This is a genomic window from Streptomyces sp. NPDC102451 (assembly GCF_044765485.1).
Classification (GTDB): Bacteria; Actinomycetota; Actinomycetes; order Streptomycetales; family Streptomycetaceae; genus Streptomyces.
Genome location: NZ_JBIWKD010000010.1, coordinates 1 through 56,130, shown reverse-complemented (window position 1 = coordinate 56,130; position 56,130 = coordinate 1). Strand labels below are relative to the sequence as shown.

Below are 56,130 nucleotides of genomic sequence, written 5' to 3'. Positions count from 1 at the left end.
GCATCGCCGGGTGCAGCCCCAGCAGCACGATCCCGGCCACGATCGCCGCGAGCCCCGCGGCCTGCCAGGCCAGGGCGCCCGCGTCGGTGTGCACCTGGTCGCCCAGGAAGCCGATCCCGCAGCCGATGCCCGCCAGCGGCTGTGCGGCGGTCAGCGCCGGCAGGGACATCCTCAGCGGCCCCGCCTCGAAGGCGCTCTGGACCAGGAGCAGCCCGGACACCCCCAGGACGAGCACGGTGTACGGCTGCCAGCCCGTCATCAGCGCCGTCCAGCCGCCCTCGCTCAGCAGCTCCCCGCTGACCCTGGTCAGGGCGTCCTGCAGCCCGTAGAGCAGCCCCGCCGCCAGACCGAGCAGGACCGGGGTGCCCGGGGTGCGCGGGTGCCTGGCGAAGGCGGTCAGGATCACGGCGAGCCCCGCCACCACACCGATGACCAGCCAGTGCCGCAGGGGTGACGCCACCACATCGCCCCCGCGTGGCTCCCCGGCCAGCAGGAACGCGGTGACGCCGCCGGCCAGCAGACAGAGCCCTCCCCAGCCCTGCCGGCCCAGCGCCTGGCCCGTGCGGTGGCGGGACAGGGCCATCGCGAAGAGCAGGTTGGTCGCCAGGAGCGGCTCCACGACCGACACCTCGCCCTGGCCGAGCGCCAGGGCCCCGAGGACCATCCCGCAGACCATCAGGCCGAGCCCGGCCAGCCAGCTCGGCACCCGCATCAGGTCGAGCAGCAGCCGGAACGAGAGGAAATCGCTCAGAGGCGCGCGGCGGGCGGCGTCCTGCTGGAGGACGAATCCGAAGCCCAAGCAGCAGGCGGCGCCCACGGACAGCAGGAGTACCAGCACCGACACGGTCCGACGATAGCCCGGCGGACGTACGGGATCGGTGAGGGCGAGGCCGACCGGACGGTTGACGTGGGCGCGGCCCGTACCGAAGATCTGACCCACAAGTAACTTCGCCCGCCCGCCGCCGCCCGCACCGCCCCGAAGGATGGAACCCATGGCGTACGACGCTGATGTGATCGTGATCGGGGCGGGGCTCGCCGGGCTGGCCGCCACCGCCGAGCTCGTCGACGCGGGCCGCACGGTGATCCTGCTCGACCAGGAACCCGAGCAGTCCATCGGCGGCCAGGCGCACTGGTCCTTCGGCGGGCTCTTCCTCGTCGACTCGCCCGAGCAGCGCCGGATGCGGATCAAGGACAGCCACGACCTGGCGCTCCAGGACTGGTACGGCACCGCGGGCTTCGACCGCGACGAGGACCACTGGCCCCGGAAGTGGGCCGAGGCGTACGTCGACTTCGCGGCAGGGGAGAAGCGGTCCTGGCTGCACGCCCAGGGGCTGCGGCTCTTCCCCGTCGTCGGCTGGGCCGAACGCGGCGGCTACGACGCGAACGGCCACGGCAACTCCGTCCCCCGCTTCCACATCACCTGGGGCACCGGGCCCGGAGTCGTCGCCCCCTTCGAACGGCGGGTCCGCGAGGGCGTCGCGAAGGGCCTCGTCCAGCTCCGCTTCCGCCACCGGGTGACCGGCCTCGGCCGCTCGGCGGGAGCGGTCGACACGGTCACCGGCGAGATCCTCCAGGAGAGCGGCGCCGACCGGGGCACGGCGAGCAGCCGCGAGGCCACGGGCGCCTTCGAGCTCAGGGCCCAGGCCGTGATCGTCACCTCCGGCGGCATCGGGGGCAACCACGACCTGGTGCGCGCGCAGTGGCCCGAGCGGCTGGGCACCCCGCCGGAGAAGATGCTCTCCGGGGTCCCCGCCCATGTCGACGGTCTGATGCTGGGCATCGCCGAGAAGGCGGGCGCCCACCACATCAACCGCGACCGGATGTGGCACTACACCGAGGGCATCGAGAACTGGAACCCGATCTGGGACAAGCACGGCATCCGGATCCTGCCCGGCCCCTCCTCCCTCTGGCTGGACGCCCGCGGCAAGCGGCTGCCGGTGCCGCTCTTCCCGGGCTTCGACACGCTGGGCACCCTCGAACACATCATGCGGTCCGGTCACGGCTACACCTGGTTCGTCCTCGACCGGAAGATCATCGGCAAGGAGTTCGCGCTCTCCGGCTCCGAGCAGAACCCCGACCTGACCGGGAAGTCCGTGCGCGGTGTGATCGGCAGGGCGCGCGCCGACGTCCCGGGGCCCGTGCAGGCGTTCATGGACAAGGGCGTGGACTTCGTCGTCGAGAAGGACCTCGGTGCACTCGTACGCGGGATGAACGCGCTGACCGGGGAGTCCCTCATCGACGAGGACGACCTGCGCCGCGAGATCACGGCCCGGGACCGTGAGATCGCCAACCCCTTCACCAAGGACCTCCAGGTCACGGCGATCAACGGCGCCCGCACCTATCTGGGCGACAAGCTGATCCGCACCGCGAAGCCGCACCGCATCCTCGACCCCGCCGCGGGCCCGCTCATCGCCGTACGGCTGAACATCCTGACCCGCAAGTCCCTCGGGGGACTGGAGACGGACCTGTCCTCCCGGGTCCTGACCGAGGACGGCACCCCGCTGCCCGGGGTGTACGCGGCGGGGGAGGCGGCGGGCTTCGGCGGCGGCGGGGTGCACGGCTACCGCTCCCTGGAGGGCACGTTCCTCGGCGGCTGCATCTTCTCGGGCCGGACCGCGGGCCGGGCGGCGGCGAAGGCGGTCGGCTGAGGCGGTCGGCCGAGGCGGTGGACCGAGGACCCGCGGACCGAGGATCCGCGGACCGCCCCGTGGCCGTCCCGTCCGACGTTCCCGACGGGACGGCCACCGCGGGACTCAGGAGAAGTCGGTGATGACGACGCGCGCCGTGCTGCCCTCCTGGCCGGCGCCCGGGCCCCGCGCCGCACCGAGGGGCTGACGCGCCTCGGCCGGGCCGGAGCCGTCAGGTGAGCCGCTCCACCACCCGGAAGCGCTCCGCCACGATCATCGTGTCGTCGTCCACGGTGAACGACGGGTCCCCGAGCGCCTCCCGCATCTCCTCGCTGTGCCAGAAGGCCTCGTGCCCCGCCCGCCACCCGGCCACCGAGGTGTAGCCCTCGCCCTCGTCCAGCGCGTGCCGCAGCCCTACCGACCCCAGCGGCAGCACCCGTACCTCCGTCAGCTCGACCACGGCGACCTCCCGCCCGTCGGAGTCGATGAGCGCGGACCGCTCGCCCACGGGTGGCAGCTCCTCCCGCTCCGCCTCGTACTCCGCGAGCAGGCCGGAGGTGGAGACCTTCTCGCCGGAGAGCACCGCCGCGACCAACCGGTCGCGCAGGGGCCCGGGGAATGCGAGAAGGAAGGGCTTGAGCGGTTCACGGTTCTCCATCGCCGCAGTGTGGCACGCGTCACCCTGCCCCACCCGTCACTTCCGCACGCGGCTCGCGAACTGCGTGAATGGTTCAGTCCATACCTCCGGTGGGATCAACTGCGTGTTACATAAATGCAGTTGAGGCAGGGTCGGCCTTGACTCGGAGCCTTGCCTACCGCTTTGCTGTGCGCGATCGTTTGCTCGCACACAGCATCGATATGTGCTCGTGTCATGTCGAAGTGGAAAAGGAAACCTGCGGATGTCTCCGCCTCCGCCGCCCCTGGGCCGTCCCCGCCGCAAGGGCGGACGCTCGGACCACGCCTTCGACCTCGCACTCGACGACAGCGAACTCATCGACGTACGCGGGCAGTTCACCCAGGGCCGCTGGACCCGGGCCCGCTCCCTGCTCGTCACGACGGGCGCCGACTGGGACCTGCGAGGCCATCGCCTCCTCGCCCTCGCCGCCGTCCCTTCCGCCGCCGGCTGGGCGCGCGACTGGCTGCTGGCCGAGCCCGACAGCCGCGACGCCACGACCCTGCTCGCCTGCGCCACCGTCGTCCGTGCCCAGCGCCCCAAGGCCGCCGCCGGTGAACGCGACCGGGCGCGCGAGGCGTGCCTGGCGGCAGCCGCACTCGACCCCGCCGACCCCACCCCCTGGCTCGGCCTGATGACGCTGGAGCGCACGCACGGCACCCACGAGGGGGCCGCCAGGCACTTCGAGGAGATCCGCGCCCGCCATCCCGAACACCACCACGCCCACCACCTCATGACGGCCGCGCTGGCCGAGGCGCACCCCGAGAGCGACCCGCTCCACGAGGTCTACGACTTCGCCGCGTGGGCCGCCGAACAGGCACCGGCCGACTCACCGCTCGCCGTGCTCCCCGTCGTCGCCCACGCCGAGCGCTACCGCGTTCTGGTCGCCGCCGGCGCCGTGTCCGGCGACCCGGCGGCCTCGGGCCACTGGTCGGGGCGCCGGGCCAGACAGGTGATGAAGGCCGCCTTCGACTGGTGGCTCGAATGGGAGCGCGAGGACCACCCACGCCACGGCGCGGACCTCAACTTCCTCGCCCACGCGAAGATCTCCGAGGGCCGCCCCGCCGAGGCCGCCGCGATCTTCCACCGCATCGGCCCGCACGCCACCGAGGCCCCGTGGTCGTACGCCGGCCGGGACCCGTACCCCGAATTCCTCGCCGCGCGCGCCCTCGCGCTCGGTTCCCCCTGACGCACGCAGATATCGACGAAGGGACCACCCCCGCCATGTCGACGGGCAGAACAGATACGAGCGAGACCGGCACCACCGGGACGGCCGGCACCGGCGGGATCAACACCTACAAGGGCGAGGAACGCGCACTGCGCGCCGACCGGCTCGGCACCCCGGGGCTGCTCCTGTCCGTCCTCGCCGCCAGCGCCCCCCTGATGGTCGTCGCGGGGGTGATGCCCACGGTCTTCGGGGTGATGGGCATCGTCGGACAGCCCCTGCTCTACGTCATCCTCGGCATCGTCCTGATGCTGTTCAGCGTGGGCTACGCGGAGATGAGCCGGCACGTCCACAACGCCGGCGCCTTCTACGCGTACATCGCCCGGGGCCTCGGCCCCACCGCCGGCGCGGGCGCCTCGCTCGTCGCGCTGGTCGCCTACAGCGCCATGCAGGTCGGCATCTACGGCATCCTCGGCTTCGAGGTCTCGGGCCTCTTCGCCACGTACCTCGACATCGACCTCCAGTGGTGGATCCCCGCCCTGTTCGCCGTGGTCGTCGTCGGCGTACTGGGCTGGCTGAAGATCGACCTCAACGCCAAGGTGCTCGGGGTGCTGCTCGTCATCGAGTGCGCCCTCGTGGTGATCTTCGACATCGCCGCCGTCGGCAAGCCCGGACCCGAGGGCCTCTCCCTGCACGCGTTCAACCCCGAGACGCTCACCGGAGCCGGCCTCGGCACCGCGCTCTGCTTCTGCATAGCCGCGTTCGTCGGCTTCGAGCAGGCCCCGGTGTACGCCGAGGAGACCAGCCGCCCGCAGATCGTGGTGTCCCGGGTGATGTTCCTGGCCGTCGGCTACGCCGCCCTGTTCCTCGCCGTCAGCTCCTGGGCCCTGACCGTCGCCGCCGGTCCCTCGTCCATCGCGGACACCTCCCTCAAGGAGGGGCCGGGGATGCTCTTCGGCCTCACCGAGGAGCGGCTCGGCGCCACGTTCACCGACGTCCTGCACGTCCTGTTCGTCACCGGCATGTTCGCCGCGCTGCTCAGCTTCCACAACGTGGTCGCCCGATACGCGTTCGCCATGGGCCGCGAAGGGCTGCTGCCGGCCGGGTTCGGCCGCACCAACAAGGCGAGCGGAGCGCCCGCCACCGGGTCCATGCTCCAGTCCGCGCTCTCCGTCGTGATCGTGCTCGCCTTCGCCGTCACCGACGACAACCCGGTCGGCGACCCCACCGCGCCCGTCCTGCACCTGTTCACCTGGATGGGCAACGTCGGAGCCCTCGGCGTCATCGTGCTGATGGCCGCGGCCTCCTTCGCCGTCATCGCGTTCTTCGTACGGCGCGGCGCCGGCCGGGCCCAGGCGCCCCGGCTCGTCGCCTCCGGACTGGCGGGTCTCGCCCTGCTGGCCATCGCGGTCTTCACCGTCCGGGACTTCGACGTCCTGGTCGGCTCCGGCCCCGGCTCGGTGCTGAACTGGCTGCTGCCCGGAGTCATCGTCCTGGCCCTCGCCGCGGGCCTGCTCTACGGGGCGGTGCTGCGCCGCACCAGGCCCGAGGTCCACGCGCGGATCGGCCTCGGCAACGAGGCGTTCCAGCTGGAGAAGGCGGCGGAGGGCACGGCGCCCGCGCCGCGCTGAGCCCCCGGCACAGCAGAACACCCGCGCCCCCCGTGGAGGGGGTGCGGGTGTTCTCGTACGTCCGGCCGGTTACCACACCGGCTCGTTACGTCCGGCCGGCTACAACACCAGCGAGAGCAGCAGGATGAAGCCGAGCGAGACGACGGAGATGATCGTCTCCATCACCGACCAGGTCTTGATCGTCTGCGGGACGTCCATGCCGAAGTACTCCTTCACCAGCCAGAACCCCGCGTCGTTCACGTGGCTGAAGAAGAGCGACCCCGCACCGACCGCGAGGACGAGCAGCGCGACGTGCGACGTCGACAGGTCGGCGGCCAGCGGGGCGACCAGTCCGGCCGCCGAGATGGTGGCCACGGTCGCGGAGCCCGTCGCCAGCCGGATCGCCACGGCGATCAGCCAGCCGAGCAGCAGGGCGGGGATCGACCAGTTCTCGGAGAACTCCAGGATCATCTGGCCCACACCGGCGTCGATGAGGGTCTGCTTGAACCCGCCGCCGGCGCCCACGATCAGGAGGATGCCCGCGATCGGGGCGAGCGACTTCTCGACGGTGGAGGAGAGACGGCCCTTGGTGAACCCGGCCGCCCGGCCCAGGGTGAACATCCCGACGATGACGGCCGCCAGCAGCGCGATCAGCGGCGAGCCGATGACGTCGGTGACCCGCTGCACGTGGTTCTCGGGGTCGTCCACCACGATGTCGACGAGCGCCTTGATCAGCATCAGCACGACGGGGAGCAGGATCGTCGCCAGGGTCGCGCCGAAGCTGGGGCGGCGGTCCAGGTCCTCGGAGGGACGCTGCGGGACCATCTTCTCCGGCGCCTCGATGTCCACCCAGCGGGCGGCGTAACGGGAGAAGACCGGACCCGCGATGATCACGGTCGGGATGGCCACCAGCACACCGAGGGCCAGCGTGACACCCAGGTTGGCGCCGAGCGCGTCGATCGCGACCAGCGGGCCGGGGTGCGGGGGGATCAGCCCGTGCATCACGGAGAGACCGGCGAGCGCGGGGATACCGATCCGCATCAACGAGTAGTTGCCGCGCTTGGCGACCAGCAGCACCACCGGAATCATCAGCACGATTCCGACCTCGAAGAACAGCGGGAGCCCGATGATCGAGGCGATCAGCACCATCGCCCAGGGCATGGCCCGACCGCTCGCCTTCGCGAGGATCGTGTCGACGATCTGGTCGGCGCCGCCGGAGTCGGCGAGCAGCTTGCCCAGGATGGCGCCCAGGGCGATCAGGACACCGACACCCGCGACGGTCGAACCGAGACCCGCGGTGAAGCTGGTGATGGTCTTCGCCGGGTTGGCCCCGGCGAAGGAGCCGAGCGCCAGCGAGCCGATGGTCAACGCGAGGAACGCGTGCATCTTGAACTTGGTGATGAGCAGGACGATGACGGCGATGCCCGCCAGTACGGCGATGCCCAGCTGAGCGTTACCGGCCGAAGTGATCGGTTCGACGGCGTCCGCTGCCAGCATCTCGACGCTGAGACTGGTCACGGTGGTGATCCTTAGTTCGCGAGCCGGCGCAGCGCGGCGACGGCCCGGTCGGTGATTTCCTCGGGGGTGCCGGACACGTCGACGGCGACGCCCGCCTCGTCCTCCTGCAGCGGCTGCAGGGTGGCGAACTGGGAGTCGAGCAGCGCGGTCGGCATGAAGTGGCCCTTGCGGTCCGCCATGCGGTGTTCGATGAGGGACCGGTCGCCGGTCAGATGCAGGAAGACGGCACCGGGAGCCTCGGCCCGCAGCCGGTCGCGGTACACGCGCTTGAGCGCCGAGCTGCTGACGACACCGCCGAGCCCCGCCCGGCCGTGCGCCCACTGCCCGATCGCGTCCAGCCAGGGCCAGCGGTCGTCGTCGTCCAGAGGCGTGCCGGCGGACATCTTGGCGATGTTGGCCGGCGGGTGGAAGTCGTCGCCCTCGGCGTAGGGGACGCCCAGTGCGTCGGCGAGCAGGGGGCCGATCGTGGTCTTGCCGGTCCCTGCTACGCCCATCACCACGACGACGTGGGGGGTGCTCATTGGTGCCTCGCTGTCTTCATCGACATCGGTCCGCGACATCGGTCCGTCGCGCTACTGAAACCCATTACATACGACTTATTCAAGTGGCTGTGACATAAACGTCGTACTTTTTGTTCCCGTGGGCCGCCCCGTAGGGTTGTGCGTATGACCACACCTGCCCAGGGGCTCCATACACACGTGCTGGACACCCTGGGGCTGGAGATCACGGCGGGCGACCGTCCGCCCGGCCTGGTGCTGCGCACCGACGAGCTCGCCCAGCGCTTCGACGTCTCGCGCACGGTCGTGCGCGAGGTGGTCCGCGTCCTGGAGTCCATGCACCTGGTCGAGTCCCGGCGCCGGGTCGGGGTGACCGTGCGGCCCACCGAGGAGTGGAACGTCTACGACCCGCAGGTCATCCGCTGGCGGCTCGCCGGCTCCGACCGGCCCCGGCAGCTGCGCTCCCTCACCGTCCTGCGCTCCGCCGTCGAACCCGTCGCCGCGGGCCTCGCCGCCCGTAACGCCACCGCCGAGCAGTGCGCCGCGCTCACGGAGTGCGCCCTCGGCATGGTCGCGACCTCCCGCGGCCAGCAGCTGGAGGGATACCTCCGGCACGACACGGCCTTCCACCGCATCGTGCTCAACGCCTCCGGCAACGAGATGTTCGCGCGGCTCGGCGACGTCGTCGCCGAGGTCCTCGCGGGCCGCACCCACCACCAGGTGATGTTCGAGGACCCGGACCCCGCCGCCGTCACCCTCCACGTCAGGCTCGCCGAGGCCGTACGCGAGGGGGACGCCGAGGAGGCGGAACGGCTGACCAAGGAGATCGCGGTCGGCGCGCTGCACGAACTGGACGTACTCGCGCCCTGAGGTCAGGTGCGTACACGCGCGGCCAGGCCCCCTCGGCCACCGGGCGTACGCGCGCCCCGGGACGCCCTCAGCCGCCCGGACCGGCCGGGTTCAGGTGCAGCAGCCGCGCGGACGCCGCGGCGAGCATCATCTCCAGCGCCGCCGGATATCCGCTGCGGCCCATCTCCGCCACCAGCACCGGGGCGGTCGCCGCGATGTTGGGATGGGTCCGCGCCGGCTGCCGGGCGTAGACCTCCGGCCAGGCCCGGACCTCCAGGGCGCGCGCCTGCTCCGAGAGCACCAGCGTCGAGGCGTCGAGTGCCGCGAACGACAGCGTCTGGTCGACGAAGACGTGGTAGATCCGCACCGCCTCGGCGTCCGGGAAACCGGCCCCACGCAGCACCCCGAGGATCGCCTCCACCGACCGCACCTCGTGCGTCCGGCCGGTCACCCGCGAACAGGTCAGCATCGCCGCCTGCGGATGCGCCAGGTAGTCCGCGTGCATCCGCAGTCCCAGGGCCCGAAGGTCGGCCCGCCACTCGCCTGTCGGCCGCCAGGCACGCAGGGTCCGCCCGATCAGCTCGTCGGCCACCGCCAGGAGCAGCTCGTCCGTGTCCCGGAAGTACCGGTAGAGCGCGCTCGGATCGCAGCCCAGTGCCGCGCCGAGCCTGCGCACGGTGAGGGCCGCCGCCCCGTGCTCGCCGATGAGCCGCAGCGCCGTCTCCACGATCAGCTGTTCCGACAGCACCGTGCCCTGCTTCGTGGGCCGCCTGCGGCGACGCGCGCCCTCGGCGACCACCCGCTCGCTCGCTTTCATGCCGGGCACCTTATGACAACAGCGTTGACGTGCGGAAGCCCCGGGGAGTTCGATGTGCCGCCATCGGGGCCGACGAGCGCCCCTCGGCGAAGGAGTGGCCATGGCGTCCCCTCGTACCCCCTCCGGCGGCGTGCCGCAGGCACCCGCGGGTCTGAACAAGAATCTCGGCGTGATCGACGGGTTCGCCATCGCGGCCTCGTCGACCGCGGCCACCACCAGCATCGGAATCGGACTCGGTGTCACCGCGGGCGCCGTCGGACTGCACCTGCCGATCATCATGCTGCTCGCCTTCCTGCCCGTCCTGGGCATCGCGGGCGCGTACTCCCGGCTCAACAGGGTCGAGCCGAACATGGGCAGCGGCTACGTCTGGGTCGGACGCTCCCTCAGCCCCTGGCTCGGCTTCCTGGTCGGCTGGATCGGCATCGTCGCCACGATGGTGTTCCTCGCCTACACCACCACCGTCACCGGATCCGCCCTGCTCCAGCTCGCCGGCGAGGCCGGAGTACGCGAGGTGGCCGGACTCCGGCTCGACCCGGACTCCACCGCGCAGTCGACCCTGCTCGGCATCGTGGTCCTGGTCGCCGTCACCCTCACCGCGGTCACCGGCATCCGGTCGGCCGCCAACCTCCAGAAGTACCTCCTGGTGTTCGAGTACGTGGTCCTCCTCGGCTTCTGCGGATACGGCCTGTTCGCCGGCCCGCACCCCTTCAGCCTCGACTGGATCAACCCGTTCACCATCCCCTCCGGGCAGCAGCTCGCCCAGGGGCTCCTGCTCTCCGTCTTCTGCTTCTGGGGCTTCGAGGCATCGTTCAGCGTCACCGAGGAGGTCCGCGACCCCCAGGACGCCTCCCGGGCCGGCGTCATCACGCTCTTCACCATGCTCGGCCTGTTCCTGCTCGGCTCCTTCGCCTTCCAGCGCGTCCTCTCCCTCGACGAGCTCACCGGCCACGGCGCCCAGGGCCTCACCTACTTCGGCGACCGGCTGGCCGACCAGCCGCTCGCGGCGCTGCCGTTGATCGCCCTCACCTTCTCCGCCGTGGCGTCCCTGCAGTCCGGCGTGATCCCCACGGTCCGCGGCATGTTCGCGATGGGCCGCGACCGCACGCTCGGGCCGTTCTGGACCAGGGTCAGCCCCCGGTACGGGACACCCGCCGCGGGGACCGTCGCGGTGGGCTGCGTCGCCGCCGCCGTAGCCGTGCTCTCCCTGGTCATACCGAAGGTCGGCGACCTGATCCTCGCCTCCGTCAACGCGATCGGCGTCGTCGTCGCGCTCTACTACGCCCTCACCGCGCTGGCCGCCGCGGCACGCTTCCGGACCACCGTGCGGGAGAGCTGGAACCAGGCGCTGCGCGCGGTGGTGCTCCCCGTGGCCAGCGCCCTCGTCCTGCTCGCCCTCGGCGGCTACCTCTGCTGGACCTTCTACACCTCCGCCGACCACTTCGAGGTCAGCCCGGACAACGGCTGGTTCATGCTCATGTGTCCGGCGGTCATGCTGCTGACCGGGGTCGGAGCCGCCGCCTGGGCCAAGTGGGTGCGGAAGTCCCCGTACTTCACCACCGGCCGCTCCCTCGCACCCGACCCCTTCCCGGAGCCCATCCGCGACCCGGCCTGACGGCCCCCTCTCCCGCACGCCCCGACCGCACGTCCGACGAAACGGAACCTCCCCATGCACCGCACCCCCGCCGACCTCGTGTTCACCGGCGGCCCCGTCCACACGGCGGACGCCGCCCACACCCGCGCCACCACCGTCGCCGTCACCGGAGAGCGGATCACCGCCGTCGGCCACGACGAGGTACGCGCACTCATCGGCCCCCGTACCGAGGTCGTCGACCTCGCCGGACGCCTCCTGGTCCCCGGCTTCCAGGACGCCCACGTCCACCCGGTCACCGCCGGCCTGGAGCTCGCCCGCTGCGATCTCACCGGTGCCCGTACGGCAGCGGCCACCACCGCCGCCGTACGGGCCTACGCCGACGCCGGCCGGGACCAGGAGTGGATCACCGGCGGCGGCTGGTCCATGGAGGCCTTCGACGGAGGAGCGCCCACCCGGCACCAGCTCGACGCGGTCGTCCCGGACCGCCCCGCCTACCTGGTCAACCGCGACCACCACGGCGCCTGGGTCAACAGCCGGGCCCTCGCCCTCGCCGGAATCACCGCCCGCACCCCCGACCCGGCGGACGGCCGTATCGAACGCGACGGACGGGGCGAGCCCACCGGACTCCTCCAGGAGGGCGCCATGGACCTCGTCGCCCGCCACACGCCCCGCTCCACCCCCGCCGACCGGCTCGCCGCCCTCCTCCGCGCCCAGCGCCTGCTCCACGCCCACGGCATCACCGCCTGGCAGGACGCCATCATCGGGGAGTACGGCTCGATGGACGACGTGTCGGACGCCTACCTGACGGCGGACCGCGACGGCTCGCTCACCGCCCGCGTCACCGGCGCCCTCTGGTGGGACCGTGAACGCGGCGGCGAGCAGATCCCCGGACTCCTCGCCAGGCGCTCCGAACTGAACGGCCGGAACTTCCGGGCCGGGACGGTGAAGATCATGCAGGACGGGGTCGCCGAGACCGGCACCGCCGCGCTCCTCGCCCCGTACCTCGACGCCTGCGGCTGCGCCACGGCCGACAGCGGCACCAGCTTCGTCGACCCCGCCGCGCTGTGCCGCTACGTCACCGAACTGGACGCCCTCGGCTTCCAGACCCACTTCCACGCCTTGGGCGACCGCGCGGTGCGCGAGGCCCTGGACGCCGTCGAGGCCGCCCGCGCCGCCAACGGGAACACCGACACCCGCCCCCACCTGGCCCACCTCCAGATCGTCCACCCCGACGACATCCCCCGCTTCCGCGCCCTCGGGGCGACGGCCAACATCCAGCCGCTCTGGGCGGCCCACGAACCCCAGATGGACGAACTGACCATCCCCTTCCTCGGCGGCGAACGGGCCGCGCTCCAGTACCCGTTCGCCGCGCTGCTGCGCTCCGGCGCCACCGTCGCCGCGGGCTCCGACTGGCCGGTCAGCAGCGCCGACCCGCTGCAGGGCATCCACACCGCCGTCAACCGTGTCGCGCCCGGCGGCGACGGGCCCGTCTTCCTCCCGGACCAGCGCATCTCCCTGACCGACGCGCTCACCGCGTACACGGCCGGCTCGGCGTACGTGAACCACCTGGACGACACCGGCGTCATCCGTGCCGGGGCCCTGGCCGACCTGGTCGTCCTGGACCGCGACCCCTACGCCGCGCCCGCGGAGGAGATCGCCGGTACGGGGATCCTGGCCACCTATGTGGGCGGCCGCCGGGTGTACGGGGACTGAGCACGCGGCGTCCCGGGGCCGGGGAGGCCGACACCGTGATGCGCCAACGCGGCACGCTCCCACGGCACCCTCGGACGGCGTACGGTTGTTCGTGATCGATCTCAGAGGAAAAGTCGGGAAAGGGAGTCCACGGGAATGCCGCAGCACGTACAAGGGGTCATCGCTCCGGGAAAGAACGAGCCGGTACGGGTCGAGACCATCGTGATTCCCGACCCCGGCCCCGGAGAGGCCGTGGTCAAGATCCAGGCGTGCGGCGTCTGCCACACCGACCTGCACTACAAGCAGGGTGGCATCAACGACGACTTCCCGTTCCTGCTCGGCCATGAGGCCGCGGGTGTCGTGGAGTCCGTCGGCGAGGGTGTCACGGACGTCGAGCCGGGCGACTTCGTCGTCCTCAACTGGCGTGCGGTGTGCGGCCAGTGCCGCGCCTGTCTGCGCGGCCGCCCCTGGTACTGCTTCGACACCCACAACGCCGAGCAGAAGATGACCCTGCTGGACGGCACGGAGCTCTCCCCGGCGCTCGGCATCGGCGCGTTCGCGGAGAAGACCCTCGTCGCCGCCGGCCAGTGCACCAAGGTCGACCCCGAGGTCTCCCCGGCCGTCGCCGGACTGCTCGGCTGCGGCGTCATGGCGGGCATCGGCGCCGCCATCAACACCGGCCAGGTCGGCCGCGGCGACTCCGTCGCGGTCATCGGCTGCGGAGGCGTCGGCGACGCCGCGATCGCCGGAGCCAGGCTCGCCGGAGCGGCGAAGATCATCGCGGTCGACATCGACGACCGCAAGCTGGAGACGGCGAAGAAGATGGGCGCCACCCACACCGTCAACTCCCGCTCGGACGACCCGGTCGAGGCCATCCGCGCACTGACCGGCGGCAACGGCGCGGACGTCGTGATCGAGGCGGTCGGCCGCCCCGAGACGTACAAGCAGGCCTTCTACGCCCGCGACCTCGCCGGCACCGTCGTCCTCGTCGGTGTGCCCACCCCCGAGATGCAGCTCGAACTCCCGCTCCTGGACGTCTTCGGCCGCGGCGGTTCGCTCAAGTCCTCCTGGTACGGCGACTGTCTGCCCTCGCGCGACTTCCCGATGCTCATCGACCTGCACCAGCAGGGCCGCCTCGACCTGGGCGCCTTCGTCACCGAGACCATCCAGCTCGGTGAGATCGAGCAGGCCTTCGCCCGGATGCACGACGGCGACGTCCTGCGCTCGGTGGTGGTCTTCTGATGACCGCCCGCATCGACCACCTGGTCACCTCCGGCACCTTCGCCCTGGACGGCGGCGAGTGGGACGTCGACAACAACGTCTGGATCGTCGGCGACGACACCGAGGCCGTCGTCATCGACGCCGCCCACGACGCCGCGGCGATCCAGGCCGCGCTCGGCGGCCGTACGCTGCGCGCGATCATCTGCACCCACGCGCACAACGACCACATCGACGCGGCCCCCGCCCTCGCCGACGCGACCGGGGCGCCGATCCTGCTGCACCCCGACGACCTGGAGCTGTGGCGGCAGACCCACCCGGACCGGGCCCCCGACGCCGAACTGGCGGACGGCCAGGAGCTGGAGATCGCCGGCACGCGCCTGACGGTGCTGCACACCCCGGGCCACGCCCCGGGAGCGGTCTGCCTCTACGCCCCCGAGCTGGCCACCGTCTTCACCGGCGACACCCTTTTCCAGGGCGGCCCCGGAGCGACCGGACGGTCCTTCTCGCACTTCCCGACGATCATCGACTCCATCAGGGACCGGCTGCTCGCACTCCCGCCGGAGACCGAGGTCCGCACCGGACACGGCGACTCCACCACCGTCGGCGCGGAGGCCCCGCAGCTGGAGGACTGGATCGCCCGCGGCCACTGACCGCGGCGGGGTTCACCGGTCCGGCCACGCGGCGAGCCGCAGCCCGCTCTCGAAGCGGTGCGGCCCGCCCGTGACCGGGTCGGTGAACTCCAGCACCCTGGCGAGAAGTTGCAGCGGACGCCCGTACTCCACGTGCTCCGGCTCCACCACCGGATAGACCGGATCGTTCACCAACGGCAGCCCCAGCGCGTTCATATGGACCCGCAGCTGATGGGTGCGGCCGGTCGCGGGCAGCAGCCGGTAGCGGCCCAGGGCGCCCCGGTGCTCCAGCAGTTCGACCCGGCTCTCGCTGTTCGCGGCCCCCGGCTCCTCGCGCGCCGCGATGACCCCGCGCTCCTTCACGATCCGGCTCCGCACCGTGCGGGGGACCGTGAGCCCCGGATCGTACGGGGCCACCGCCTCGTACTCCTTGCGCACCAGCCGGTCCCGGAACAGCGTCTGGTACGCGCCCCGGTCCCCGGCCCGTACGACACAGAGCACCAGCCCCGCCGTCAGCCGGTCCAGCCGGTGCGCGGGCTGCAGCTCCGGCAGACCCAGCTCGTCGCGCAGCCGGGCGACCAGAGTCTGGGTGACATGCCGGCCGCGCGGGGTGGTGGCCAGGAAGTGCGGCTTGTCCGCGATCACCAGCCGGTCGTCGCGGTGGACGACGCCGATGGGGAAGGGCACAGGCTCCTCGGGCGCGAAGTCACGGTGGAACCAGAGGTGACGCCCGGCCGTATACGGTTCGTGCGCCCGCACCGCACCGCCGTCCGCCCCGACGAACCTGCCCTCGGCCAGCATCGCGTCCACCCGGGCGCCACCGACCGCCCCCGCGAACCGGTCCAGCAGATGGTCCCGCACGGTCGGCCAGGCGCCCGCGGGGTCCGCCGGGAACCGCACCCGCACCGGATCGACGCCCGCGCGCTGGGGGAGCGGGGCGGCGGGAGGCTTCGCCCGGCCTCTCATCGCATCGGTCCTTGTCTCCGTCAGGGGGCCCGGAACGGACGGGCAGGGTGCCTCCATCATCCCACCGCGTACGACGACGGCTGCGCATTCCGTAGAAAGCGCTTGCCGATGGCGCTATGGTTCCTGCTCGTTGAATCCATTCAATGTGAAGGAGCTCCCGCCATGCGCCGAGCCGGTACCGCACTGCTGGCCACCTGTGCCACCGTTGCCGCCCTGACTGCCGCCGTCGTGCCGGCCCGGGCGCAGGGCCACGCCCCCGACGGGGGCGGTTCCGGTCACTGCACCGGCTCCGGCCCGGTCGTCTGTCACTTCGACGTCGCCCCTGGGACCTACCGCGTCCGTGTCCTGCTCGGCGGGGGCGCGGGACCCGGCGCCACCGCCGTCACGGCCGAGACCCGCAGAACCGTGCTCGCCGAGACGCCCAACGCCGCCGGCCGGACGCTGCGGCGCAGCTTCACCGTGGACGTCCGCGATCCGGAGGGTGAGCCCACCGGCGCCCCCGGCACCCCCGGGCTCGACCTGACCTTCGGCGGCGCGGCCCCGCAGCTCGCCTCGGTACGGGTCGAACGCGTCCGCACGCCCCAGATCCTGCTCGCCGGCGACTCCACCGTGTGCGACCAGCCGGGCGAGCCCTACTCGGGCTGGGGCCAGCAGCTCCCGCAGTACCTCACCGACCGGATCTCCGTCGCCAACTACGCGGACTCCGGCGAGGGTTCGCAGTCCTTCCGGGACAACCCCGCGCTCTTCCCCGCCCTCCGGGCCCGTATGCATCACGGAGACCTCGTCCTCGTCCAGCTCGCCCACAACGACAAGGAGACCGACCGTGACACCTACCGGGCCAATCTCACCGCGATGATCGAGGGCGTACGCGCCGAAGGGGGCCGGCCCGTGCTCGTCACCCCGATCGTCCGCCGCTGGTTCAACACGGACGGCACCCTCGACAACGACACCGCGCTGCTCGTCAACGGCCTGGGCGTCGACCTGCCCGCCGAGGTGCGCACCCTCGCCGCCGAGCAGGACACCCCGCTCGTCGACCTCACCGCCCTGACCAGGGCACGGGTCGAGGAGCTCGGCCCCGAGGCGTCCAAGGCCCTCTACCTCTACGACGAGAAGCGCGACAACACCCACACCTCGGCGCGCGGTGCCACCGAGTACGCCGCGCTCGTCCTGGGTGAACTGCGGGACCAGAAGCTGGTCGAGCCGCGCGCGGTCCGGTGACCGGCGGTCCCGGACCGTGCCGGTAGAGCCGGGAAAAGCGAGAACCCCCAGGATGACCTGGGGGTTCTCCGCTGGTGTCCGAGGGGGGACTTGAACCCCCACGCCCGATAAAGGGCACTAGCACCTCAAGCTAGCGCGTCTGCCATTCCGCCACCCGGACAAGGTGTCTGTCTCGCGGGCTCCTGGCCCGTTCCGACGTGGAAAACCATAGCAAACATTCGGGGGTGCTCGATCACGCCCCTGGTCATGTGAAAGGCGCATGACGGAGCCCGGGCGGTCTTGGGTGCGCGGGGGCGGGCGCGCGAGTATGAGGGGGAGCACCACCGCGACAGTGGAAGGAAGCAGCGTGAGCGAGACCAACACGGCCCGGGCAGGCATCGGCGGGACGGCCGAGAATGAGGTCGTGGACCTCTGTCGTGACCTGATCCGGATCGACACCAGTAATTACGGCGACCACTCGGGCCCGGGGGAGCGGGCCGCCGCCGAGTACATCGCCGAGAAGCTCGCCGAGGTCGGGCTGGAACCGCAGATCTTCGAGTCCCACAAGGGCCGCGCCTCCACGGTGGCCCGGATCGAGGGCGAGGACCCCTCCAAGCCGGCCCTCCTGATCCACGGGCACACCGACGTCGTGCCGGCCAACGCGGCGGACTGGACGCACGACCCGTTCTCCGGCGAGATCGCGGACGGCTGCGTGTGGGGCCGTGGCGCGGTCGACATGAAGGACATGGACGCGATGACCCTCGCGGTCGTCCGCGACCGCATGCGCAGCGGCCGCAAGCCCCCGCGCGACATCGTGCTGGCCTTCCTGGCCGACGAGGAGGCGGGCGGCACGTTCGGCGCCCGGTACCTCGTCGACAACCACCGGGACCTCTTCGACGGCGTCACCGAGGCGATCGGCGAGGTCGGCGGCTTCTCGTTCACCGTCAACGAGGACCTGCGCCTCTACCTGGTGGAGACCGCGCAGAAGGGCATGCACTGGATGCGGCTCACCGTGGACGGCACCGCCGGGCACGGCTCGATGACCAACAACGACAACGCCATCACCGAACTCTGCGAGGCCGTCGGCCGGCTGGGCCGGCACAAGTGGCCGGTCCGGGTGACCAAGACCGTACGGTCCTTCCTCGACGAGCTGTCCGACGCGCTGGGCACCCCGCTCGACCCCGAGGACATGGAGGCCACGCTCGCCAAGCTCGGCGGGATCGCCAAGATGGTCGGTGCCACCCTGCGGAACTCCGCGGCGCCCACCATGCTCGGCGCCGGCTACAAGGTGAACGTGATCCCCGGACAGGCCACCGCGCACGTGGACGGGCGCTTCCTGCCCGGCTACGAGGAGGAGTTCCTGGCCGACCTCGACCGGATCCTCGGCCCGCGGGTGCAGCGCGAGGACGTGCACGGCGACAAGGCGCTGGAGACCGGCTTCGACGGGTCCCTGGTGGACGCGATCCAGCTCGCGCTCAAGGCCGAGGACCCGATCGCCCGCGCCGTGCCGTACATGCTGTCCGGCGGGACCGACGCGAAGTCCTTCGACGACCTCGGGATCCGCTGCTTCGGCTTCGCCCCGCTGAAGCTGCCGCCGGAGCTGGACTTCGCGGGCATGTTCCACGGTGTGGACGAGCGGGTGCCGGTGGACGGTCTGAAGTTCGGCGTCCGGGTGCTCGACCGGTTCATCGACCACTCCTGAGCCCCTCGGGCACCGGAATCGCCAGCTTGTACGCACCTCACCGGAAAGGGTGAAAGGGATCACGCACTCGTAGCCCCGTCACTCCCTCCTCGTTACACGTGATGCGGTCCGCGGCTGGGACCGCACTTAGCAACCAGGAGGAATAATGATCAAGAAGGTCGTCGCAATCGCGGCTGCTACCGGTGGTCTCGTGCTCGCGGGTGCGGGTATGGCTTCCGCCGACTCCGGCGCCCAGGGTGCCGCCATCGGCAGCCCCGGCGTGCTCTCGGGCAACGTCGTCCAGGCGCCGATCCACGTTCCGGTGAACGTGTGCGGCAACACGATCTCCGTGATCGGGCTGCTGAACCCCGCCTTCGGCAACACCTGCGTCAACGCGTGACGATGCGCGTCAACCCGTGAGGGTGTGAGTCCGGTCGGCCCCGGGGTGCGCGCCATGCACCCCGGGGCCGCCGGGCGTTCGGCCCCCGCACGGCTGTGCCCGGGGCATTTCGGTAGGCAGAAGGCAGGAAGACAACCTATGCGACAGGTCACACGTAAAGGCCTGATCACCATGGCAGCGGCGGGTGGAGTGCTCGCGCTCGGCGGCGGCTACGCGCACGCCGACGCGGGTGCGGCCGGCGCCGCGTCGAGTTCACCGGGAGTGCTCTCGGGGAACTCGATCCAGGTCCCGATCGACGTACCCGTCAACGTGTGCGGAAACTCCGTGGACGTCGGCGGTCTGCTCAACCCCACGAGCGGGAACGACTGCGGAAACGGATCCTCGGATTCCGGTCACGCGTACACCTCTGACGACGGTTCCTCGTCCGGCCATGGCTCCGGTAGCCAGGCGTCCGGGCACGAGGAGGTCCGCGACAGCGGGGCGGGGACGGGCCGGCACCGTGCCCCGGGCACCTCGGCCCAGGCGGTGACGAAGGGTTCCCCCGGGATCCTCTCCGGCAACCAGGTGCAGGCGCCGGTGGAGATCGCCCTGAACGTCTGCGGCAACAGCATCACCGTCGGCGGACTGCTCAACCCGGTCTTCGGCAACAGCTGCGAGAACGACACGGAGGCAGTCCCGCCTCCGGCCGTGCCGCGGACGCCGCACACCCCGGAGAAGCCGGTCACGCCGGACGCCCCTCCGGCCCCCGAGACCCAGCTCGTGGTGGGCGAGCAGCTCGCGCACACCGGCGGGGGCGGGCTCGACCTGCTCGTCCCGGCGAGCGCGGGCCTGCTGCTCGCGGGTGCGGGCACGGTCCTGTACCGACGCTCGCGCAGCGCCGCACGGCGGTAACGCGACACCGGTGCGACGAGCGGGTTCCGCGCACGCGGGGCCCGCTCCGTGCTACCAGGTGGGGCGGAGCTGGCGGATGATGCGGCGGCGCAGCCGCACCCGGCGGCTGCCGTCGCGGCGCAGCGTCAGCCGGTCCAACTCCCAGTGCCCGTACTCGGCATGGTCGGTCAGCAGGCGGGCCGCCTCCTTGCGGGACACCCCGCGCGGCACGTACACGTCGATGAATTCGTATTCCGGCATCGCATCTATTGTGCGGGCAGACCCCCGGTACGGATAGCGTCTGTCCTATGTCTGATGCTGCGCAGCCCACCGCTGCCGAGGTACGCGCCGCCGCCGATGCAGTCAAAACCGCGCTCGACCGCCACCTCCAGGCAGTCGAACGCCGTACCGGGGACGACGACCCCGCTGTCTACGACGCGTTCAACGCACTGGCCGCTGCGGCCGAGGTCTACGACGAACTGCTCTACGACCGCCACGACGAGGTCACCCCCTTCGAGATCCCGGCCGCCCAGGACTCCCTCCCGCCGTACGCCGGCCCGGAGGAGCCGCACGCCGTCTCCGTGCTGATCAGGCGCGACTACGCGGTGGCGGAGCCCGCACGGCTGCTCGCACAGGCCCAGCGGCTCGCCGACCTCGATCCGGACGGGCAGGACGACGTCGACGCCGACGCGACCGCCGGTGCCGGCGTCCACGCCGCCCTCGGGGTGGTGTTCGGCGAGTACGAGGCGGACGAGATCGCTTCCCGGCACAAGGAGTTCGGCCTGGAGGAGGGGGACTCCACCCTCTGGGTCTCCGCCGTGGAGGAGCTTCCCGACCCGGGGGAGTGGCTGGGGGCGCCCTTCGACGAGGCGGATCCCGCGATGGTGGTCTGCCGCTTCGACGTGAGCTCGGTCTTCGACGAGGAGGACGAGCTGGACGGGGACCCGGAGGACATCGTCCCGGACCGCTCCTGATCCCACCGCCCGACGGCCCCGGCGCGCAGCGCACCGGGGCCGTCGGCGTGCTCCGGCCGGGGTGAGGCGGCTACGAGGCGTCCGGAGTGGGCAGCGCCTCCAGCAGGGGGCGCAGCCGGGTCGTCCGCTCCTGGGCCGGGACCTCGGCCACCGCGCGCGGCAGGGCCTGGTCCACGCCGTGCACCACGGACAGATGGCGCTCCCCGCGGCTGAACGCCGTGTACACCCAGGGCCTGCTGAGGCTCTGCGCGGCGTCGCCGGGCAGGACGACGACCGCGGCGGGCCAGCGCATCCCCGCGGCCTGGTGGGCGCTGAGCGCCCAGCTGTGGCGTACCGAGGTCTCCACTCGCTCCTGCGGTACGACGACGGGGGTGCCCGAGCAGTCCAGGTGCAGGCCCTCGGCGTCGGCCGAGACGACCGAGCCGGGCACCGCCCTGCCGGGGGCCGGGACGTGGACCACGCGGTCGCCGGGGTCGAAGCCGCCGAACCGGCCCGGCCCCGGATTGAGCCGCTGCTTCAGCGCGGCGTTCAGCGCGGTGGTGCCCGCCGGGCCGCCGTGCCCGACCGTGATCACCTGGGTGTCGGAGGAGGGTACGCCGATGGCGCGCGGCACCGAGTCGGCCACCAGCTGCACCGTGCGGTGGACGGCCTCGCCCGGGTCGCGGACGGGCACGATCACCACTTCCCTGCCGGGCGCCTCGACCTGGGCGAGCTCGCCGATGCCGATGCCGGAGACCAGCTCACCGATCGGCCCGGGGTCCGGCGTGCGGGAGACCACGTGCGGGCAGGCACGCGCCGCGATCACATCGGCGAACACCCTCCCCGCGCCGGCCGAGCCGAGCACCCCGGGGTCGCCGCTCAGGATCAGCCGCGTCCCGTCGGCGAGGGACTCCACCAACATCGCGGCCGTCTCCACATCGAGCTGCGGAGCGTCCAGCACCACCAGCACGTCGAGGGCGAACGCGCCGTCCGCGTCGCGGCCCGGACCGTCCTCGCCGGAGAGCAGGGCGGAGAGCGTGACGGCGGACCTCGGCTCACCGACGGCGGCCGCCAGCCTGCGCTGTCCGTCCGCGCTGTGGGTGGCACCCAGGGCCCGCAGGCCGAGGCCGTGCGCCGCGGCGACGAGCGCCGCGGGTTCGGCCCGGGCGGTCTCGCCACCGCTGTGGGCGACCAGGCCCGCGGTCGCGGCCGCCCGGATCAGCTCGCCCGCCGAGGGGGACGGGGCGGCGGCAGCGGCGTCCGTCCAGTCGGCGCCCTTCTCGCAGGAGTTGACCAGCCGGGCCAGCCCGTCGGCGAGGCTCTCCTCGGCCAGGGCGTACCGGTCGAGACCGAGCAGGACCCGCACCGGCTCCTCGTCGCTCCGTGTCCCGTCCTCGGACTGCTCCGCGGCCTCCTCGTCCCCCGCCGGCTCCGTGGCCTCGGCCGCGGCCTCGTCGTCCTGGAAGACCAGCACGACGCCCTCCGCTACGGCGTGCTGGACGGCCTCCGCGGGGTCGGTCACGGCGAACCCGGCCAGCGCGGTCCGGACCTCGTCGGCGTCCATCGCGGTGTGACCCCGCAGCGCGGCCCGCTCCAGCAGCCAGCCCACCAGGGCCGCCGTACGCCGCTCGTCGTCGGGGCCGCACCCGGCGCCCAGCAGCGCCCGGGCGAAGCCGTCCGCCTGCTCGGGCCGTACGCCGGGCACGGACAGCAGCTGCCACGGGTCCTCCCGGAGCACCTCCGCGGCCCCCTCGCCGAGCGTCGCCGCGGCCGGGCGTGCGAGTGCCTCGGGGGCCCCGCCCTCGGTGAGCACCTCAGCGACCGAGGCGGCGGCCTCGGGGGACGCGCCCCGCGGGGCCGGGCGCTCGGGGGCCGGGGCGGGGCGGGCGGGCGCGGCCAGGGCCTCGGGGGCCGCCCGGCGGGGCGCCGGCGCGGACGCCGGTGAGTCGAAGAAGGCGGTGCCGGGCTTCTCGCCGCTCTCCACCGCACGCACCGCGGCGAGCAGATCCGCGGCCGGTCCGCTCAGCTTCGTACCGGCCGGGATCGGCCCCGCCTTCTCGGCCTTGCGCTGTTCGATCCGCTCGCGGAGCTCGCGCTGTGCGGCCAGCTCCGCCTCGGCCTCCGACAGCGCGGGTGCCGCCGGCGCGTCGGGTGCCTGCTCCGTGTCCTGTGCGCCCTCCGCGCTCTCCGCGCCTTCGTCCGCGCCCTCGCCCTCGCCCTCCGCTCCCTCCGCGCCGGTCTCGTCGGGCGTGCCGGGCGTGTCGACGGCGGCCCGGGGACCGGAGTCCTCGACGGCCTCGTGGTCCTCGGCCGCGGGGTCCGGGGTCTCTCCCCGGGGATGCGCAGTCACAGCGTGCTCCAGTCCTGGTCGGGATAGCGGTGCACGGGCGCCGACACATCGTCGAGCGCCTGGCAGATCTCGTCAGGAAGACTAAGCGCCTCCACTGACAACGCCTCGGTCAGCTGCCGCGCGTTGCGCGCGCCGACGAGCGGGGCCACCACCCCCGGCCGGTCCCGCACCCAGGCGAGCGCGACCTGGAGGGGCGTCGTGGCGAGGCCGTCGGCGGCCGTGGCCACCGCGTCCACGATCCTGCCGGCGGCCTCGTCGAGGTACGGCTCGACGAACGGGGCCAGCTGCTCGGACGCCCCGCGCGAGTCCGACGGCGTGCCCGTGCGGTACTTCCCGGTCAGCACCCCGCGGCCCAGCGGGGACGAGGGCAGCAGCCCCACTCCGAGGTCCAGCGCCGCGGGCAGCACCTCCCGCTCGACCCCTCGCTGGAGCAGCGAGTACTCCATCTGGGTCGACGCCAGCCGGGTGCGCAGCCCGGGCGCGGCGAGCTGCCAGGTGGCCGCCTTGGCCAGCTGCCACCCGCTGAAGTTGGACACCCCGGCATACCGGACGCGCCCCGAGGACACGGCGAGGTCCAGCGCCTGCAGGGTCTCCTCCAGCGGCGTCACCGGATCGAAGGCGTGGACCTGCCAGAGATCGACGTGGTCCGTCCCGAGCCGGCGCAGGGACGCGTCCAGGGCGGCGAGCAGGTGACCGCGCGATCCGTCGAAGCGCCGGTAGGGGTCGGGCACGCTGCCGGCCTTGGTCGCGATGACCAGATCCTGCCGCGGCACCAGATTGCCGAGAAGACGCCCCAGCAGGTATTCGGCCTCACCGCCGCCGTACACGTCGGCGGTGTCGACGAGGGTGCCGCCCACGTCCCAGAAGGCCTTGAGCTGGTCGGCGGCGTCGTGTTCGTCGGTGTCCCGTCCCCAGGTGAGGGTGCCCAGCCCGATCCGGGACACACGAAGGCCGGTACGGCCGAGATGCCTCTGCTCCATGGGCGCTGAGATTACTGGTCAAGGCCCCACGGGGTGGAGGCCTGTGGACAACCGTCGTGCCCGGGCGAGCCTGCCGGATTCCGGCGCCCCGCGCTAGAGTCCCGGACACAGGAACGTTACTGATCAGTAGAGGGAGCGTGGGTATGCGGCTCGGCATCAATCTCGGTTACTGGGGTGCGGGGATGGACGACGACAACCTCGCCGTCGCCCAGGAGGCCGACCGGCTCGGCTACGACGTCTGCTGGGCGGCCGAGGCCTACGGCTCCGACGCACCGACGGTGCTCGCCTGGGTCGCCGCCCGGACCGAGTCCATCGACGTGGGCTCCGCGATCATGCAGATCCCGGCCCGTCAGCCCGCCATGACGGCGATGACCGCGGCGACCCTCGACTCGCTCTCCGGAGGCCGCTTCCGCCTCGGCCTCGGCGTCTCGGGACCGCAGGTCTCCGAGGGCTGGTACGGCGTCAAGTTCGACAAGCCGCTGGCCCGCACCCGCGAGTACGTCGAGATCGTGCGCAGGGCGATGTCCCGGGAGCGGCTGTCCTACGAGGGCGAGCACTGGACGCTGCCGCTGCCCGACGGCCCGGGCAAGCCCATCAAGCTGACCGTCCACCCGCAGCGCGAGCACATCCCGCTCTACATCGCCGCGATCGGCCCGAAGAACCTGGAGCAGACCGGCGAGATCGCCGACGGGGCCCTGCTGATCTTCCCCTCCGCCGACCACCTGGAGGAGACCGCGGTGAAGCACCTGCGGGCCGGGCGCGAGAAGGCCGGGAAGACGATGGACGGCTTCGACGTGTGTCCCACGGTGCCGCTCGCGGTCGGCGACGACGTCCAGGGCCTCGCGGACATGTTCCGCCCGTACACCGCGCTGTACGTCGGCGGCATGGGCAGCCGCAAGCAGAACTTCTACAACCAGCTCGCCCAGCGCATGGGCTACGAGAAGGAGGCCGCCGAGATCCAGGACAAGTATTTGTCCGGCGACAAGTCCGGCGCGGCGGCCGCCGTGCCGCACCAGCTCATCGACCAGACCACGCTGCTCGGCCCGGTGGAGCGGATCGCCGACCGGATGCAGGCGTACGCCGCCGCCGGTGTCACGACGCTGACCCTCGCCCCGGCGGGCTTCACGCTCGACGAGCGGATCGCGGCCCTGCGCGCCGGAACCGACGCCCTGGAGCGTTCCGGCCTCGCCGCGTGACGACACGGGTGCGCCCGTAGCACCGGCGCAGCACTACGGCCGTGGTGGGGGCTCGGGGGTCCTCCCCGCCACGGCCGTCACACGGAACAACGCGCCGCGGGGCCCCGGGTTACGCCCCGTACCCCTCCCGGGACGCCCGGGCAGGTCCGGGAGGGGCGGGGCGCCCGTTCGGCCCTGCCCGGCCCCGCTCGTGTTGCCTACCGACGCGTACCGAATTTGACTGTGTCTCCGCGGACACCGGTGCGAAAGGTGGCAGTGATGCTCTCGGCAAAGAGTCTGTTCCAGGAGATCCTCGACGACGACGAGGCGTTCCGGCTGTTCTGCTCGATCGCCGCCGGCGGGGAGACACAGGGCGGCTGGGAGAACGGACGCATCGCCGCACTCGTGCCCCCGGGACTGAGCGAGCTGGCACCCAAGGTCGCCCGGCACGGCGCCGACGAGGACAAGCACGGCCGGATCTTCAACGCCCTGCTGAAGCAGCGCGGTCTCCAGCCCGTGACGGTGCCGTACGAGACCGACTACACCCTCCTGCTGGAGCGCCACGGCATCGGCCTCGCCCACGACCGGCTCAGCCGCGACGAGCCGCTCACCGAACGCGAGATCATCGTCTACCTGTCCCACAGCAGGGTCACCGAACAGCGGGCCTCCGAACAGATGCGGCTCCTGCTCAAGTACTTCGCGGGGCACCCCACCCTCGGCCGCGCCGTGAAGATGATCTCGCGGGACGAGGACAACCATCTCGCGTACTGCCACGAGGAGCTCCTGCGCTTCGCCCGGGCCGGCCACGGCAGGACCATCCAGTCCGTCCTGCGGGAGTGCGCCCACGCCGAGATCCGCGTGTACCGCGACGTCAGCCTGGCCGTGATGGGTCACATGGGCGCCCTGCTGGGGTGGCCCCGCGCCAAGTCCGCCGTACTCGTCGCCGGCATCCACGCGATGTACGCCTACGAGCGGGCGGTGGGCTGGCGGCGCATGGTGAGCCTCGAACAGCCCGCCCCCGCCCTGCGCGACGCGCTGGGCGGCCCGGCCGTGCCCGAGACCGAGTACGCCTGAGCGGGCATCGGCCCCCTACAGCCAGCCCCGGCGCTTGAACAGCCGGTACAGCCCGCCGACCGCGAGGCCCATCAGCACGATCACCGTCGGATAGGTCCATGCCCAGTCGAGCTCCGGCATGTGGTGGAAGTTCATCCCGTAGATCCCGGCCACCATGGTCGGCACGGCCGCCATGGCCGCCCACGCCGAGATCTTCCGCATGTCGTCGTTCTGCCGGACACCCACCTGCGCCAGATGCGCCGAAAGAATGTCCGAGAGCAGCCGGTCGAGCCCCTCCACATGCTCGACAGCACGCGTCAGATGGTCGTTCACGTCCCGGAAGAACGGCTGCGAACCGGTGTCGACGAACGGCACCCCCGCGCTCGACAGCCGCGCCATCGGCGCGCTCAGCGGGTTGGTCGCCCGGCGGAATTCGAGCACCTGCCGCTTGAAGGTGTAGATGCCCGCCGCCGTGTTCGAGGAGTCCGCGGACCCCGTCGGGGCGAAGACCTGGGCCTCCAGCTCCTCCAGGTCGGCCTGGAGCTCCGCGGCGACCTCGATGTAGTGGTCCACGACCGCGTCACTGACCGCGTAGAGCACCGAGGTGGGCCCGTGCCTGAGGACCTCGGGCTCGGCCTCCAGCCGGCGCCGCACCGCCGCGAGGGGCGCGCCCTCACCGTGGCGCACCGTCACCACGAAGGAATCCCCTATGAACAGCATCAGCTCACCGGCGCTCACGGTGTCGCTCTCCTGCTCGTAGACCACCGGCTTGATGACCACGAACAGGGAGTCGTCGTAGATCTCCAGCTTGGGCCGCTGATGGGCGCGCAGAGCGTCCTCCACCGCCAGGGGATGCAGCCCGAACTCGCTGCTGACCAGGTCGAACTCCTTCTCCGTCGGCTCGTGCAGCCCGATCCAGACGAAGGCGTCCCCGACGGCGCGTGCCTCGTCGAGGGCATCGGAGAAGTCGGCGGGACCCTCGGTCCGGCGCCCGTCCCGGTAAATTCCGCAGTCGACGATCACCCCGCGCATTCTTCCCTGCCGCGAAGCGTTCACGCACCTCTACGCTGGCAGGTATGCCCACGCTCATCCTCGTACGCCACGGACGCTCGACCGCCAACACCTCCGGAGTGCTCGCGGGCCGGACCCCCGGCGTCTCCCTCGACGAACGCGGTGCCGAACAGGCCGCCGCGCTGCCCGGCTGTCTGTCGGCCCTCACGCTCGCGGCGGCCGTCAGCAGCCCGCTGCAGCGCTGCCGTGAGACGCTCCAGCCGCTCCTCGACGCACGCCCGGACCTCCCGCTGCACACCGAGGACCGGATCAGCGAATGCGACTACGGGGACTGGTCGGGGCGCAAGCTCGCCGAGCTCTCCGACGAACCGCTGATGAGGGTGGTCCAGCAGCACCCCTCGGCCGCCGCCTTCCCCGGCGGTGAGTCCATGCGGGCCATGCAGGCCCGGGCCGTCGAGGCCGTACGGGACTGGAACGCACGTATCGACGCGGAGCACGGCGAGGACGCCACGTATGTGATGTGCTCGCACGGCGACATCATCAAGGCCCTTGTCGCCGACGCGCTCGGCATGCACCTCGACCTCTTCCAGCGCATCCACGCCGACCCGTGCTCCGTCACCGCGATCCGCTACACCCCGCTGCGCCCGTTTCTCCTCCGCCTCGGTGACACCGGCGACTTCGCGTCACTGGCACCACGGGAACAGGCCATCGGGGCCGACGCCGCGGGGGACACGGCAACGGATGCGGCCGTCGGGGGCGGCGCTGGGGCACCGTGATCGCTCCGCGCAGTAGGGTGGACGCGCCGTAGAGGCCCCGTGGGACGTCCCGCGTGGCCCCGGGGCCGCCCCCCATCCGCCATCACATTCTCAAGGGAGACAGGACGTGTCCCGTCAGGTGTTCCTCTACGACCCACCGGACCGTTTCGTGGCCGGTACGGTCGGGCTGCCTGGCCGCCGTACGTTTTTCCTGCAGGCATCCTCCCGGGGACGGGTCACCAGCGTGGCCCTGGAGAAGACCCAGGTCGCCGCGCTGGCCGAACGGATCGACGAACTCCTCGACGAGGTCGTCCGGCGGACCGGCGGCAATTCACCGGTGCCCGCCGTGGCCCCCATGGACGTCACCGACAGCGCGCCGCTCGACGCCCCCGTCGAGGAGGAGTTCAGGGTCGGCACGATGGCGCTCGCCTGGGACGGCGAGGAGCAGCGCATGATCGTCGAGGCGCAGGCCCTCGTCGAACTGGACGCCGACTCCGAGGACGATCTCGCCGAGGCCGAGGAAAGGCTTCTGCAGGACGAGGAGAACGGCCCGCCGATGCTGCGCGTCCGGCTGAGCGGCGCTCAGGCGCGGGCGTTCGCCAAACGCGCGCTGGACGTCGTGAACGCGGGCCGCCCGCCCTGCCCGCTGTGCAGCCTCCCTCTCGACCCGGAAGGACACGTATGCCCGCGCCAGAACGGATACCGTCGCGGGGCCTGACGGAGACGGGGCTGCGCACCCTGCTCGCCGAGGGGGAGCTCACCGTCCTCGGCCAGGTCCGGGGCGCGTCGAACGCGGTGCTGTACTGCACGGTCGCGTACGAGGGCGAGGAACGCCCCTGCGTCTACAAGCCGGTGGCCGGCGAGCAGCCGCTGTGGGACTTCCCGGACGGCACGCTCGCCCAGCGGGAGGTCGCCGCGTACGAGATCTCCGAGGCCACCGGCTGGGGGCTCGTGCCGCCCACCGTGCTCAGGGAGGGCCCGTACGGCGAGGGCATGTGCCAGCTGTGGATCGAGGCTGAACCCGAGAGCGAGTCCTCCGAGGCCACCGCCGCCTCCGCCTCCGCCCACGGGCTGCCACCGCTGCTCGCGCTCGTCGAGGACGACGAACCGGGCGAAGGCTGGAAGGCCGTCGGCTTCGCCGAGGTGGGGGAGGGGAAGACTGCCCTGCTGGTGCACGCCGACGACCCCCGGCTGCGGAGGCTCGCGGTCCTGGACGCGGTGATCAACAACGGCGACCGCAAGGGCGGGCACCTGCTGCCCGCGGAGGGTGGCCGGCTGTACGGCATCGACCACGGCGTCACCTTCAACGCGGACGACAAGCTGCGCACCCTGCTCTGGGGGTGGGCGGGAGAGCCGCTGACGGCGGAGGCCGCCGAGGTGCTCGACCGGCTGTCTGCCGGCCTGGAACCGGGTGCGGCGCTCGTCACCCGGTTGGCGCAACTCATCACCGCGGTGGAGATCGAGGCCCTGCGGGGCCGGGTGGAGAGCCTCCGCAAGTCCGGCCGCCACCCCCGACCGAGCGGTGACTGGCCATCGATCCCGTGGCCCCCCGTGTGAGCACCAGGCCCGTCCGGCGCCCGAGGACACCCCGGCCGCAGACAGGTACGTCCGGGGCGGCGCCCCGGACGGGAAGGGGCCCGTAGGGGAAAACCACCCCGCACGCAAGACCGCCTCTTCGGCCATGATCTGGCATCCGGTTCGTATCCGGATGCATCGTCCGGTTACGCTCATGACATGCATGCCTGGCCCGCTTCTGAGGTCCCCGCCCTGCCTGGCAAGGGCCGCGACCTTCGGATCCACGACACCGCGACCGGCGGACGGATCACCCTTGACCCCGGTCCCGTCGCCCGCATATACGTCTGCGGCATCACGCCGTACGACGCGACCCACATGGGTCATGCGGCGACCTACAACGCGTTCGACCTCGTTCAGCGCGTGTGGCTCGACACCAAGCGGCAGGTTCACTACGTCCAGAACGTGACCGACGTGGATGATCCGCTGCTGGAGCGGGCCGTGCGCGACGGCGAGGACTGGACCGAGCTCGCGGAGCGCGAGACGGCACTCTTCCGGGAGGACATGACCGCCCTGCGCATGCTCCCGCCGAAGCACTACATCGGGGCGGTCGAGGCGATACCCGGCATCGTCCCGCTCGTGGAACGCCTCCGCGACGCGGGCGCCGCCTACGAACTCGAGGGCGACGTCTACTTCTCCGTCGAGTGCGACCCGCACTTCGGCGCGGTCTCGGGCCTCGACGCCGAGGCCATGCGGCTGCTCTCCGCCGAGCGCGGCGGTGACCCGGAGCGTCCGGGCAAGAAGAACCCGCTCGACCCGATGCTCTGGATGGCCGCCCGTGAGGGCGAGCCGAGCTGGGACGGCGGCAGCCTCGGCCGCGGCAGGCCCGGCTGGCACATCGAGTGCGTCGCGATCGCCCTGGACCACCTGGGCATGAGCTTCGACATCCAGGGCGGCGGCTCCGACCTCGCCTTCCCGCACCACGAGATGGGCGCCTCGCACGCCCAGGTGCTGACCGGCGAGTACCCCTTCGCCCGTGCCTACGTGCACGCCGGCATGGTCGCCCTGAACGGCGAGAAGATGTCCAAGTCCAAGGGCAACCTCGTCTTCGTCTCGGCGCTCCGCCGGGACGACGTGGACCCCGCGGCGATCAGGCTCGCCCTGCTCGCCCACCACTACCGGTCCGACTGGGAGTGGACGGACCAGGTGCTGGCCGACGCCGTCGAGCGCCTCGCCCGCTGGCGCGCGGCCGTCTCCCGCCCCGACGGACTCCCCGCCGACGCCCTGGTCGAGGAGGTGCGGGCGGCCCTGGCCGACGACCTGGACGCCCCGGCCGCACTCGCCGCCGTGGACCGCTGGGCCGAGCGGCAGAGCTCCGGCGGCGGCACCGACGAAGGCGCCCCCGGCCTCGTCTCCCGCACCGTCGACGCCCTGCTGGGCGTAGCACTCTGACCCGTCCTCACCGACGACCCGTCCTCACCGACGACACCGAACGGCCCCGGACCTCGCGACTGCTCGCGGAGTCCGGGGCCGTTCCCGTGCGGGGGAGGCGGGAGGTCAGTCCTCCGGGGTGTCCTCGTCCGGACCGGCGGACGGCGGGTCCTCGGGCGGGGAGCCCCCGTCGGCGTCCTTCGGCCGGCCCTTCTCCGGGCGCTGCGGCTTCGGCGGCCTCGTACGGTCGCTGGAGGTGTCCCGCAGGTACGGCACGTCGCCGCTCTCGGTGGCATGCCCGCCAGGCCCCTGGCCGGGGCCGCCGATGTCCCTGCGCCGCAGATACCGCTCGAACTCACGGGCGATGGCCTCGCCGGACGCCTCGGGCAGCTCCGCGGTGTCCCGCGCCTCCTCCAGCGTCTGCACGTACTCCGCGACCTCGCTGTCCTCGGCGGCCAGCTGATCGACCCCGAGCTGCCAGGCACGGGCGTCCTCGGGCAGCTCGCCCAGCGGGATCCGCAGACCGAGCAGATCCTCCAGGCGGTTCAGGAGGGCCAGCGTCGCCTTGGGGTTCGGCGGCTGCGACACGTAGTGCGGCACCGCCGCCCACAGACTCACCGCGGGCACGCCGGCGTGCGTACAGGCCTCCTGGAGGATGCCCACGATGCCGGTCGGCCCCTCGTACCGCGTCTCCTCGAGGTCCATGGTCCTCGCCAGATCCGGATCCGAGGTGACCCCGCTGACGGGCACCGGCCTGGTGTGCGGGGTGTCGCCGAGCAGCGCCCCCAGGATGACGACCATCTCGACGCCCAGCTCATGGGCGAAGCCCAGGATCTCGTTGCAGTACGAACGCCAGCGCATGGAGGGTTCGATGCCGCGGATCAGCACCAGATCACGGGGCTTCTCGCCGCCGACCCGTACCACGGAGAGCCGTGTGGTGGGCCAGGTGATCTTGCGTGTCCCGCCGTCCAGCCACACCGTGGGCCGGTTGACCTGGAAGTCGTAGTAGTCCTCGGCGTCGAGCGCCGCGAAGACCTCGCCCTTCCACTCCCGGTCCAGATGCGCGACCGCTGTGGAGGCGGCGTCACCGGCGTCGTTCCAGCCCTCGAACGCGGCCACCATGACCGGGTCGATCAGCTCGGGTACCCCCTCGAGCTCGATCACCCAGGCCTCCTTCCGAAGTTCCCTTGTGTACGGACCAACCTTACGGCTTCCGCCCTGTTCCGCCGCAGCCGTTTGCGCGCGGAGGTGAAGCGTGCCACCTCATGATTCATCCGAGCTGTGCAGATCGAAACTGATCAAACTTCGCCAGGACCCTGGACTGCGGGACCTGCGGGAGGTTATACATCGGATGACCATGCAGAGATCCGATGTTATTCCCCTGGGGGCGCACATGAGTCTGACCGTCATGGATTTCGAGGTCGACGACATCCGGTTCCCCACCTCGGAACAGCTCGACGGCTCGGACGCCATGAACCCCGACCCCGACTACTCCGCCGCCTACGTCGTCCTGCGTACGGACGGCGCGGGTGCGGAGGGGCACGGCTTCTGCTTCACCATCGGCCGCGGCAACGAGGTCATGGCCGCCGCCATCGAGGGGCTCCGGTCCTATGTGGTGGGGCGCCCCGCCCCGCGTACCGCCGCGGACCTCGCCGCCCTGTACCGGGCGCTCACGCACGACTCCCAGCTGCGCTGGCTCGGCCCCGAGAAGGGCGTGACGCACATGGCGGCCGGAGCCGTCGTCAACGCTGCCTGGGACCTCGCGGCGGGACTCGCGGGGAAGCCCGTCTGGCAGTTCCTCGCGGAGATGACCCCGGAGGAGCTCGTCTCCCTCGTCGACTTCCGCTACCTCACGGACGCCCTCACCCCGCAGGAGGCGCTCGGCATCCTGCGCGCCGCGGAGCCGGGCCGCGCCGAACGCACCGAACGGCTGCTGGCCGAGGGCTATCCGGCGTACACCACCTCGCCCGGCTGGCTCGGGTACGACGACGACAAGCTCGTACGCCTCGCCGAGGAGGCCGTCGCGGACGGCTTCACCCAGATCAAGCTGAAGGTCGGCGCCGACCTGGACGACGACGTCCGCAGGCTCGCGCTCGCCCGCAAGGCGGTCGGTCCCGGCATCCGGATCGCCGTCGACGCCAACCAGCGCTGGGACGTGGCCGGCGCGGTGGAGTGGATGAACGCGCTCGCCCCGTACGACCCGTACTGGATCGAGGAACCGACCAGCCCCGACGACGTCCTCGGCCACGCCGCCGTGCGCGCCGGGCAGCCCGTCAAGGTCGCCACCGGCGAACACGTCGCCAACCGGGTCGTGTTCAAGCAGCTGCTCCAGGCCGGCGCGGTCGACTTCGTCCAGATCGACGCCGCACGCGTCGCCGGGGTCAACGAGAACCTCGCCGTCCTGCTCCTCGCCGCCAAGTACGGCGTCCCGGTCTGTCCGCACGCCGGGGGAGTCGGACTGTGCGAACTGGTCCAGCACCTCTCGATGTTCGACTACGTCGCGGTCTCCGGCAGCCGGGAGGGCCGCGTCATCGAGTACGTCGACCATCTCCACGAACACTTCGCCGACCCGGCCGTCATCGAGAACGGCCACTACGTCACCCCACGCGCACCGGGCTTCTCGGCCCGGATGCTCCCCGCCTCGCTCGCCGCACACCGCTACCCGCAGGGTCCCGTCTGGCAGGCCCGCCGCACACCCGAGGAGACCGGCCGATGACCGTGACACAGGACTTCGACGGAATGTCCGCCCTGGTGACAGGCGGTGCGTCCGGTATCGGGGCCGCCGTGGCAGCCCTGCTGCTCGCCCGCGGGGCACGCGTCGCCGTGCTCGATCTGGACCCCGGGGGCGCTCCCGAGGGGGCACTCGCCCTGCGGGCCGACGTCACGGACGACGACGCCGTACGGGACGCCGTCGAGCGGGCCGCCGCGGAACTGGGCGGCCTGCACACCCTGGTGTCCAACGCGGGGATCGGCTCCATCGGCACCGTGGAGGACAACCCCGACGCGGAGTGGGCCCGCGTACTCGACATCAACGTGCTCGGCATGGTCCGCACCGCCCGCCACGCACTGCCCCATCTGCGCCGCGCCGCCGCCGGACGCCCCGGGGCCGTGTCCATCACCCAGACCTGTTCCATCGCCGCGACCGCCGGTCTGCCGCAGCGGGCGCTCTACAGCGCGAGCAAGGGGGCCGTGCTCTCCCTCACCCTCGCGATGGCCGCCGACCACGTCCGCGAGGGGATCAGGGTCAACTGCGTCAACCCCGGCACCGCGGACACCCCCTGGATCGGCCGGCTGCTCGAAAAGGCCGACGACCCGGCCGCTGAGCGCGCCGCGCTCGACGCCCGCCAGCCGCTCGGACGGCTGGTCTCCGCCGACGAGGTGGCCGCCGCCGTCGTCTACCTCGCGAGTCCGGCGGCCGCGTCCGTCACCGGCACCGCGCTCGCCGTCGACGGGGGGATGCAGGGCCTGCGGCTGCGTCCCGCCGCCTCGCAGAGCTGAACCGCCGGGCTCTCACAGGGTCGAGCGCAGCCAGTGCTCCACACTCGCGATGTGCACCGTCGCCCAGGACCGGGCCGCCTCGGCGTCCCGGTCCCGCAGCGCGGCCAGGATCGCCCGGTGCTCGTGCAGGGTGCGGCTGACCGCGTCCTGCTGGGTCAGCCCGCGCCACACCCGGGCCCGGGTGGTCGGGCCGGACAGCCCGTCCAGCAGGGAGCACAGCACCGAGTTGCCCGAGGACGCGACGATGCCCCGGTGGAACTCCAGATCGCCGGCGACCAGCGCCTCCACCGAGGGGTCGGGGCCAAGCGCGTCCAACTGGGCACCGAGGGCGTCCAGTTGTTTCTCCTCGATACGCAGCGCCGCCATCGCCGTGGCCGCCGGTTCCAGGATCCGGCGGACCGCCAGGAACTCCAGCACCGTGTCGTCGCGGTGGAAGTCCACCACGAAGCTGAGCGCCTCCAGGAGCAGCTGCGGGTCCAGGCTGGTGACATAGGTGCCGTCGCCCTGACGGACGTCGAGGATCCGGATCAGCGACAGCGCGCGCACCGCCTCGCGCAGCGAGTTGCGCGACAGGCCCAGCTCGGCCGCGAGTTCGCTCTCCTTGGGAAGCCGGTCCCCCGGGGCCAGGGCACCTGAGACGATCATTCCCTTGATCTTCTCGATCGCTTCGTCGGTGACGGCCATGTGGGGCCTCCTCACGCACAAGACATCCGATGTATAGTCCACATTATGCGGCCCCCGGCCCTACCTGCGTCCCCCTGCCCGGTCACAGGCTCCGCGCACGCTCCACGAGGAGCCGGTGCAGATCGCGTGCCGCCCGCGGGACCGAGCCCGACCTGCGGCGCTGGAGCACCAGCAGCACGGCGGCGCCGGCCTCGTCGAGCGGCCGCCACACGAGCGTGCCGCTCCGCTCCAGGGGGTCCCCGACGACGCTGAAGTCGGGCAGCACGGTCGCGCCGAGCCCCTCCGCCACCATCAGCTTGCCCATCTCCGCGCCGTCCGTGGAGTACGAGAACGCGGGGGTGCGCCCCGCGAGCAGCCGGTGCATGAACCGGTGCATCACGTAACCCGAGCGCATCACGATCAGCGGCTCCGCGAGGAGATCGCTCACCCGCACCGTCTCCCGGGCCGCCAGCGGACTGTCCGGGCGCATGCAGACCACGGCCCGCCCGCGCAGCAGCTCCGTCGTCTGGAAGTCGGGCGGCAGGTCGTCGCCCTGGAGGTAGTTGACGAGCCCGAGGTCGAAACTGCCCTCCAGGAGCGAGCGGTGGATCTCCGCCTGCTGCGCCCCGACGACCTCCACCTGGGTCATGGGGTGGTTCGCGCGGAACTCGCGCACCGCCGGCACGAGCAGGGGGACCGTCGCCGCGTTGACCGTCCCGAGCCGGATCATCCGGCTGATCTGGTGCTGGTGGTCGGCCGCCCGCCGCAGCCGGTCGACCGCGTCGATCACACCGATGATGTGCGGCAGGAGCTCCCGCCCCTCGTCGCTGATCTTCGCCCCGGAGCGTCTGCGGTCCAGGAGGTCCACCCCGAGCTCGCGTTCCAGGTTGCGCACGGTCTCGCTCAGCGCCGGCTGGGAGAGATGGAGCTCCTCGGCGGCCCGGCGCAGCGAGCCCAGCCGTGTCACCGCCTCGATGTACTCGAGCTGTTCGACGCGCACACCCACGCACCCCCGGACCGGGACAGGTTCGACCGGGCTCGGCCGGTTGAAGGGAAACCCTATCAACGCCTCGTGAATGCCTACTCGACTGCCGACGCCGGGGGTGACTAGTCTGAACGGTATGAAGGACCGACGGAATTTCACGCAGCGACGTCATATCGACCTCGCACGTGTCGCCAGTGCGTTCTGTTGTCGCGAGGTCTGAGGGTTCCCTCCTTCGCGCACCGTCCCACTCCGTCCTGACCAGGACGGGCCCGCCCGTTCCAGGGATCTCTCCCCGCCGGTGACCCGGCACTCCTCGCTCACGCCCGTACCGCCTCGCGCCGCCCGGCGCCCGGTGCCGCTCCACGCTGCCCCGGGGTGTGCCGTCCCGCCGTGCGCCGGTCCACGGGCCGTTCCGCGCAGCCCCGTGACGTAACGCGTCGTCAAGGGACGTGACGCGCCGTGATGCCCCGTCCCGTGCCGAGGGGGCCGAGGACCGCCGGGCGCTCTCCGCCCCTGCCTGCTTCCCCGACTCCGGGAGTCCGCATGTCCGTTCCACCCACCACCGACCCCGTGCGCTTCGCGTACTGGGTGCCCAACGTCAGCGGCGGCCTGGTCACCAGCCGCATCGAACAGCGCACCGACTGGGGCTACGACTACAACCGCGAGCTGGCCGTGCTCGCCGAGAACAACGGCTTCGACTACGCGCTCAGCCAGGTCCGCTACATGGCCAGTTACGGCGCCGAGTACCAGCACGAGTCGACGTCCTTCAGCCTCGCCCTGCTGCTGGCCACCGAGCGCCTCAAGGTCATCGCCGCCGTCCACCCGGGCCTCTGGCACCCCGGCGTGCTGGCCAAGCTCGGGGCGACCGCCGACCACCTGTCCAAGGGGCGGTTCGCCGTCAACGTCGTCAGCGGCTGGTTCAAGGACGAGTTCACCGCGCTCGGCGAACCCTGGCTGGAGCACGACGAACGCTACCGCCGCTCCGAGGAGTTCATCCGGGCCCTGCGCGCCGTATGGACCGAGGACCACGCCGAGCTGGCCGGCGACTTCTACCGGATCCGGGACTTCTCCCTCAAGCCCAAACCGCTCAACACCGCCGAACGCCCGCACCCGGAGATCTTCCAGGGCGGCAACTCCACGGCCGCCCGCGCCATGGCCGGCCGGGTCTCCGACTGGTACTTCAGCAACGGCAAGGACTTCGACGGCGTCACCGAACAGATCCAGGACGTGGCCCGCTCCGCGGCCGCCGCGGGCCGCACCGCACCGAAGTTCGGGCTCAACGGCTTCCTCATCGCCCGTGACACCGAGGCTGAGGCCCGCGAGACCCTCCGCGAGATCGTCGCCAAGGCCGACTCCGAGGCCGTCGAGGGCTTCGGGGCCGCCGTCAAACAGGCCGGGCGCTCCGCCGCCGACGGCAAGGGCATGTGGCAGGACTCGTCCTTCGAGGACCTCGTCCAGTACAACGACGGCTTCCGTACGGGCCTCATCGGCACCCCGGAACAGATCGCCGAGCGGATCGTCGCCTACAAGCGGCTCGGCGTCGATCTCCTCCTCCTCGGCTTCCTGCACTACCTGGAGGAGGTCGAGTACTTCGGCAAGAAGGTGCTGCCCCTCGTCCGCGAACTGGAGGCCCAGCAGCCCGTTCCCGAACCCGCCCGCTCCTGAACCGCCCACCCCCACCACGGAAGAGGTCCACGATGAGCACCGTCGCACCCACCGACTGGCAGACCCTCCCCACCCCCCAGGACGCCAAGGGCTGGATCGCCCGCGCCGCCGAGGTCGCCGCGGTCCTGGCCATCGACGCCGCCGCCCGCGACAAGGCCGGCGCCACCCCCCACGCCGAGGTCCGGCTCCTGAAGGACTCCGGCCTCGTCACCCTCCTCGGCCCCGTCGAGCACGGCGGCGCCGGCCAGGACTGGACCACCGCCTACCGCGTCGTACGCGAGGTGTCCAGGGCCGACGGCTCCATCGGCCAGCTCCTCGGCTACCACTACCTGTGGAACTGGGCGGCCCGCCTGGTCGGCACCCGGGAGCAGTGGGAGCACGTCGAGGCCGAAGCCGCCCGCAACCGGTGGTTCTTCGGCGGCGCCGTCAACCCGCGCGACAACGACGTGACGGTCACCGAGGACGGCGACGACCTCCTCTTCACCGGCCGCAAGACCTTCTCCACCGGCAGCAGGGTCTCCGACGTCACCGTGCTGGAAGGAGTCCTGGAGGGCACCGACACGCACGTCTTCGCCATCGTCCCCTCCGACAGCGAGGGGCTGACCTTCCACGACGACTGGGACAACATCGGCCAGCGGCTCACCGAGAGCGGCGGCGTCACCCTCGACCACGTACGTACCCCCTGGTCGTCGGCCGCCGGTTTCGTGGACAAGGAGTTCCGGCCCCGGACGTACAACACCCTCAACGTCCCCGTCATCCAGCTGGTCTTCGTCAGCTTCTACCTCGGCATCGCCGCCGGGGCCCTGGAGACGGCGTCCACGTACACCCGCACCAAGTCCCGCTCCTGGCTGCACGGCGGCCACGACAAGGCGGTCGACGAGCCGTACGTCATCGACGTCTACGGCGACCTCACCGCGAAGCTCTGGGCCGTGGAGGCCCTCGCCGACGCCGTCGCCCTCGAAGGCCAGGTGCTGCACGAGAACCCCGACGACGTCACCGAACAGAGCCGCGGCGCGTTCGAGGTCCGCGTCGCCGCGGTCAAGGCCCGCGCCACCGACGTCGCCCTGGAGGTCACCAGCAGGATCTTCGAGGTCACCGGCGCCCGCGCCACCGCCTCCGCTGAGGGCCTGGACCGCTTCTGGCGCAACGTCCGCACCCACACCCTGCACGACCCGGTCGCCTACAAGCGGCGCGAGGTCGGCCGCCACGTCCTCACCGGGGAGTTGCCCGAACCCACCTGGTACTCCTGACCGCCGCCCGGCGTGCCCGCACCCCCGCGGGCACGCCGGGCCCCCGGTCTTTCTTTCGACCGCCACCACGAGAAGAGGGCCCATGGCCACCGTCCTGTCCGTCTCGGGAAGCCCCTCCGCCACCTCCCGCACCGCCCGGCTGCTGCGCCACCTCGACGCGCAGCTCGCCGACCGTGGCCACACCGTCGTACCTCTCGACGTCCGCACCCTGCCCGCCGACGCACTGCTGCGCGCCGACTTCGGACATCCGGCGGTGACCGGGGCCCTCGACCTGTTCGCGGCGGCCGACGGCGTCGTCATCGGCACGCCCGTCTACAAGGCCGCCTACTCGGGGCTGCTGAAGTCCCTCCTCGACCTGCTCCCGCAGTTCGCCCTCGCCGGGAAGACCGTCCTGCCGCTGGCCACCGGCGGCAGCACCGCGCACGTCCTGGCCATCGACTACGCCCTGCGCCCCGTGCTCAGCTCGATGGGCGCCGCCCACATCACCCAGGGCTGGTTCGTCCTGGACCGCCACATCACGGTGTCCGCCGACGGGACCCTCACCGTCGACCCCGCCGACGCCGAGGCGCTCGGCGCGGTCCTCGACGGGTTCGCCGCCGCGCTCGAGAGCCGCGTACCGGTGGGCGTCCATGGCTGAGATCATCCGCGACGACGCCGAGGCACTGAAGAAGGCCGCCGAACTGGCCGCGGAGTTCCGTACGGGCGCCTCGGAGCGCGACGCCGGGCGCCTGCTGCCCCGCGCCGAACTGGACAGGCTCTCCGCGTCCGGCCTGCTGGCCGTGACCGTCCCCGCGGACCACGGCGGCGCGGACGTCGGCGCGCTCACCCTCGCCCGGATCTTCCGGCTGCTCGCCTCGGCCGACGCCAGCCTCGCGCAGATCCCGCAGAGCCACTTCGCGTACGTCAACGTGATCCGCAGACAGGGCACCCCGGAGCAACAGGCCTTCTTCTACGGCGAGCTGCTGGCCGGCAAGCGCTTCGGCAACGCCCAGTCCGAGGCCGGCACCAAGCACGTCCAGGACATCCGCACCCGGCTGGAGCCCGCCTCCGACGGCTCGTACCTGCTGAACGGCGTCAAGAACTACGCGACCGGGGCGCTCTTCGCCGACTGGATCCCCGTGCTCGCCCTCGGCGCCGACGACAAGCCGCACGTCGCCCTCGTCCCGGCCGGCGCGCCCGGCCTCACCGTCGTCGACGACTGGGACGGCATGGGCCAGCGCACCACCGCCAGCGGCACGGTGCGGCTGGAGGGCGTACGGGTGCCCGCCGACCGGGTGTTCGCCCACCACCTGACCTTCGAGGGCCCCCAGCTGCACGGCGCGGTCGCGCAGCTGCTGCACGCCGCGATCGACGCGGGGATCGCGGCCGGGGCCCTGGCCGAGGCGGCGGAGTTCGTACGGACGAAGAGCCGCCCCTGGTTCGAGAGCGGCTACGACACCGCGGCCGAGGACCCGCTGCTGATCCAGCGGTTCGGCGAACTCGACCTGCGGGTACGCGCCGCCGACGCCCTCCTGGACACCGCGGCCCGCGCCGTGGACACCGCCCGGGCCACCCTGACCGACGGGACCGCCGCCGAGGCGTCCCTCGCGGTCGCCGCCGCCAAGGCGTACGCCGCGGGCGCCGCCGTCGAGGTCGCGGGAGCCCTCTTCGAGGTGGCCGGCACCCGCTCCGCCCTCGACTCGCTCAATCTGCACCGGCACTGGCGCGACGCCCGCACCCACACGCTCCACGACCCGGTCCGCTGGAAGATCCAGCACCTCGGCCGCCACGCCGTCGACGGCACCCGCCCACCCCGCCACGGCCTGCTGTGACACCCCCGATCGGAGACCACCGGTGACTCTCACCTTCCACTGGTTCCTGCCCACCAACGGCGACAGCCGCCATGTCGTCGGAGGCGGCCACGGCACCCCCGTCACCGCGGCGGGCGGCGACCGCCCGCCGACCGTCCGCTACCTCGCCCAGATCGCCCGCGCCGCCGAGGACCTCGGCTTCGAAGGGGCCCTGACCCCGACCGGCGCCTGGTGCGAGGACGCCTGGCTGACCACCGCCATGGTCAGCCAGCACACCGAACGGCTGAAGTTCCTCGTCGCCTTCCGGCCCGGATCCGTCTCACCCACGCTCGCCGCGCAGATGGCCGCCACCTACCAGCGCCAGACCGGAGGGCGGCTGCTGCTCAACGTGGTGACGGGCGGGGAGAGCCACGAGCAGCGCGCCTACGGGGACTTCCTCGACAAGGACGCGCGCTACGCCCGTACCGGCGAGTTCCTGGAGATCGTCCGGGAGCTGTGGGACGGCGGGACGGTGACCCTGAAGGGCGAGCACCTCGCCGTCGAGGACGCCCGGCTCGCCCGCGTCCCCGACCCGGTGCCCGAGGTGTACTTCGGCGGCTCCTCGCCCGCCGCCGGTACGGTCGCGGCCCGGCACGCCGACGTCTACCTCACCTGGGGCGAACCGCCCGCCCAGGTCGCCGGGAAGATCGCCTGGATACGAGGGCTCGCCGCGCGGGAGGGCCGGGCCCCGCGCTTCGGAATCCGCCTCCACGTCATCGCCCGGGACACCTCCGAACAGGCCTGGGCCGAGGCGGACCGCCTGCTGGCGGGCTTCGACCCCGCCACGGTGCGTTCCGTCCAGGAGGGCCTGGCCCGCAGCGAGTCCGACGGGCAGAAGCGGATGCTCGCCCTGCACGGCGGCGGCCGCGACGGCCTGGAGATCCACCCCAATCTGTGGGCGGGCATCGGCCTGGTCCGCGGCGGCGCGGGCACCGCGCTCGTCGGCAGCCACGAGGAGGTCGCCGACCGCATCGAGGAGTACCACCGGCTCGGCATCGACGAGTTCATCCTCTCCGGCTATCCGCACCTGGAGGAGGCGTACTGGTTCGGCGAGGGCGTCCTGCCCCGGCTCGCGGCCCGCGGCCTCTGGGCGCACCCGGGCGGGCCGGCCGACCCCGGACCCGCCCAGGTGCCCTTCGCCGGGGCCTGAGGCCCCGGGCCCCGGTCATTCCCAGAGGGAGGAGGGCGCCTCACGCCGTACGACCGGGGCGATCTCCTCGGCGAACCGCTGCAAGGTCTCCAGCTGTTCGCCGTGCGAGAGGCCGAAGCCGTCGACGGTGATCGACTGGAGGTCGTGCCGGTACACCGAGTGGAAGCCGAGGATCTTGTCGATGATCTGCTGCGGGGAGCCGATGAGCTGGGGCCCGTCGGCTATCGCGTCCTCGATCGTGCGGAAGGGGGTGTTGTAGCCGGCCTTGCCCTCCAGGTGCGGCTTGAAGGTCTGGGCGACCTTGGCCTCGTACAGCTCCTTGTAGCGTTCCACGGCCTTCTCCGTGGTGTCCGCGATCAGCAGGCCGCCCGACCCCGCCGCCACCCGGGCGTCCGCAGGGTCGTGCCCGTACGCCTCGAAGCGCTCCCGGTAGTGGGCGATCAGCCGCGCGTAGGCCTCACGGGGCTGGATCGCGTTGGCGGTGAACAGCGGGTCGCCGTGCCGGGCCGCCAGTTCGGGGGAGTTGAGGCTGGTCGCCGAGCCGTGCCAGACGCGCGGGGGGCCGGCGTACGGACGCGGCACGGTCGTCACGTTCTTCAGCGGCGGACGGAACTCGCCCTCCCAGTCGACCCCCTCCTCGCTCCACAGCCGCCGCAGCAGTTCGTACTTCTCCTTCTGCAGGTCCCACTGCCGCTCCTCGTCCAGTCCGAACAGGCTGAAGTGACCGGCCTCCGCGCCCTTCCCGACGACGAGCTCCAGCCGGCCCCGCGAGATCTGGTCCAGCGTCGCGAACTCCTCCGCCACCCGCACCGGATCGAGGATCGCGACGACCGTGACCCCGGTCAGCAGCCGGATGGTGGAGGTCCTCGCGGCCAGTGCGCCCAGGACCACACCGGGGCTGGACGAGAGGAACGGCCCGGCGTGCCGCTCCCCGATGGCGTACGCGTCGAAGCCGAGCCGCTCCGCCGCCGCACCGGTCTCGAGAACCTCGGTGAACCGCTGGGCTGCCGAGGGGAGTTCACCCGTCAGCGGATGCGGGGCATGGCCGACGAGCGAGAGTACGGAGAACTTCAAGGGGGCCTTCCTTCGGTGTCCGGGGGTGCGAGTGCTTCGGTGCTTTCGCTGCGGGACGGGTGTCAGACGGCGGCGAGGCCGAGGTGGCCGCGCAGGGTCCGGGCGGTGTACCCGGTGCGGAAGAGCCCGCGCCGCTGGAGGACCGGCACCAGCCCGGCCACGATCGCGTCCAGGTCGTCGGGGAGCACCGCCGGCCGCAGCCGGAACCCGTCGGCGCCGCCGTCGAGGAACCACTCCTGAAGAAGGTCGGCCAGACCCTCGGGGGTGCCGGAGAAGACGGCGGCGTCGGAGGTGAACGGTTCGCCCGCGGCCTCCTCCAGACCGGCCAGCCGCGCGTCGGCCGCCTCCTGGCTGTCGCCCAGTACGACGTTCACGTCGGCGAAGACCCGCACGGCCCCGGCCGGCCGGCCCGCCTCCTCCCGCAGTGACTCGACCTCCTTGCGTACGGCGATCAGTCCGGCGGTGTCCTCCGGGGTCACGAAGACGACGTCACCGTGGGCGGCGGCCAGCCGGTAGGGGACCGTGGCGTGCGCGAGCAGCGTCAGCGGCGGCCTGCCCTGCGGAGCCGGCACGGAGTCCCAGGCCGCGGTCGCCTCGGTCAGGAACTCGTCCGCCCGCGCGAAGAGTTCGGCCACCCTCCGGTCGCCCTCGGGAGTGCCGAGGACCGTCAGCAGCTCCGCGTGCTCGGGGTTGCTCGTCGTGGCCCGGGGCCGCACCCCCGCCCGCCCCGCACTCAGATGGTCCAGCGTCGCGATCCGTGTGGCCCAGGCGGTGGGGTCACCCGTCGTCGGACCCAGCGGGACCAGCCCGATCCGGTCGGTGACCTGCGCCGCCAGGGCGAGCAGCAGCGCGGAGTCGAGCCGCCCCGGGCCGTCCTCCACCGTGACGAAGTCGAGCAGTCCGGCCTCGGCGCCGCGCACCAGCCGGGCGTACGCGTCGGGCGTGAAGGGCCTGGAGGGCGCGGCCGGATGCGAACCGGCGCCGTTCAGGGCCACTGACAGATGGAATCCCTGGTGTTCGGACATCCCTCCACTGTCCCCGCGTCATATTGCACCCGTATGGCGGCTGCATGGCACGTCCCCCGGCCGCACGCCGCAGGGGCGGCTTCCCCGACCGGGAGACCGCCCCTGTTGCTGTGTTCCGGCGCCGTCAGCGCCCGTCGGCCAGCATGTCCTCGACCCTGGTCCGGATGTCGTCCGTCGCCAGGCCCCGGATCGTCAGCGTCGTCCGGCGGCGCAGCACGTCGTCTGCCGTCTCGGCCCACTCGCGGTCGCGCGCGTACGCCACCTGCGCCCAGATCTCCGGGGCGTCGGGGTGGATGCGCTCGCCCAGCGCCGGGTTCTCGTTCGCCAGACGCGCGATGTCGAAGGAGAGCGAGCCGTAGTGGGTCGCGAGGTGCCGGGCCGTGTCGGCGGGCATCCGCGGCCCCGGCGTACCGCCGTCGACCAGCAGCCGGTGCGCGACCGCGTTCGGGTTGGCGATACCGGGCAGCGGCACCTTCCTCGGTAGCCGTGCCATCGGCTCCATGTCCTCGCCGAGCGGGTGCCCGGGCAGTTCGGCCAGCTTGTTCATCACCGTACGGCCGATGTGGCGGAACGTCGTCCACTTGCCGCCCGCGACCGACAGCATCCCGCCGCGGCCCTCCGTCACGACCGTCTCGCGCTTGGCCTTGGACGTGTTGCCCGGACCGCCGGGCAGCACCCGCAGCCCCGCGAAGGAGTACGTGATCAGATCGCGGGAGAGCTGCTGGTCCCGTACGGAGAACGCCGCCTCGTCGAGGATCTGGGCCGTGTCCTGCTCGGTGACCGCGACATCGGCCGGGTCGCCCTCGTACTCCTCGTCGGTCGTACCGAGCAGCAGCATGTCCTCCCAGGGCAGGGCGAACGTGATCCGGTACTTGTCGATCGGGGTCGCCAGGGCGGCCTTCCACGGGCGGGTCCGCTTGAGGACCAGGTGGGCGCCCTTGGACAGACGTATGGAGGGCGCGGAGGCCGGGTCCTCCAGCTTCCGCAGGTGGTCGACCCACGGGCCGGTCGCGTTCAGCACGAGGCGGGCGTTCACGCCGAACTCCGTGCCGTCCTGACGGTCCTCCAGCTCGGCCCCCGTGACGCGGCCCTTGGTGAACCGCAGCCCGGTCACCGCGGCGTGGTTGAGGACGACGGCCCCGGCGTCGACGGCCGCGCGGACCGTCATCAGCGCCATCCGGGCGTCGTTCATCTGGTCGTCGCCGTAGACCGCGACGGCCTTCAGGTTGTCCGTACGCAGCTCGGGCACGTCGCGCTGCGCCCGGGCCGGGCTGATCACATGGCCGACGCCGTCACCGAACGCGGACAGCGCCGAGTAGGCGAACACGCCCGCGCCGAGCTTGGCCGCGCCGTGCGGGCCGCCCTTGTAGACGGGCAGGTAGAAGGTGAGCGGGTTCGCCAGGTGCGGGGCGACCTGGCGGGAGACCGCGCGCCGCTCGAAGTGGTTCTCGGCGACCAGCTTCACCGCGCCGGTCTGGAGGTAGCGCAGACCGCCGTGGAGCAGCTTGGAGGAGGCCGAGGAGGTGGCGCCGGCGAAGTCGCCGGCGTCCACCAGGGCCACCCGCAGTCCGGACTGCGCGGCATGCCAGGCGGTGGAGATGCCCAGGATGCCGCCGCCGATCACCAGGAGGTCGTACGTCGCCTTGGAAAGCTGCTCCCGGGTCTCGGCGCGGCTCGGGAGGGAGCCGGAGGCCGGATGCGTCCCGAGGGCGGGGACGCTCTGCAGGGTGGTCATGTCTTGCTCCTCAGCTCTCTTCGTCCTCGATCCAGCCCATGGTCCGTTCGACGGCCTTGAGCCAGCTCTTGTACTCGCGGTCACGTGTGGCCGCGTCCATGCGGGGTGTCCACTCGGCGGCACGGCGCCAGTTGGCGCGCAGTGCGTCGGTGTCCGGCCAGAAGCCGACGGCGAGGCCGGCGGCGTAGGCCGCGCCGAGGCAGGTGGTCTCGGCGACCATCGGGCGCACCACGGGTGCGTCCAGGAAGTCGGAGAGCGTCTGCATCAGCAGGTTGTTGGAGGTCATGCCGCCGTCGACCTTGAGCGCGGTCAGCTCGACGCCGGAGTCCTTGGTCATGGCGTCGCTGATCTCGCGGGTCTGCCAGGCGGTGGCCTCGAGCACGGCCCGGGCGATGTGCGCCTTGGTCACGTAGCGGGTGAGACCCGCGATGACACCGCGGGCGTCGGGGCGCCAGTAGGGGGCGAACAGCCCGGAGAACGCGGGCACGAAGTACGCGCCGCCGTTGTCCTCGACGGAGGACGCCAGCGTCTCGATCTCGGCGGCGGACTTGATCAGGCCCATCTGGTCGCGCATCCACTGGACGAGCGAGCCGGTGACGGCGATGGAGCCCTCCAGGGCGTACACCGCCTTCTGGTCCCCGATCCGGTAGCCGACGGTGGTCAGCAGCCCGTTGTACGAGTTCACCGGGGTGTCGCCGGTGTTCATCAGCATGAAGGTGCCGGTGCCGTACGTGGACTTGGCCTCGCCCTGGGCGAAACACGTCTGGCCGAACAGCGCGGCCTGCTGGTCGCCGAGCGCGGAGGCCACCGGGACGCCGTCGAGGACGCCGCCCTTGGCCGATCCGTACACCTCGGCGGAGGAGCGGATCTCGGGCAGCAGGGCCGACGGGATGTCGATCGACTGGAGGATCTTGTCGTCCCACTGCATCGTGTGCAGGTTCATCAGCAGCGTGCGCGAGGCGTTGGTGACGTCGGTGACGTGGACACCGCCGTCGGTGCCGCCGGTGAGGTTCCAGATGACCCAGGAGTCCATCGTCCCGAAGAGGATGTCGCCCCGCTCGGCGCGCTCACGGAGCCCCTCGACGTTGTCGAGCAGCCAGCGGACCTTGGGTCCGGCGAAGTACGACGCGAGCGGCAGACCGGTCTCGCGGCGGAAGCGGTCCTGGCCCACGTTGCGGCCGAGCTCCTTGCAGAGCGCGTCCGTGCGGGTGTCCTGCCAGACGAGGGCGTTGTAGACCGGCTCACCGGTGTGCCTGTCCCAGAGCAGGGTGGTCTCGCGCTGGTTGGTGATGCCGATCGCCTTGACGTCGGCGGAGGTGATGCCCGCCTTGACGATTGCCCCGGCGACGACTTCCTGGACGTTCTCCCAGATCTCCTTGGCGTCGTGCTCGACCCAGCCCGGCTTCGGGAAGATCTGCTCGTGCTCCTTCTGGTCGACGGAGACGATCCGGCCGTCCTTGTCGAAGACGATGCAGCGGCTGGACGTGGTGCCCTGGTCGATGGCCGCGATGAACGGCCCGGTGGTGTGTGCGTCGGTCACGGTTGGCTCCCGGAAGTCTGTGTGGTGTGGAGGGTGCGGGCTCAGGCGAAGGCGAGGTTGTAGAGCCCACCGGCGAGTGCGCCCCCGATGAGCGGTCCTACCACCGGTACCCAGGCGTAGCCCCAGTCCGACCCGCCCTTGTTGGGCAGTGGCAGCAGCGCGTGCACGATCCGCGGACCGAGGTCGCGCACCGGGTTGATCGCGTAGCCGGTCGGACCGCCCAGCGACAGACCGATACCGACGACCACCAGCGCGGTGATCAGGGCACCGAGCGCGCCGAGGCCGTTGCCCTCGTCGTTGAGGCCCTGGGTGAGGATCGCCAGGATCAGTACGAAGGTGGCGATGATCTCCGTGACCACGTTCTGCACCATGTGCCGGATCTCCGGGCCCGTGGTGAAGATGCCGAGCACGGGGCCGGCCTTCGGCGCGGTCGACTGGTCGACCATGCCCTCCTCGGCCGGCTGGTTCTCCACGATCTCGGGATCCGTGAGGTGCGCGTGGAACTGGCCGTAGTAGACGGCCCAGACCAGCACCGCGCCGATCATGGCGCCGAGCAGTTCGGAGGCGAGGTAGAGCGGTACGTCGCTCCACGCGGTGCCGCCCTGGATCGCGAGGCCGATCGTGACCGCGGGATTGAGGTGGGCGCCGGACACGCCGGAAGCTATGTAGGCGCCGGTCAGTACGGCGAAGCCCCACCCGAAGGTGACGGCCAGCCAGCCGGCGTTCTGGGCCTTGGAGCGCTTGAGCGTGACGGCGGCACAGACACCGCCGCCGAGCAGGATGAGTATGGCGGTACCGATGGTCTCGCCGATGAAGATGTCGGAGCTGGACACCCGCGACTCCTTTGTCCTTCGTCCAGGGGAAGGCGAAACACCGGGTCCCTCCGGTGGATCGCGCCCCAGGTGGGTACCCATCGAACACGGGTACGTCACCTGTAGGGCTTGACCGGCCCTCGGCACTGTCACACCCTAACGCGTATTGCCGTTAGGTGTTCGGCAATGCCGACCGGTGAGCGGCAATGTTTCTCCCCGACGGGGGGTGCGTCAAGGGGTCTGTGACGCGCGACTCGATCGTTACCGACGTCGCGGGAACCCTCAGAAGCGTCCGGCGCCCAGATCCCGGGAGACGGCGCGGGCGCAGTCCCGTACGGCGGCGACGAGCTCGGGCCGCAGCCGGCCGTCGGTGCACACGCGCTCCACGGCGCCCGTCACGGCCACCGCGCCGACCGGCATCCTGCGCCGGTCGTGGATGGGGGCGGCCACCGCGGCCACGCCCTCCCAGGTCTCCTCGACGTCGGCCGCCCAGCCCTGCGCCCGGATCAGGTCGAGCAGCTCCTCGAACTCCTCGTCGCCCGTGACGGTGCGCGGCGTGAAGGAGCGCCGCTCCACCTCGGTCGCCTCGCTGTGCGCGACCGGGTCGTAGGCGGCGAGGACCTTGCCCAGGGCCGTGGAGTGCAGCGGCTGCATGGCGCCCACCTCCAGCACCTGGCGGCTGTCGTCGGGCCGGAAGACGTGGTGGACGATCAGCACCCCGTGCTGGTGCAGCACGCCCAGGTGGACGCTCTCGCCGCTGGAGCGGGCCAGGTCGTCGGTCCACACCAGCGCGCGGGCCCGCAGTTCGTGCACGTCGAGATAGCTGTTGCCCAGGCGCAGCAGCTCGGCGCCCAGCTGATAGCGGCCGGACGCGGCGTCCTGCTCGACGAAGCCCTCGTGCTGGAGGGTGCGCAGAATGCCGTGCGCGGTACCTTTGGCCAGGCCCAGGGACGACGAGATGTCGGACAGGCCCAGACGGCGCTCGCCGCCCGCCAGCAGACGCAGCATCGCGGCTGCCCGCTCGAGCGACTGGATGTTCTTGGCCATCGCGCCGTACTCCTCCACCTCGGTTCGACAATGCTGAACACTATCGGTCGATGCCGACCTCTGTCCGGTGGCGCGAGAATTATGCGTCACTCCGTGAAGGGGCCCGTTCCCCGCACAGCATGCAGTCCGCCTCGTGGGACACGACGACCGGCCCGGGCGCCTCCCGGCTACGCTGGCCGCGTGCCCCCTCCGCAGAAGGGCGCAAAGCCGACAGCCGTCGCATCCCTGGGAGAACATCCATGGCCTCGTTGCCGACCCCCTCCGCTGACAGCCGGAACCGAGCCGCAGCGCTCCGTGAGGCGCTCGCCACCCGGGTGGTGGTGGCCGACGGTGCGATGGGCACCATGCTCCAGGCCCAGGACCCCACCCTCGACGACTTCGAGAACCTCGAAGGCTGCAACGAGATCCTGAACGTCACCCGCCCCGACATCGTCCGTTCGGTCCACGAGGAGTACTTCGCCGTCGGCGTGGACTGCGTGGAGACCAACACCTTCGGAGCCAACGCCTCCGCCCTGGGCGAGTACGACATCCCCGGCCGCATCCACGAGCTCTCCGAATCCGGCGCCGCCATCGCCCGCGAGGTCGCCGACCGGTTCACCGAGTCCACCGGACAGCAGCGCTGGGTGCTCGGCTCCATCGGCCCCGGCACCAAGCTGCCCACGCTGGGCCACGCCCCCTACACGGTCCTGCGCGACGGCTTCCAGCAGAACGCCGAGGGCCTGATCGCCGGCGGCGCCGACGCGCTCATCATCGAGACCACGCAGGACCTGCTGCAGACCAAGGCCGCCGTGCTGGGCGCCCGGCGCGCCCTGGAGGCGATGGGCAGCGACCTCCTGGTGCTGTGCTCCCTGGCCTTCGAGACCACCGGCACCATGCTGCTCGGCTCCGAGATCGGCGCCGCGCTGACCGCGCTCGAGCCGCTCGGCGTCGACATGATCGGCCTGAACTGCTCGACCGGCCCCGCCGAGATGAGCGAGCACCTGCGCTACCTCACGCGCCACTCCCGCATCCCGCTGCTCTGCATGCCGAACGCCGGGCTGCCCGTGCTCACCAAGGACGGCGCGCACTTCCCGCTCGACGCCGAGGGTCTGGCCGACGCCCAGGAGACCTTCGTCCAGGAGTACGGCCTCTCGCTCGTCGGCGGCTGCTGCGGTACGACGCCCGAGCACCTGCGCCAGCTCGTGGACCGCGTCCGCGGCGCAGAGCTGACGTCCCGCAGCCCGCGCCCCGAGCCGGGCGCCGCCTCGCTCTACCAGACCGTCCCGTTCCGCCAGGACACCTCGTACCTGGCGATCGGTGAGCGTACGAACGCCAACGGGTCGAAGAAGTTCCGCGAGGCCATGCTCGACGCGCGCTGGGACGACTGCGTGGAGATGGCCCGCGACCAGATCCGCGAGGGCGCGCACATGCTCGACCTCTGCGTCGACTACGTGGGCCGCGACGGCGTCGCCGACATGGAGGAGCTGGCCGGCCGCTTCGCCACCGCCTCCACCCTGCCGATCGTCCTCGACTCCACCGAGGTGCCCGTCCTGCGGGCCGGTCTGGAAAAGCTGGGCGGCCGCGCCGTACTGAACTCCGTCAACTACGAGGACGGCGACGGCCCCGAGTCCCGCTTCGCCAAGGTCGCCGGACTGGCCGCCGAGCACGGCGCCGCGCTGATCGCGCTGACCATCGACGAGGAGGGCCAGGCCCGCACCGTCGAGCACAAGGTCGCCATCGCCGAGCGGCTCATCGAGGACCTCACCACCAACTGGGGCATCCACGAGTCGGACATCCTCATCGACTGTCTGACCTTCACCATCTGCACCGGCCAGGAGGAGTCCCGCAAGGACGGGATCGCCACGATCGGCGCGATCCGCGAGCTGAAGCGGCGCCACCCCGAGGTGCAGACCACGCTCGGCCTGTCCAACATCTCCTTCGGCCTGAACCCGGCCGCCCGCGTCGTCCTGAACTCCGTCTTCCTGGACGAGTGCGTGAAGGCCGGTCTGGACTCCGCGATCGTGCACGCCTCCAAGATCCTGCCGATCGCCCGGCTGGAGGAGGAGCAGGTCAAGGTCGCCCTCGACCTGGTCCACGACCGCCGTGAGGAGGGCTACGACCCCCTCCAGCGGCTCATGGAGCTCTTCGAGGGCGTCAACATGAAGTCGATGAAGCAGGGCAAGGCCGAGGAACTCCTCGCCCTGCCGCTGGACGAGCGCCTCCAGCGCCGCATCATCGACGGCGAGAAGAACGGCCTGGAGGCCGACCTCGACGAGGCGCTCCTGACCAGGCCCGCCCTCGAGATCGTCAACGACACCCTGCTCGCGGGCATGAAGGTCGTGGGCGAGCTCTTCGGCTCAGGCCAGATGCAGCTGCCCTTCGTGCTCCAGTCCGCGGAGGTCATGAAGAGCGCGGTGGCCCACCTCGAGCCGCACATGGAGAAGTCGGACGCCGACGGCAAGGGCACCATCGTGCTGGCCACCGTCCGCGGTGACGTCCACGACATCGGCAAGAACCTCGTCGACATCATCCTGTCCAACAACGGCTTCAACGTGGTCAACCTCGGGATCAAGCAGCCCGTCTCCGCGATCCTGGACGCCGCCGAGGAGCACCGCGCCGACGTCATCGGCATGTCGGGCCTCCTGGTGAAGTCCACCGTGATCATGAAGGAGAACCTGGAGGAGCTGAACCAGCGCAAGATGGCGGCCGACTACCCGGTGATCCTCGGCGGCGCCGCCCTGACCCGGGCCTACGTCGAACAGGACCTCCACGAGATCTACGAGGGCGAGGTCCGCTACGCCCGCGACGCGTTCGAGGGCCTGCGGCTGATGGACGCCCTCATCGCGGTCAAGCGCGGAGTTCCCGGGGCCACGCTTCCCGAGCTGAAGCAGCGCAGGGTGCCCAAGCGGGACACCCCCGTGGCCGAGGTCGTGGAGCCCGAGGAAGGTGTGCGGTCCGACGTCTCGGTCACCAACCCGGTCCCCGAGCCGCCGTTCTGGGGCACCCGGGTCGTCAAGGGCATCCAGCTCAAGGAGTACGCCTCCTGGCTCGACGAGGGCGCCCTCTTCAAGGGCCAGTGGGGCCTCAAGCAGACCCGCGCCGGTGACGGACCGACGTACGAGGAGCTCGTGGAGCGGGAGGGCCGGCCCCACCTGCGCGGCTGGCTCGACAAGCTGCACACCGAGAACCTTCTGGAGGCCGCCGTCGTCTACGGCTACTTCCCCTGCGTGTCCAAGGGCGACGACCTGATCCTGCTGCACGAGGACGGCTCGGAGCGCACCCGCTTCACCTTCCCGCGCCAGCGCCGCGGCCGCCGCCTCTGCCTCGCGGACTTCTTCCGCCCGGAGGAGTCGGGGGAGACGGACGTGATCGGCCTCCAGGTCGTCACCGTCGGCTCGAAGATCGGCGGGGCCACCGCCGAGCTCTTCGAGGCGAACTCCTACCGCGACTACCTGGAGCTGCACGGCCTGTCCGTGCAGCTGGCCGAGGCGCTCGCCGAGTACTGGCACGCACGGGTCCGCAGCGAGCTCGGCTTCGCCGGCGAGGACCCGTCCGACGTCGAGGACATGTTCGCGCTGAAGTACCGCGGAGCACGCTTCTCGCTGGGCTACGGGGCCTGCCCCGACCTGGAGGACCGGGCGAAGATCGCCGAGCTCCTGGAGCCCGAGCGGATCGGTGTGAAGCTCTCCGAGGAGTTCCAGCTGCACCCCGAGCAGTCCACGGACGCGATCGTCATCCACCACCCGGAGGCGAAGTACTTCAACGCACGGTAAGGAACCGTTCGACGCGCGGTGACGCTCCGTTCCGCGCGCCGGACGGGCACGAGTCGTAGACTGGTCGGTCCAGTGCAGGCCGGTCGCCGTTCCCACCGGGAAGGCGGCCGGCCTTCTCGTCCCTCTTGGAGGTGTGCCGGATGACCAGTACGGTCCCCGCGTCCCTGACCCGTACGGCCGAAGGGTCGGCGCTGCAAGCCGTCCTTCTCGACATGGACGGCACACTGGTCGACACCGAAGGATTCTGGTGGGACGTGGAGGTCGAGGTCTTCGCCGACCTCGGTCACCGGCTCGAGACGGCCTGGCGCGAGGTGGTCGTCGGCGGCCCGATGACCCGCAGCGCCGGCTACCTCATCGAGGTCACCGGCGCCGACATCGCGATCGAGGAGCTCACCGTGCTGCTCAACGACCGCTTCGAGAAGCGCATCGGACGCGGCGTGCCGCTGATGCCCGGCGCCGCCCGGCTGCTCGCCGAGCTCGGCGCGCACGAGGTGCCCACCGCGCTGGTCTCCGCCTCGCACCGGCGCATCATCGACCGGGTCCTCGACTCGGTGGGCCGTCACCACTTCGCGCTCACGGTCGCGGGGGACGAGGTGACCCGTACGAAGCCCCACCCCGAGCCCTACCTCGCCGCGGCGGCCGGATTCGGGGCGGACCCCTGGCGCTGCGCCGTCATCGAGGACACCGCCACGGGTGTCGCGGCGGCCGAGGCCGCGGGCTGCCGGGTCGTGGCCGTACCGTCCGTGGCCCCGATCGCCCCCGCGCCGGGGAGGGCGGTCGTGTCCTCCCTGGAGCAGGTGGATCTCCCCTTTCTGCGCGGCCTGATCGCCGATGAGTGACAGCTGATGCACCGAGGGTGTTCCACCGGCGGGCTGTGAATCAGGTCCATGTCAATAAGACCGCCGGGCCGAAGGGGTGACGTTCGTCACTCGACGTGACATCCGGGGGTTCCGGAGATCGGCCGGGCTGTCCGTTTCGGGACCCCCATACGTCCGTATTCCTGAAGCCGTGTACGAAACATTCCCGAGCGTGACATGGACAACCCGTCATCGGTGATCACCGAGTGCATACGCGGCTGTCCGGCACCGGTCAAGTCCCTCTGCGACGCCTACTAATCTCGGTTTTCTCACATGCCGGAATGAGGGAGAACGTCCAGATGAACCGCAAGACGCTGGTGCTGCCGGCCGTAGTCGGCCTGCTCGCACCCGTGCTCGCCGCCTGCGGCGGGTCGGACGACGGGGCGGACGCCATCGTTGTCGGGACCACGGACCAGTTCATCTCCTCGAAGGACAACCCGGCCCCTCTCGACCCCGCCATCGGCTACGAGGCGGGCGTGTGGAACGTACTGCGCCAGACCGTACAGACGCTGACCCACATACCGCGCGGCGGCGGCGAGCCGGTGCCCGAGGCGGCCCAGAGCTGCTCCTTCACCGACACGGAGAACGAGAGCTACCGCTGCACCCTGCGCGACGGGCTCACCTTCGCCGACGGCACCCCCGTCACCCCGGAGGACGTGAAGTACTCCATCCAGCGGGTCCTCGACATCAAGGACGAGAGCGGCCCGATCGGCCTGCTCGCCAACATCGACACGATCGAGACCAAGGGCGAGAACCAGGTGGTCTTCCACCTGAGCACCCCGGACGCGACCTTCCCCTACAAGCTGGCCACGCCGTCCGCCGGCATCGTCCAGAAGGACAAGTACCCGGCGAACAGCCCCCGTGAGGGCTTCCAGGTCGACGGCTCCGGCCCGTACACCATGAAGCCGGAGGTCGAGGGCGACCAGGTCGTCAAGGTGGTCTTCACCAGGAACCCGAAGTACAAGGGCGACCTGAAGATCAACAACGAGAAGGTCGAGCTGGACCTCTTCCCGGACGCGGAGGCGATGGGGAAGGCGCTCGACGACAAGAAGATCGACATGATGACCCGCACCATGTCGCCCGAGCAGGCCCAGAAGATGATCGAGGAGCCGGAGGACGGCTTCAAGCTCACCGAGATGCCCGGCCTCGCCATCAGCTACCTCGCGTTCAACACCGAGGACCCCACGGTGAAGGACAAGGCCGTGCGCCAGGCGATGGCGCAGGTCGTCGACCGCGGCTCCATCGCGAGCAAGGTGTACGGCAGCACGGCCGAGCCCCTCTACTCGCTGATCCCGTCCGGCATCACCAGCCACACCAACTCGTTCTTCAACAAGTACGGCGAGCCCAGCGTCTCCGGGGCCGCGGCGACCCTGGAGAAGGCCGGCATCAGCACCCCGGTGAAGTTCACGCTGCACTACACGACCGACCACTACGGTCCCGCCACCAAGGCCGAGTTCGAGATGCTGGCGAAGCAGCTCAACGACTCGAAGCTGTTCGACGTGGACGTCAAGGGCACCCCGTGGGCCCAGTACCGCCCCGCCCAGAAGAAGGGCGAGTACGCGGTCTACGGCATGGGCTGGTTCCCGGACTTCCCCGACGCGGACAACTACACGGCGCCGTTCCTGGACAAGAACAACTTCCTCAACTCGCCGTACCGGTCGACCTTGGCGCAGTCCGAGCTCATCCCGGAGTCCCGTCGCGAGGCCGACCGCAGCGCCGCGACGCCGACCTTCGAGAAGCTCCAGGACATCGTTGCCAACGACGTCCCCGTGCTCCCCGTCTGGCAGGGCAAGCAGTACGTCGCCTCGGTCGACGAGCTGTCCGGTGTGGAGTGGGCCGTCAACTCCTCGGCCGACCTCCAGCTCTGGGAGCTCGCACGCGGCGAGTCCTGACGCACCCGACGAAGACCGGCGCGGGGGGGGGGCGGCCGCCCCCCCCCCCCCCCGGGGGGGGGGGGGGGGGGTGTGGGGGCCCGGGGGGGCGCCCCCCCCCCGGGGGGGGGGCCGGGGGTTGTCGGGCCCCCCC

The 56,130-nt window shown here is 71.8% G+C and carries 49 protein-coding genes and 1 tRNA gene (1 of these 50 only partly in view); 30 read left to right on the top strand and 20 right to left on the bottom strand.

What is annotated here, in order from left to right; translation table 11 throughout:
• Window positions 1–844, bottom strand: partial view of a DMT family transporter gene (locus tag ACIRD8_RS22630; RefSeq protein ID WP_403994698.1) — the 5' portion only. Its footprint begins 74 nt before the window's first position; 844 of the gene's 918 nt are visible here — the first part of the coding sequence; it begins with the start codon at window positions 842–844; its stop codon lies off the left edge, out of view.
• Window positions 845–992: 148 nt separating this feature from the next.
• Here ACIRD8_RS22630 and ACIRD8_RS22625 point away from each other — a divergent pair, with 148 nt between their 5' ends.
• Window positions 993–2,648, top strand: coding sequence for an FAD-binding dehydrogenase (locus ACIRD8_RS22625; RefSeq protein ID WP_403994306.1), 1,656 nt, complete (start codon window positions 993–995; stop codon window positions 2,646–2,648).
• A 211-nt stretch (window positions 2,649–2,859) separates the two neighbouring features.
• Here ACIRD8_RS22625 and ACIRD8_RS22620 read toward each other — a convergent pair whose 3' ends face one another.
• The gene (locus tag ACIRD8_RS22620) at window positions 2,860–3,285 is read right to left on the bottom strand and encodes an ASCH domain-containing protein (protein ID WP_403994303.1); all 426 of its coding nucleotides are present in this window, start codon (window positions 3,283–3,285) and stop codon (window positions 2,860–2,862) included.
• 241 nt (window positions 3,286–3,526) lie between these two features.
• Here ACIRD8_RS22620 and ACIRD8_RS22615 point away from each other — a divergent pair, with 241 nt between their 5' ends.
• Both ACIRD8_RS22615 and ACIRD8_RS22610 read left to right on the top strand, forming a co-directional pair.
• Window positions 3,527–4,489 (top strand): hypothetical protein, encoded by a 963-nt coding sequence (locus tag ACIRD8_RS22615; protein ID WP_403994300.1) that lies wholly within the window; start codon window positions 3,527–3,529, stop codon window positions 4,487–4,489.
• A 35-nt stretch (window positions 4,490–4,524) separates the two neighbouring features.
• Complete coding sequence (locus ACIRD8_RS22610; protein ID WP_403994297.1) at window positions 4,525–6,096, top strand: APC family permease; 1,572 nt, start codon at window positions 4,525–4,527, stop codon at window positions 6,094–6,096.
• Window positions 6,097–6,195: 99 nt separating this feature from the next.
• Here ACIRD8_RS22610 and ACIRD8_RS22605 read toward each other — a convergent pair whose 3' ends face one another.
• Both ACIRD8_RS22605 and ACIRD8_RS22600 read right to left on the bottom strand, forming a co-directional pair.
• Window positions 6,196–7,593 (bottom strand): GntP family permease, encoded by a 1,398-nt coding sequence (locus ACIRD8_RS22605; protein ID WP_403994294.1) that lies wholly within the window; start codon window positions 7,591–7,593, stop codon window positions 6,196–6,198.
• 11 nt (window positions 7,594–7,604) lie between these two features.
• The gene (locus ACIRD8_RS22600) at window positions 7,605–8,114 is read right to left on the bottom strand and encodes a gluconokinase (RefSeq protein WP_403994291.1); all 510 of its coding nucleotides are present in this window, start codon (window positions 8,112–8,114) and stop codon (window positions 7,605–7,607) included.
• A gap of 144 nt (window positions 8,115–8,258) precedes the next feature.
• Between ACIRD8_RS22600 and ACIRD8_RS22595 the strand changes: the two genes are divergently transcribed.
• Entirely contained in the window at window positions 8,259–8,960 is a 702-nt protein-coding gene (locus ACIRD8_RS22595) for a FadR/GntR family transcriptional regulator (protein WP_382989487.1), read from the top strand.
• A 67-nt stretch (window positions 8,961–9,027) separates the two neighbouring features.
• Here ACIRD8_RS22595 and ACIRD8_RS22590 read toward each other — a convergent pair whose 3' ends face one another.
• Window positions 9,028–9,756: a TetR/AcrR family transcriptional regulator gene (locus ACIRD8_RS22590; protein ID WP_403994289.1), complete on the bottom strand. Its 729-nt coding sequence runs from the start codon at window positions 9,754–9,756 to the stop codon at window positions 9,028–9,030.
• Between the two features lie 100 nt (window positions 9,757–9,856).
• Here ACIRD8_RS22590 and ACIRD8_RS22585 point away from each other — a divergent pair, with 100 nt between their 5' ends.
• From ACIRD8_RS22585 to ACIRD8_RS22570, 4 genes are all read left to right on the top strand, one after another.
• Window positions 9,857–11,368: an APC family permease gene (locus ACIRD8_RS22585; RefSeq protein ID WP_403994286.1), complete on the top strand. Its 1,512-nt coding sequence runs from the start codon at window positions 9,857–9,859 to the stop codon at window positions 11,366–11,368.
• Between the two features lie 54 nt (window positions 11,369–11,422).
• Window positions 11,423–13,060 (top strand): amidohydrolase, encoded by a 1,638-nt coding sequence (locus ACIRD8_RS22580; RefSeq protein ID WP_403994283.1) that lies wholly within the window; start codon window positions 11,423–11,425, stop codon window positions 13,058–13,060.
• Between the two features lie 135 nt (window positions 13,061–13,195).
• A complete protein-coding gene (locus ACIRD8_RS22575) occupies window positions 13,196–14,281 on the top strand; it encodes an S-(hydroxymethyl)mycothiol dehydrogenase (RefSeq protein WP_403994280.1) in 1,086 nt (361 codons plus the stop codon).
• The gene (locus ACIRD8_RS22570) at window positions 14,281–14,910 is read left to right on the top strand and encodes an MBL fold metallo-hydrolase (RefSeq protein WP_403994277.1); all 630 of its coding nucleotides are present in this window, start codon (window positions 14,281–14,283) and stop codon (window positions 14,908–14,910) included. Before ACIRD8_RS22575 ends, ACIRD8_RS22570 begins: the two co-directional genes overlap by 1 nt.
• A gap of 12 nt (window positions 14,911–14,922) precedes the next feature.
• Here ACIRD8_RS22570 and ACIRD8_RS22565 read toward each other — a convergent pair whose 3' ends face one another.
• Window positions 14,923–15,855 carry a pseudouridine synthase gene (locus ACIRD8_RS22565; protein ID WP_403994274.1) on the bottom strand — a complete coding sequence of 311 codons (933 nt, stop codon included), beginning with the start codon at window positions 15,853–15,855 and terminating at the stop codon, window positions 14,923–14,925.
• A 162-nt stretch (window positions 15,856–16,017) separates the two neighbouring features.
• Here ACIRD8_RS22565 and ACIRD8_RS22560 point away from each other — a divergent pair, with 162 nt between their 5' ends.
• On the top strand, window positions 16,018–17,073 hold the full coding sequence (locus tag ACIRD8_RS22560) for a rhamnogalacturonan acetylesterase (RefSeq protein ID WP_403994271.1): 1,056 nt from the start codon (window positions 16,018–16,020) through the stop codon (window positions 17,071–17,073).
• A 72-nt stretch (window positions 17,074–17,145) separates the two neighbouring features.
• On the opposite strand, the gene ACIRD8_RS22555 is transcribed toward ACIRD8_RS22560, so the two are convergent.
• Window positions 17,146–17,233: transfer RNA gene (locus ACIRD8_RS22555), tRNA-Leu, on the bottom strand.
• Window positions 17,234–17,419: 186 nt separating this feature from the next.
• On the opposite strand from ACIRD8_RS22555, the gene ACIRD8_RS22550 reads away from it, so the two are divergent.
• The 3 genes from ACIRD8_RS22550 (at window position 17,420) to ACIRD8_RS22540 (ending at window position 20,024) form a co-directional block, all read left to right on the top strand.
• Window positions 17,420–18,754 (top strand): M20/M25/M40 family metallo-hydrolase, encoded by a 1,335-nt coding sequence (locus tag ACIRD8_RS22550; protein ID WP_403994268.1) that lies wholly within the window; start codon window positions 17,420–17,422, stop codon window positions 18,752–18,754.
• A 145-nt stretch (window positions 18,755–18,899) separates the two neighbouring features.
• A complete protein-coding gene (gene chpH / locus ACIRD8_RS22545) occupies window positions 18,900–19,133 on the top strand; it encodes a chaplin ChpH (protein WP_403994265.1) in 234 nt (77 codons plus the stop codon).
• Between the two features lie 138 nt (window positions 19,134–19,271).
• Window positions 19,272–20,024 (top strand): chaplin family protein, encoded by a 753-nt coding sequence (locus ACIRD8_RS22540; RefSeq protein WP_403994262.1) that lies wholly within the window; start codon window positions 19,272–19,274, stop codon window positions 20,022–20,024.
• A 51-nt stretch (window positions 20,025–20,075) separates the two neighbouring features.
• On the opposite strand, the gene ACIRD8_RS22535 is transcribed toward ACIRD8_RS22540, so the two are convergent.
• Window positions 20,076–20,264, bottom strand: coding sequence for a DUF5703 family protein (locus ACIRD8_RS22535; protein WP_053930948.1), 189 nt, complete (start codon window positions 20,262–20,264; stop codon window positions 20,076–20,078).
• A gap of 47 nt (window positions 20,265–20,311) precedes the next feature.
• On the opposite strand from ACIRD8_RS22535, the gene ACIRD8_RS22530 reads away from it, so the two are divergent.
• A complete protein-coding gene (locus ACIRD8_RS22530) occupies window positions 20,312–20,977 on the top strand; it encodes a hypothetical protein (RefSeq protein WP_403994259.1) in 666 nt (221 codons plus the stop codon).
• A gap of 70 nt (window positions 20,978–21,047) precedes the next feature.
• On the opposite strand, the gene ACIRD8_RS22525 is transcribed toward ACIRD8_RS22530, so the two are convergent.
• Both ACIRD8_RS22525 and ACIRD8_RS22520 read right to left on the bottom strand, forming a co-directional pair.
• A complete protein-coding gene (locus ACIRD8_RS22525) occupies window positions 21,048–23,306 on the bottom strand; it encodes a helix-hairpin-helix domain-containing protein (RefSeq protein WP_403994257.1) in 2,259 nt (752 codons plus the stop codon).
• Window positions 23,303–24,286 (bottom strand): aldo/keto reductase, encoded by a 984-nt coding sequence (locus tag ACIRD8_RS22520; RefSeq protein WP_403994254.1) that lies wholly within the window; start codon window positions 24,284–24,286, stop codon window positions 23,303–23,305. Before ACIRD8_RS22520 ends, ACIRD8_RS22525 begins: the two co-directional genes overlap by 4 nt.
• Window positions 24,287–24,429: 143 nt before the next feature.
• Between ACIRD8_RS22520 and ACIRD8_RS22515 the strand changes: the two genes are divergently transcribed.
• Together ACIRD8_RS22515 and ACIRD8_RS22510 are read left to right on the top strand one after the other, a co-directional pair.
• Window positions 24,430–25,482: an LLM class F420-dependent oxidoreductase gene (locus ACIRD8_RS22515; RefSeq protein ID WP_403994251.1), complete on the top strand. Its 1,053-nt coding sequence runs from the start codon at window positions 24,430–24,432 to the stop codon at window positions 25,480–25,482.
• A 258-nt stretch (window positions 25,483–25,740) separates the two neighbouring features.
• Entirely contained in the window at window positions 25,741–26,535 is a 795-nt protein-coding gene (locus ACIRD8_RS22510) for a ferritin-like domain-containing protein (RefSeq protein ID WP_403994248.1), read from the top strand.
• Between the two features lie 15 nt (window positions 26,536–26,550).
• On the opposite strand, the gene corA is transcribed toward ACIRD8_RS22510, so the two are convergent.
• Entirely contained in the window at window positions 26,551–27,546 is a 996-nt protein-coding gene (corA, locus tag ACIRD8_RS22505; RefSeq protein WP_403994245.1) for a magnesium/cobalt transporter CorA, read from the bottom strand.
• Between the two features lie 44 nt (window positions 27,547–27,590).
• Here corA and ACIRD8_RS22500 point away from each other — a divergent pair, with 44 nt between their 5' ends.
• The 4 genes from ACIRD8_RS22500 to mshC all read left to right on the top strand — a co-directional run bounded on the left by ACIRD8_RS22500 (window position 27,591) and on the right by mshC (window position 31,244).
• Window positions 27,591–28,301 (top strand): histidine phosphatase family protein, encoded by a 711-nt coding sequence (locus tag ACIRD8_RS22500; protein ID WP_403994242.1) that lies wholly within the window; start codon window positions 27,591–27,593, stop codon window positions 28,299–28,301.
• A gap of 106 nt (window positions 28,302–28,407) precedes the next feature.
• Window positions 28,408–28,998 (top strand): DUF3090 domain-containing protein, encoded by a 591-nt coding sequence (locus ACIRD8_RS22495; protein ID WP_104790241.1) that lies wholly within the window; start codon window positions 28,408–28,410, stop codon window positions 28,996–28,998.
• Window positions 28,962–29,837 (top strand): SCO1664 family protein, encoded by an 876-nt coding sequence (locus ACIRD8_RS22490; RefSeq protein ID WP_403994238.1) that lies wholly within the window; start codon window positions 28,962–28,964, stop codon window positions 29,835–29,837. The genes ACIRD8_RS22495 and ACIRD8_RS22490 overlap by 37 nt, the downstream gene beginning before the upstream one ends.
• Before the next feature lie 177 nt (window positions 29,838–30,014).
• Entirely contained in the window at window positions 30,015–31,244 is a 1,230-nt protein-coding gene (mshC, locus tag ACIRD8_RS22485; protein ID WP_403994235.1) for a cysteine--1-D-myo-inosityl 2-amino-2-deoxy-alpha-D-glucopyranoside ligase, read from the top strand.
• Window positions 31,245–31,349: 105 nt separating this feature from the next.
• On the opposite strand, the gene ACIRD8_RS22480 is transcribed toward mshC, so the two are convergent.
• Window positions 31,350–32,387: a PAC2 family protein gene (locus tag ACIRD8_RS22480; protein ID WP_403994233.1), complete on the bottom strand. Its 1,038-nt coding sequence runs from the start codon at window positions 32,385–32,387 to the stop codon at window positions 31,350–31,352.
• Between the two features lie 229 nt (window positions 32,388–32,616).
• On the opposite strand from ACIRD8_RS22480, the gene ACIRD8_RS22475 reads away from it, so the two are divergent.
• Together ACIRD8_RS22475 and ACIRD8_RS22470 are read left to right on the top strand one after the other, a co-directional pair.
• Window positions 32,617–33,939: an L-fuconate dehydratase gene (locus tag ACIRD8_RS22475; protein WP_403994230.1), complete on the top strand. Its 1,323-nt coding sequence runs from the start codon at window positions 32,617–32,619 to the stop codon at window positions 33,937–33,939.
• A complete protein-coding gene (locus tag ACIRD8_RS22470; protein ID WP_403994227.1) occupies window positions 33,936–34,721 on the top strand; it encodes an SDR family NAD(P)-dependent oxidoreductase in 786 nt (261 codons plus the stop codon). Before ACIRD8_RS22475 ends, ACIRD8_RS22470 begins: the two co-directional genes overlap by 4 nt.
• Before the next feature lie 12 nt (window positions 34,722–34,733).
• On the opposite strand, the gene ACIRD8_RS22465 is transcribed toward ACIRD8_RS22470, so the two are convergent.
• Both ACIRD8_RS22465 and ACIRD8_RS22460 read right to left on the bottom strand, forming a co-directional pair.
• Window positions 34,734–35,405, bottom strand: a complete 672-nt coding sequence (locus ACIRD8_RS22465) for a FadR/GntR family transcriptional regulator (RefSeq protein WP_403994224.1) — start codon at window positions 35,403–35,405, stop codon at window positions 34,734–34,736.
• 82 nt (window positions 35,406–35,487) lie between these two features.
• Window positions 35,488–36,384: a LysR family transcriptional regulator gene (locus ACIRD8_RS22460; RefSeq protein ID WP_403994222.1), complete on the bottom strand. Its 897-nt coding sequence runs from the start codon at window positions 36,382–36,384 to the stop codon at window positions 35,488–35,490.
• 76 nt (window positions 36,385–36,460) lie between these two features.
• Between ACIRD8_RS22460 and ACIRD8_RS22455 the strand changes: the two genes are divergently transcribed.
• From ACIRD8_RS22455 to ACIRD8_RS22430, 6 genes are all read left to right on the top strand, one after another.
• The gene (locus ACIRD8_RS22455) at window positions 36,461–36,589 is read left to right on the top strand and encodes a putative leader peptide (RefSeq protein WP_403994219.1); all 129 of its coding nucleotides are present in this window, start codon (window positions 36,461–36,463) and stop codon (window positions 36,587–36,589) included.
• A gap of 323 nt (window positions 36,590–36,912) precedes the next feature.
• A complete protein-coding gene (gene sfnG, locus ACIRD8_RS22450; protein ID WP_382704645.1) occupies window positions 36,913–38,034 on the top strand; it encodes a dimethylsulfone monooxygenase SfnG in 1,122 nt (373 codons plus the stop codon).
• Between the two features lie 32 nt (window positions 38,035–38,066).
• Window positions 38,067–39,284, top strand: coding sequence for an acyl-CoA dehydrogenase family protein (locus tag ACIRD8_RS22445; RefSeq protein ID WP_403994216.1), 1,218 nt, complete (start codon window positions 38,067–38,069; stop codon window positions 39,282–39,284).
• A gap of 82 nt (window positions 39,285–39,366) precedes the next feature.
• A complete protein-coding gene (ssuE, locus tag ACIRD8_RS22440) occupies window positions 39,367–39,921 on the top strand; it encodes an NADPH-dependent FMN reductase (RefSeq protein ID WP_403994213.1) in 555 nt (184 codons plus the stop codon).
• Window positions 39,914–41,095: an SfnB family sulfur acquisition oxidoreductase gene (locus ACIRD8_RS22435; protein WP_403994210.1), complete on the top strand. Its 1,182-nt coding sequence runs from the start codon at window positions 39,914–39,916 to the stop codon at window positions 41,093–41,095. The genes ssuE and ACIRD8_RS22435 overlap by 8 nt, the downstream gene beginning before the upstream one ends.
• A gap of 22 nt (window positions 41,096–41,117) precedes the next feature.
• The gene (locus tag ACIRD8_RS22430) at window positions 41,118–42,263 is read left to right on the top strand and encodes an LLM class flavin-dependent oxidoreductase (protein ID WP_403994207.1); all 1,146 of its coding nucleotides are present in this window, start codon (window positions 41,118–41,120) and stop codon (window positions 42,261–42,263) included.
• A 15-nt stretch (window positions 42,264–42,278) separates the two neighbouring features.
• Here the strand turns inward: ACIRD8_RS22430 and ACIRD8_RS22425 are convergent, their stop codons facing one another.
• The 6 genes from ACIRD8_RS22425 to ACIRD8_RS22400 all read right to left on the bottom strand — a co-directional run bounded on the left by ACIRD8_RS22425 (window position 42,279) and on the right by ACIRD8_RS22400 (window position 49,496).
• Window positions 42,279–43,337, bottom strand: a complete 1,059-nt coding sequence (locus ACIRD8_RS22425) for an LLM class flavin-dependent oxidoreductase (protein WP_403994204.1) — start codon at window positions 43,335–43,337, stop codon at window positions 42,279–42,281.
• Between the two features lie 62 nt (window positions 43,338–43,399).
• Window positions 43,400–44,362 carry an LLM class flavin-dependent oxidoreductase gene (locus ACIRD8_RS22420; protein WP_403994202.1) on the bottom strand — a complete coding sequence of 321 codons (963 nt, stop codon included), beginning with the start codon at window positions 44,360–44,362 and terminating at the stop codon, window positions 43,400–43,402.
• Between the two features lie 124 nt (window positions 44,363–44,486).
• On the bottom strand, window positions 44,487–46,097 hold the full coding sequence (locus tag ACIRD8_RS22415; RefSeq protein ID WP_403994199.1) for an FAD-dependent oxidoreductase: 1,611 nt from the start codon (window positions 46,095–46,097) through the stop codon (window positions 44,487–44,489).
• Between the two features lie 10 nt (window positions 46,098–46,107).
• On the bottom strand, window positions 46,108–47,637 hold the full coding sequence (gene glpK, locus ACIRD8_RS22410; RefSeq protein ID WP_403994196.1) for a glycerol kinase GlpK: 1,530 nt from the start codon (window positions 47,635–47,637) through the stop codon (window positions 46,108–46,110).
• 41 nt (window positions 47,638–47,678) lie between these two features.
• Window positions 47,679–48,470: an MIP/aquaporin family protein gene (locus tag ACIRD8_RS22405; protein ID WP_403994193.1), complete on the bottom strand. Its 792-nt coding sequence runs from the start codon at window positions 48,468–48,470 to the stop codon at window positions 47,679–47,681.
• A gap of 261 nt (window positions 48,471–48,731) precedes the next feature.
• On the bottom strand, window positions 48,732–49,496 hold the full coding sequence (locus tag ACIRD8_RS22400; RefSeq protein ID WP_403994190.1) for an IclR family transcriptional regulator: 765 nt from the start codon (window positions 49,494–49,496) through the stop codon (window positions 48,732–48,734).
• A gap of 239 nt (window positions 49,497–49,735) precedes the next feature.
• On the opposite strand from ACIRD8_RS22400, the gene metH reads away from it, so the two are divergent.
• The 3 genes from metH (at window position 49,736) to ACIRD8_RS22385 (ending at window position 55,997) form a co-directional block, all read left to right on the top strand.
• Complete coding sequence (gene metH, locus ACIRD8_RS22395; protein WP_403994187.1) at window positions 49,736–53,248, top strand: methionine synthase; 3,513 nt, start codon at window positions 49,736–49,738, stop codon at window positions 53,246–53,248.
• A 140-nt stretch (window positions 53,249–53,388) separates the two neighbouring features.
• On the top strand, window positions 53,389–54,087 hold the full coding sequence (locus ACIRD8_RS22390) for an HAD family hydrolase (protein ID WP_403994184.1): 699 nt from the start codon (window positions 53,389–53,391) through the stop codon (window positions 54,085–54,087).
• A 317-nt stretch (window positions 54,088–54,404) separates the two neighbouring features.
• Window positions 54,405–55,997, top strand: a complete 1,593-nt coding sequence (locus ACIRD8_RS22385) for an ABC transporter substrate-binding protein (protein WP_403994181.1) — start codon at window positions 54,405–54,407, stop codon at window positions 55,995–55,997.
• The last annotated feature ends 133 nt before the right edge of the window (window positions 55,998–56,130 follow it).

Excerpts from the sequence above, each read along its gene's own strand:
- ACIRD8_RS22625 (WP_403994306.1), top strand. The coding sequence starts at position 993 with ATGGCGTACGACGCTGATGTGATCGTGATCGGGGCGGGGCTCGCCGGG.
- ACIRD8_RS22620 (WP_403994303.1), bottom strand. The coding sequence starts at position 3,285 with ATGGAGAACCGTGAACCGCTCAAGCCCTTCCTTCTCGCATTCCCCGGG.
- ACIRD8_RS22615 (WP_403994300.1), top strand. The coding sequence starts at position 3,527 with ATGTCTCCGCCTCCGCCGCCCCTGGGCCGTCCCCGCCGCAAGGGCGGA.
- ACIRD8_RS22610 (WP_403994297.1), top strand. The coding sequence starts at position 4,525 with ATGTCGACGGGCAGAACAGATACGAGCGAGACCGGCACCACCGGGACG.
- ACIRD8_RS22600 (WP_403994291.1), bottom strand. The coding sequence starts at position 8,114 with ATGAGCACCCCCCACGTCGTCGTGGTGATGGGCGTAGCAGGGACCGGC.
- ACIRD8_RS22595 (WP_382989487.1), top strand. The coding sequence starts at position 8,259 with ATGACCACACCTGCCCAGGGGCTCCATACACACGTGCTGGACACCCTG.
- ACIRD8_RS22590 (WP_403994289.1), bottom strand. The coding sequence starts at position 9,756 with ATGAAAGCGAGCGAGCGGGTGGTCGCCGAGGGCGCGCGTCGCCGCAGG.
- ACIRD8_RS22585 (WP_403994286.1), top strand. The coding sequence starts at position 9,857 with ATGGCGTCCCCTCGTACCCCCTCCGGCGGCGTGCCGCAGGCACCCGCG.
- ACIRD8_RS22580 (WP_403994283.1), top strand. The coding sequence starts at position 11,423 with ATGCACCGCACCCCCGCCGACCTCGTGTTCACCGGCGGCCCCGTCCAC.
- ACIRD8_RS22575 (WP_403994280.1), top strand. The coding sequence starts at position 13,196 with ATGCCGCAGCACGTACAAGGGGTCATCGCTCCGGGAAAGAACGAGCCG.
- ACIRD8_RS22570 (WP_403994277.1), top strand. The coding sequence starts at position 14,281 with ATGACCGCCCGCATCGACCACCTGGTCACCTCCGGCACCTTCGCCCTG.
- ACIRD8_RS22565 (WP_403994274.1), bottom strand. The coding sequence starts at position 15,855 with ATGAGAGGCCGGGCGAAGCCTCCCGCCGCCCCGCTCCCCCAGCGCGCG.
- ACIRD8_RS22560 (WP_403994271.1), top strand. The coding sequence starts at position 16,018 with ATGCGCCGAGCCGGTACCGCACTGCTGGCCACCTGTGCCACCGTTGCC.
- chpH (WP_403994265.1), top strand. The coding sequence starts at position 18,900 with ATGATCAAGAAGGTCGTCGCAATCGCGGCTGCTACCGGTGGTCTCGTG.
- ACIRD8_RS22540 (WP_403994262.1), top strand. The coding sequence starts at position 19,272 with ATGCGACAGGTCACACGTAAAGGCCTGATCACCATGGCAGCGGCGGGT.
- ACIRD8_RS22535 (WP_053930948.1), bottom strand. The coding sequence starts at position 20,264 with ATGCCGGAATACGAATTCATCGACGTGTACGTGCCGCGCGGGGTGTCC.
- ACIRD8_RS22530 (WP_403994259.1), top strand. The coding sequence starts at position 20,312 with ATGTCTGATGCTGCGCAGCCCACCGCTGCCGAGGTACGCGCCGCCGCC.
- ACIRD8_RS22520 (WP_403994254.1), bottom strand. The coding sequence starts at position 24,286 with ATGGAGCAGAGGCATCTCGGCCGTACCGGCCTTCGTGTGTCCCGGATC.
- ACIRD8_RS22515 (WP_403994251.1), top strand. The coding sequence starts at position 24,430 with ATGCGGCTCGGCATCAATCTCGGTTACTGGGGTGCGGGGATGGACGAC.
- ACIRD8_RS22510 (WP_403994248.1), top strand. The coding sequence starts at position 25,741 with ATGCTCTCGGCAAAGAGTCTGTTCCAGGAGATCCTCGACGACGACGAG.
- corA (WP_403994245.1), bottom strand. The coding sequence starts at position 27,546 with ATGCGCGGGGTGATCGTCGACTGCGGAATTTACCGGGACGGGCGCCGG.
- ACIRD8_RS22500 (WP_403994242.1), top strand. The coding sequence starts at position 27,591 with ATGCCCACGCTCATCCTCGTACGCCACGGACGCTCGACCGCCAACACC.
- ACIRD8_RS22490 (WP_403994238.1), top strand. The coding sequence starts at position 28,962 with ATGCCCGCGCCAGAACGGATACCGTCGCGGGGCCTGACGGAGACGGGG.
- mshC (WP_403994235.1), top strand. The coding sequence starts at position 30,015 with ATGCATGCCTGGCCCGCTTCTGAGGTCCCCGCCCTGCCTGGCAAGGGC.
- ACIRD8_RS22475 (WP_403994230.1), top strand. The coding sequence starts at position 32,617 with ATGAGTCTGACCGTCATGGATTTCGAGGTCGACGACATCCGGTTCCCC.
- ACIRD8_RS22470 (WP_403994227.1), top strand. The coding sequence starts at position 33,936 with ATGACCGTGACACAGGACTTCGACGGAATGTCCGCCCTGGTGACAGGC.
- ACIRD8_RS22465 (WP_403994224.1), bottom strand. The coding sequence starts at position 35,405 with ATGGCCGTCACCGACGAAGCGATCGAGAAGATCAAGGGAATGATCGTC.
- ACIRD8_RS22455 (WP_403994219.1), top strand. The coding sequence starts at position 36,461 with ATGCCTACTCGACTGCCGACGCCGGGGGTGACTAGTCTGAACGGTATG.
- sfnG (WP_382704645.1), top strand. The coding sequence starts at position 36,913 with ATGTCCGTTCCACCCACCACCGACCCCGTGCGCTTCGCGTACTGGGTG.
- ACIRD8_RS22445 (WP_403994216.1), top strand. The coding sequence starts at position 38,067 with ATGAGCACCGTCGCACCCACCGACTGGCAGACCCTCCCCACCCCCCAG.
- ssuE (WP_403994213.1), top strand. The coding sequence starts at position 39,367 with ATGGCCACCGTCCTGTCCGTCTCGGGAAGCCCCTCCGCCACCTCCCGC.
- ACIRD8_RS22435 (WP_403994210.1), top strand. The coding sequence starts at position 39,914 with ATGGCTGAGATCATCCGCGACGACGCCGAGGCACTGAAGAAGGCCGCC.
- ACIRD8_RS22420 (WP_403994202.1), bottom strand. The coding sequence starts at position 44,362 with ATGTCCGAACACCAGGGATTCCATCTGTCAGTGGCCCTGAACGGCGCC.
- ACIRD8_RS22415 (WP_403994199.1), bottom strand. The coding sequence starts at position 46,097 with ATGACCACCCTGCAGAGCGTCCCCGCCCTCGGGACGCATCCGGCCTCC.
- ACIRD8_RS22400 (WP_403994190.1), bottom strand. The coding sequence starts at position 49,496 with ATGGCCAAGAACATCCAGTCGCTCGAGCGGGCAGCCGCGATGCTGCGT.
- metH (WP_403994187.1), top strand. The coding sequence starts at position 49,736 with ATGGCCTCGTTGCCGACCCCCTCCGCTGACAGCCGGAACCGAGCCGCA.
- ACIRD8_RS22390 (WP_403994184.1), top strand. The coding sequence starts at position 53,389 with ATGACCAGTACGGTCCCCGCGTCCCTGACCCGTACGGCCGAAGGGTCG.
- ACIRD8_RS22385 (WP_403994181.1), top strand. The coding sequence starts at position 54,405 with ATGAACCGCAAGACGCTGGTGCTGCCGGCCGTAGTCGGCCTGCTCGCA.